The following is a 57,671-nucleotide window of genomic DNA, read 5'->3' on the forward strand; positions in this document are numbered from 1 at the left end:
TTCTTGATCTGCAGCAAAGTTTAACAGCTTTTCAATTTCTTCCATTTGTTCATTCGACAGCTGATTGGTTTCATCAACTAAATCAATCATCAATTTGTTCATTCTTGCACCTTCTTTGTCATTTCTGGATATTCAATCCTGGAGTGGAATATTCCTTTTAAGGTTTCACAAAAAGAGTGGGTGACAGTCTCTAATTCTTTCAAAGTTAAGTCACATTCATTTAATTGCCCATCCTGAAGACGATCCGCAACAATCTTTTTTACCAGTGTCTCAATGGTTTCAGGAGTTGGCTGACTAAGGGATCTTACAGCAGCCTCCACACTGTCAGCAATACCGACAATGGCTGATTCTTTCGATTGTGCCTTCGGACCCGGATACCGGTAATCCTCTTCCTTAACCTCTTCTCCAGCTTGTGCAGCCTTATGATAAAAGTATTTCAGCAAGGTAGTACCATGGTGCTGCTCGGCAATATGGATGATTTCCTTTGGCATATTGTATTTCTTTAAGATAGCGGCCCCATCGGTTACATGTGAAATAATAATATTAGCACTTTTATCAGGCTGTATGCGATCATGTGGATTTTCAAGATGCATTTGATTTTCGATAAAAAAGTTTGGTCGTTTTGTTTTACCAATATCGTGGTAATAACACCCTACTCTTGCTAACAATCCATTTGCCCCAATTGCCTCGCAGGCAGCCTCCGCAAGATTGGCCACCATCACACTATGGTGGTAGGTTCCTGGTGCTTCCATTAGAATTTTCCTTAGAAGTGGATGATTAGGACTCGACAGCTCTATCAATTTCATTGTGGATAGAATACCAAAGCTTGTTTCAAATAATGGTAATAGCCCCATCGTCAGTACAGCAGAACTGATTCCTGAGAAGATGGCTGTTAAGATATAATACCCATATTCCAACCCAGAAAATTGTCCATTTGGCAAAAACATAAGTGCCCAAATTGTAAATAGATTCACAGCCGCAGTAAAAGAGCCTGCCTGCAGGATTTTTGATCGCTGATTCTGATTGCTTAAAAAGAGTACACCTGCAAGAGCACTAAACAGAATATAAATTCCGACAGAAAAGTTAAGCGTACCAGAAACCCCTTCATTAAATAGTACACTTCCAAAAATAGATAAAATGATCGATGAAAGAATCGCTAGTTTCTCATCTATTAATATTTTTAACAACATCCCGCCCATAGCCGCAGGAAATAAGTAACCAATACCCGAGTAATTAAAAATTTGCAGCATACTGATGATTTTCAGGATAAAAAACGTCAGGAGAAAAATAATTACAAACAATAGAAAATTCGTCTGCCTCTTCTCTGGCTGCTCCTTTACCTGATAAAAATAAAAATAAATAGAGCTCAATATAATTGCTAGCAGGATTATCAATCCAATAAAAGGTTTATAAGATTGTTTATTATCCAATAAACCAACTAATTCAAGTTGTCGATATTCTTCTTGTCGGATTAATTTACCTTCTTCGACAATAATTTGACCTTGTAGAATTTTTACTGGTTCAACTGATTCACCTGCTTGTTTTCGCAGTTCTTCCGTTGCTTCCGGATCATAAAACTCATTTTGAATGACAGCGTATCGGCCTAATTCAATGGAGGCATTCTTTAAATCACCATTCAATGTGGTAAACTTTAATTCTTCTTCTAAAGTCTTTTTTGCATTTTCAACATCATCCGCTGAAATTCGTTTGTTCATTACATTGTTAATAGCCGTTACCGTTAAGTCTTTAGCAATTGATAATTCATCATTACTGGCTTGTACAAGTGCGGTAAACACACGTTCAGATAGGTCCTTTGTGACACGATCCGTTAATTTCTCTTTAAGCATGGTTACTTCTTCTTCAACCGTTGGTACGACAAACCCTAAAGGGTCTTCATCGATTGGGCTCTGTTTTTCCGCAGTATCCTTTATTTCTTTATTCACTTCAGAAGCAGAGTCAAAAATAGAGGTTATTAAATCTACCTGATTGGAGGAATATTCTTTTTTTAATGTATAAACGTCCTGCACATGATCCAATGCTTCTTGCCGCTTTTTTTCGGTACTAATTTTATCTTCAACGGTTGCCGGTGAACGAATGGTCTTCTCCGCTACTGTTAACAGACTTATATCAAGCTTCTCGGGCTTTACATTCCCATACAATGAGGAAAATAATATGACTCCTAGAACCACAAAAACTACCACTCTGAAGAAGGTATAATCGAGAAGCTTTTTTATTTGCATTAAATACTGCTGTATTTTTTTCAACCCTATTCCCCCCAAAAGCACCAAAAATAAACCTTTGTCACTTATGTAAATCTGCTTAGTAAAATGATAACAGTTTTTTCCTGAAGTTTCACCTTCTATTAGCAGAGCGGACTTTTTCAAAGTATTTAATAGGAATACATGGCAAAGGGATAAACCGATTAAGCGGTTTATCCCTCATTTATTACTTTAATTTGGGAGTGGTTTCTTTTCATATGCCTCAATGATTCTGCCCACTAATGGATGTCTGACAACGTCACTTTGTTCTAAGAAAATAAAGGAAATTCCATTGACACCCAATAATATTTTTTCTGCTGCTATTAGGCCTGACTTTGCACCTTTCGGTAAATCAATTTGCGTTTGGTCCCCAGTAATAACCATTTTTGAACCAAAGCCAAGGCGTGTTAGAAACATCTTCATTTGCGCATGGGTAGTATTTTGTGCCTCATCTAATATTACAAAGGCATCGTCTAATGTCCGGCCCCTCATATAGGCAAGCGGCGCAATTTCAATTGTTCCGCGCTCAATTAATCTTTGAGTGTGTTCTGAACCGAGTATATCGTTCAGTGCATCATATAGAGGGCGTAAATAAGGATCCACCTTCTCTTTTAGATCACCTGGTAAAAAACCAAGGCTTTCTCCTGCCTCGACTGCCGGCCTGGTTAAAATAATCTTATTTACTTGTCCGTTTTTTAACGCATTGACCGCCATTACAACGGCTAAATATGTTTTGCCTGTTCCGGCCGGCCCAATTCCAAATACCAAGTCATTTTGGCGGATGGCCATCACATATTGTCTTTGTCCAAGTGTTTTAATTCGAATAGTTTTTCCTTTTACGTTTTTTGCAATTTCTTCGTCATAAAGATTCGTAAAGTAATCAAGTGTTCCTTTTTGAGCCATTTGAATCGCTGACAAGACATCCCTTTGGCTGATGGTTACACCCTTTCGGATTACAAAAATAAGCTTATCAAGAATTTGACTAGCAAGTACTACCTTTTCCTCTTCACCTGATAAACTGACCGATTCGCCACGGGTGACAATAGATACTTCAAGCTCTTCTTCTATTATTTTTATATTGGCATCTGCGTTGCCCAGGAGAGCAATCGCCTCGTTTGGATTTTCTAGTTGCACATTTATTGTTTTAAGCTTAACTGTCATTCAGGAGTCTCCTTAGGTATTGGTTGTCCAACCGCAATATTTTCGATTATCTTAAAATGAATATCTAGGATAACTTTACCATTTTTCAACTCTTTGTGTAAAATTTTTTCATCTTTGATTATAGCTTCTTCATCCAATCCGGTTTTTATTTTATTTTTTGCTAATTCCAAAGCAATTTTTTCAGCTTCCTTGGTACTATATGTCCGAGTTGTCTCTTCACGGGCCCGTAATGTTTCATTGCTAAATGATATTGGCAGCTCCCATTTAAGAAAATTTATCTTCTTTATATTCTTTTCTGCCTCATATTCTTTAAATTCCGGATCTCCAAATCCCCAAATTGGAATCTCTAGATTGCCGATAATGAGAGAATGTTTTTGCTTTTCTTGACCGTTGAATACAAAGAAATTGGTTATTAGCGGCAATTCCACATGGCTTTTATACCATGTTTCCCCCCAAACCTCACCCACTGCTGCTACTTGCTGTGTTTGCCCTTCCTGACCTATGACACCCGAAACGAGTAATTGCCCTGCCTCCACATGGTCATTAATATCGACAACCTTCTGTCCCGTTTCTACAAACATGGAAGCAATAATGGCCTTCTTTTTTGCAACAAGGTTTCTAGGCTCCAGTTGTTCAGGCTTTTCGGGCTCCTTCTTCTCAACCACTTGAAGCTGGTAGGTTGTCCCTTTTAATTCCACACCAACCCAGGTGAGGCTGCCGATTTTATTGGTCAATTCCCTTTGAATTCCTTCTACATTATCAACAAAAAATTGAATTTTACCTACCTTTACCCCCATCTTGTCCAATTCTTTGCGAATCTGATACTCCGTTGCAGGCTTTGCTCCTTTGATATCGATTCCCCAAATAACGTTGGATAAGAACATGATAAGTAAGAAAAATAAGAGGGCTCCAGCAATAAACCCGCTATTTTTCAATAATCGCTTAAATAAAAAAGGCATTCCTGCCCTTTTTAAAAACGAAATGGAGCATTCCCTCTCTCTTGCGTAATGTCTTATTTTCAACGCGTCAGCAAGTCTCATCGTAAAGGTGATCGTTTCCGTCCCATGTCTTTTCACATTCCAAATCATTAAGCCATTACGAGTTAGGACATTTAAAAATCTTTCTATACCTCTTCCAGATACTTTAACAGTTACCCTGCCAGTTAAAAATTCGATCCATTGGTTTTTCATTTTGCTCCTCCTGGATTTTCATTTATATAAAGGACCTGATCAATTTTTCCTTCAAGCAAAATCTCTTCAGGTAAAATGGTCTTTATCACGAAAGATTTCCCTTTTATTTGCAATTGGCCCTGTTTTAACAAGAGACGTAATTCTTTATCTGTAAAGGTAATCAAACCCCTGTGATTCTCTATATATATATGGATTTGCCCTATCATTGTAATACGGGGTAAATCCATCATGACATCTTGAGGAAGATCCATTTTTTGTGCCATCCAGTTCCGGACACGCAGGCCCCATTTTTTTGCCATAAAAAAAGAACCCCCTTTCATCTCAATTTTATGAAATGAAGGAAGGTTCTAGCACTTCTTTTTCTTTTAATGCGTACGATTTGAAATAATTAATTTAGCCTTTTCTTGGAATGTACGGTTTTTTAGCTCGCGGCTCACCTAAGATTTCCGCCCAAATAATCCCATTAATGATCGTTTTTTCATCTGGTTTTTCTAATGTATTATCCTCTGTTTTAACTTCCAATCTTGAGGCTGTAATGGGCTTAACAGGCTCTACAGGCCTGCTTGGTGAAACAGATTTCATTTGTTGATATGTTTCCTCTATATTTTGAAGTTTCTGCAACACGGGCTCACCAGTAGAAATTGGTTCTGTTTTTCTGGGGAATCCCCCCATTTGTTGTTCAACCCTAGTGCGAAAATCATCAAATCCTTTTGCCGTGAAAGGTTTTGTCGGCCCGTTACCTTTACCCTTCGATTTCCCGAAAAGGGTTGAAAGAATACCAGCGATAATTAAAAATAATATGGTTTCCATGCCTCAACCTCCTTCTAAGGAAGATTACTGGTCATCTTTTTTCTCACCCGTCATCTTTCCTATCGATCCACGCATATCCGTATCTGCCGAAATATTTTTATAGTTCATATATTCCATGACACTAATATTGCCGGATTTCAATGCTTCTGCCAGGGCTAGCGGCACCTCTGCCTCTGCCTCAACAACCTTAGCTCTCATTTCTTCTACTCTTGCCTTCATTTCCTGCTCCGAAGCAACAGCCATAGCCCTGCGCTCTTCCGCTTTTGCTTGGGCAATTTTCTTATCTGCTTCCGCTTGTTCCGTTTGCAGTTCAGCACCGATATTTCTACCTAAATCAACATCGGCAATATCAATTGATAGAATTTCAAAGGCGGTACCAGAATCTAATCCTTTAGCTAAGACTGTTTGCGAAATCAGTTCAGGGCTCTCGAGTACTTTACTATGGTCTTCAGATGAACCAATCGTTGAAATGACCCCTTCCCCAACACGAGCGACAACAGTATCTTCACCGGCACCACCAACTAGGCGATCAATGTTTGCTCTTACCGTAATTCTCGCTTTGGCTTTTACTTCAATACCATTCATGGCAACACCTGCAATAAAGGGTGTTTCAATGACTTTAGGGTTAACACTCATTTGTACAGCTTCTAATACATCACGGCCAGCCAAATCAATTGCAGCACAGCGTTCAAATGATAACTCTATGTTTGCACGATGGGCAGCAATTAAAGCATTGACCACTCGATCCACGTTCCCGCCTGCTAGGTAGTGACTCTCAAGCTGGTTCGTTGTTACATTTATTCCAGCCTTATGCGCTTTAATAAGCGGATTCACCACTCTGCTCGGAGTAACCCGTCTAAGTCTCATCCCTACTAATGTAAAGATACTAATTCTAACCCCTGCAGCCAATGCTGAAATCCAAAGCATTACCGGAACAAAGGATAATAATATTCCAAGGAAAATTAACGCTACCACGATTATTCCAATCATAAATAAACTTCCACTCGTTAATTCCACAGCACTTACCTCCTAATAACTAATTTACTTTTCTGACTACGATCCGTACTCCTTCAACCTTGATCACATTGATTTTAGCATTTTTGTCAATGAAATCGCCTTCGGTTACAACATCGATTCTTTCATTATTTATAACTGCTGTTCCTGACGGTCTTAAGACTGTCAATGCGATTCCTTGTTTCCCTATTAAATCCGTTCGATTCACATTAGAGACATAACCATCCTCTTTCTTCGCTGCATCAAACAGAATCATCCGATTAAATAAGACGATTTTTTTACCTAATACCTTTACCATAACTATTAACAAAGCAATTGAAACGCATATAGAAATAAAAATGGATATTCCGATACTCAATGGATTTTCTCCTGCTAAAAACAGGCTAGCAATTAGTGCAGCTAATCCCAGTGTACCCGAAATGGCTCCTGGAAGAAAAAATTCCAAGAAAATAAGCATAATTCCAAGCGCAAATAACATAATCGTACCGAAACCAGCAAGACCAGCTTGAAAATGTCCATAAAAGAATAGAAGTAATGCAAACAATCCTATAAATCCTGATATACCAAACCTTGATGAAAAAAGCTCATAAACAATTGCTGCCCCTGCAATGGTTAATAACAATGTTACAACGATTGGGTCTGTGAGAAACTCAATCATGGTTACCCTCCCTTCCTCTAACACCAGTAATACGTTTCATTTCCATATAAGTTTCAATCCCAACAAAATTAAAAACCGCAAGCATACGCTCGCGGTTTTGGTTGTCAGAATAATTATGAAAGGTGTTGTTGTACAAATTTATTTACAAGTGAACCGTCTGCTTTACCTTTTACTTTAGGCATAATCGCAGCCATCACTTTTCCCATATCCGCTTTTGATTTTGCACCGACTTCAGAGATTGTTTCTTTAACAATTTCTGACAACTCTTCTTCGGAAAGCTGCTTCGGTAAATACAGTTCGACGATAGCCAATTCTGTACGCAATTTATCAACAAGATCTTGACGACCTGCTTTATCAAATTCATGGAGGGAATCTTTGCGTTGCTTTACTTCGCGAGAAAGGATTGTTAACTCAGTATCTTCGGAAAGTTCTTTTGTTCCAAGCTTAATCGCTTCATTTTGCAATGAAGCTTTTACCATCCGAATCGTTGTGAGTTTGTCTTTTTCCTTATTTTTCATCGCTTGTTTCATGTCACTATTTAAACGCTCGAGAAGACTCATCAATTACACCCTCTCTTAGAACTTACGTTTTCTTGCAGCTTCAGACTTTTTCTTACGCTTTACACTTGGCTTTTCGTAGAATTCGCGCTTTCTTGCCTCTTGTAAAGTACCAGTTTTTGATACTGTACGTTTGAAGCGACGAAGAGCATCTTCAAGCGATTCGTTTTTCTTAACGACGGTTTTAGACATTCTCTTTCCCTCCCTCCGAAACACAACACACTTACATTCAATCCATGTACCTTGCAATTATAATATATCAAAGAAACAAGGTCAACTGTATTTCTTATGAGATATTTAAGCTTTTGAAATTTTTATTCGTAAATACTACAAATTTTTGAACGACTCACTTAAATTTGGCATGTCCGTCCTCGAAGGACATACAATGAAGAGAGGGGGTAAGGACATGCTATACATAGTTTTATTTATTTTATTTATTTTATTATTTATTTTTGGCATGACGATAATAAGGTTCGGGTTATTTAATTTATCTGGGAATAAATTGAAAGGCTGGTTGACAAAATTAACAAGTACACCACTAAAAGGAATGGTGACAGGCACCTTTGTAACTGCATTGTTACAGAGCAGTTCTGCCGTAATGGTTATTACAATCGGGCTGATTTCAACTAAAATTATGACGTTTCCCCAATCAATTGGAATCATCTTGGGTACTAATATTGGAACAACCTTTAAAACGGAACTAATCACGTTCAACCTTGATAAAGTATTAGTTCCACTTGCCATAATCGGAGCATTTCTTACCTTTTTTAAATCAATCAAGCTAAGAAGTATCGGCATGGTCACCTTTGGAATCGCCTCTGTGTTTACAGCAATGAAAGGTTTTGAGCTTTTAGCCAAACCATTAACTGCTCTTCCTTTTATTAATAACTATATTCTCTCCATCAACGATAATATCCTCTTAAGTATTTTAACCGGAGCCTTCATTACTGCTATTATTCAATCGAGTACCGCTATGACTGGTATCACCATGGGATTTCTAACAGCTGGTCTGCTCCATCTAGATGCAGGTATTGCCATCGTATTTGGTGCCAATATCGGAACATGTATTACTGCTCTTATTGCTTCAATTGGAGGAGGTAAAGAATCCAGATTGGCGGCATTTGCGCATGTTTGGCTCAATGTAGCTGGCGTATTACTCTTTTCTCCCTTTATTCCGCTATTATCCGAAAATGCCCATTTATTAGCTGAGGAAAAAATGATCCAGCTTGCACATATTAGTGTTATTTTTAATGTGGTATCCTCGGTTATGGTCCTGCCGTTTGCTACGAAATTTGGAGAGTTAATTTTGAAGGTACATGGCAGAAAAACATAGTAAAGATGGCCTAAAAGGTTCCGTTTTCGGGGCTTTGGCTTTATTATTAAAAGACACATGAAAAGACGTATGAATTGGAATACGTCTTTTTCAGTACAATTTTATATCTGAATAACCTGGCCGATAAAAAACTGCCGATTCCCGAACTTAGAGGACCAAGAGTACCCCTACTTATTGGTTGGGGAATCAGGTTAAGCACACGCTATGATAAATAGACGGAAAAATTCCGCTTAATTGGTAATTACTATTTAAAAAGGCCCAAATAGGCGGAGAAATTCCGACTATTGACTCGAAAAAAGCAAATTTAGGAGATTTTTCTTTGCATAACCGGAAAATCTCCGCTTATTTTTACTATTGCTAGTTACTCGATTAAGGACAAGACATCTTATGTTCAAAACTGAAAAAGACGGCCAAGGGCAGTCTTTTTAGTAATCTGAATTTACAGTTAATCCTTGAAGGATCGCCACCCCGGCGCTTGCACCTATTCTCGTTGCTCCCGCTTGAATCATTTTCTGTGTATCCTCGGTATTGCGGACCCCCCCGGAAGCTTTTACACCAATATTTGGTCCTACTGTTTCCCTCATGAGCTTGATATCTTCAACCGTTGCACCGCCTGTCGAGAATCCAGTGGATGTTTTCACGTAATCAGTTCCTGCCTTAGCTGCTAGATTGCAGGCACGAACTTTTTCTTCCTCTGATAATAAGCTCGTCTCAATAATCACCTTTGTTAACGCCCTGCCCTTTGCTGCCTCTACGACAGCACGAATATCTTTTTCAACTAGCTCATCATTTTTATCCTTTAAAGCACCGATGTTAATGACCATATCAACTTCATCTGCGCCATTTTCAATTGCATTGTTAGTTTCAAACGCCTTTGTTTCAGGCGTTGTCGCACCTAATGGAAATCCAATTACGGTACAAACCTTGACACCACTGCCACTTAATAAATCCCTTGCTGTACTTACCCATGTAGGGTTCACACAAACTGAAAAGAATTTATATTCTTTTGCCTCTTGGCAAAGGGTTTCAATTTGTTGACGGGTTGCATCCGCCTTTAACAGTGTATGATCAATCATTGAAGCAATATTAGTCGTCGTCATGATATAAGCCCCTTTCAATTTTTCAAGCATTCACTTCTAACACTAGGATACCCAGATAGACTGAAAAAAGGGACCAATATTGGTCCCTTAAATGGCAGCTTCTTCTTCTGCAAATACATTAGATTTTATACGATTATCTTCGACAATACGAACAAATTGGCCTTCATTGTGTGGATATCCAGCTTTAGTGATTTTCACTTTAACAATTTTACCAATCATATCTTCTGTTGCAGGGAATACCACTTTTAAATAATTATCACTGTAACCCACATACATACCTGTGCTGAATTCTTCTTCAGGGATTACCTCTAACACGTCATTTTCAAATCGTGATGAGTATTCCTTTGCCAACTGATCAGAGAGAGTGATTAAGCGGTGTACCCGCTCATTCTTGATCTCCTCATCAACTTGATCTTCCATACGGGCTGCTGGCGTTCCAGTGCGCTTAGAATAAGGGAACACATGGAGTTCAGAAAATTTATGTTCATTAATAAAATTATATGTTTCCATAAACTCTTCTTCCGTTTCGCCAGGAAAACCAACAATAACATCAGATGTAACAGCAAGACCAGGCAGCACTTCTTTTAACCGGTCTAACCGCTCGCCAAAGAATTCCATCGTATATTTGCGGCGCATTCTTTTTAGTACCGTATTAGAACCAGATTGAATTGGAATATGCAAGTGACGAACAATGATGTTAGAGTGCTTAATTACTTCAATCACTTCATCGGTAATTTGGCTTGCTTCTATTGAGGAAATTCGAAGACGTTCAAGCCCCTTGACTTGTGCTTCTAAGTCACGAAGCAGCAATGCAAGATTATAATCCTTCATGTCTTCTCCATATCCACCTGTGTGAATTCCTGTTAAGACAATTTCCTTATAACCAGCGTCAACAAGCTGCTGTGCTTGACGAATAACTTCCTTTGGTTCACGAGATCTCATTAAACCACGAGCCCAAGGGATAATACAGAATGTACAAAAATTGTTGCAGCCTTCTTGGATTTTAAGTGATGCTCGTGTTCGATCCGTAAAGGCCGGAACATCAAGCTCCTCGTAAACACGGTTTTTCATGATATTGCCTACACCGTTAATCGGCTGACGTTCTGTTTTATATTGTTCAATGTATTCAAGCATTTTCACTCGATCCTGGGTGCCAACGACAATATCAACTCCAGGTATCGCCATGATCTCTGCAGGGGATGTTTGTGCATAACATCCCGTCACACAAATGACCGCGTCCGGATTTTTTCGGACTGCACGCCGAATAACTTGGCGGCTTTTTTTATCCCCCGTATTTGTTACCGTACACGTATTGATAATATATACATCAGAGATTGATTCAAAATCAACTCGATCATAGCCTTCTTGCTTGAACAATTGCCAGATTGCTTCAGTCTCATAATGATTCACCTTACAACCAAGTGTATGAAAAGCGACTGTCGGCATTTTATTCATCTCCTCAATAATTCAAAATGGTAGGAAACCGCCGCTAAAGCATATAAAGGCGCCGTTTCCGTTCTTAAAATCCGCGGACCTAATCCGCATAGGACAAAATCATTAGCCTGTAAAAGTTGAACCTCTTCTTCAGCTAGTCCACCCTCAGGACCAAATACGATTAATAGCGAATCGCCTGGTTTCATTCTCTGTAAAGTTGCTGAGAAAATAGATGTTTCACCGCTTCTGCTCTTTTCCTCATAAGCAGCTAATTTAAAATCAAAGTCTTTACTATTTGCAATCAAAGCTTTTAAATTCATCGGGCTGATAATTTCAGGTACCATTCCACGATGAGATTGCTCTGCAGCTTCTTTCGCAATTTTTTGCCATCTGTCTATTTTTTTGGCGGACTTTTTATCGTCCCACTTTACTACCGAACGGCGGGCAGAGAATGGAATGAATTCACGGACACCCAGCTCGGTCCCTTTTTGAATAATCCATTCAAGTTTGTCACCTTTTGGCAGTCCACTTGCAATCGTAACGAAAATCGGAAGCTCTGACTTCTCATCTATCCATTGTACAACGTCTGCAACGACATGTTCATCGGTAATTTTTGCAATTTCACAAATCGCCGTATCCCCCTTGGGATCTACACATATGATTTTGTCTCCGATTGTCATACGCATAACTTTTAACAAATGATGACGGTCATCACCATCAATTTGAAAACGGTTATCACTTGCTCGTTGTTTAACAAAGTACCGTTGCACACGATGCACCCCTCTAAAAAACATTTACTCTTTATTTTACTCAAATAAAGACTATAGTTAAAGCATAGAAAATACAAAAAAGGGGGTTAATCCCCTTTTTATAAGCATTATGTCCTCTTTGCAATGATGGCAACCCAATCTTCCATCAAGATTGTTTCTGTGATTTCAAAGCCTGACTGAATAAGTCCTTCTTTTACTTCATCCTTCTTCTGTTGAATGATTCCAGAAGCGATAAAATATCCACCAGGTTTAACAACACGTGCAACATCCTCTGTAAAACGTAAGATAACCTCAGCTAAAATATTCGCAACGATAACATCCGCAGAATTTTCATCTACACCATCTAAGAGATTATTTTGCTTAGTCGTTACTTTTTCACTTACTTTGTTAAGCTTTATATTTAATCGTGCTGAGGTTACAGCAACTTCATCTAAGTCGAAGGCACGAACATCTTCTGCTCCTAACATCGCAGCTGCAATGCTAAGGACACCAGAGCCTGTACCGACATCAATTACCCTATCACCCGGCCTGACAGACCTTTCTAGCGCCTGTATACACATAACCGTAGTCGGATGTGTTCCGGTACCGAACGCCATTCCTGGGTCCAGTTCAATGATTAATTCATCACTGCTTACTGGATTGTAGGTCTCCCAAGTAGGAACAATCGTAAACTTCTCTGAAATTTTCACAGGATGATAATATTTCTTCCATGCTGTTGCCCATTCTTCTTCGTTTACTTCACTAATGGTTACCTTATTTAAACCTATATCGATATTGTGAATAATGAGGTTATTTATTGAATCTTTTATTGCATCTACCGTTTCACCTAAGAAACTGTTTACTTGAAGATAAGCTTTTACAATAACTCCTTCTTCAGGGTAATCATCTGGATTGAGTTGGTAGATTTCCCCGAATTGATCTTCCCTTTCCTTTGTTAGTTCAAAAGGGTCCTCAATAACAACACCGCTGGCTCCCGCCTCGTGTAAAATATGTGATATTGGTTCAATCGCTTCGTTTGTAGTGTGAATACTAAGTTCAGACCATTTCATTCTACCAACTCCAATCTTTACTCGCCCTTAAAGGCTCTTTTTACTTTTGAGAAAAAGCCTTCTTCATGCTCCCCTATTGGTGAATTACCACTAAGGTCTGCAAACTCGCGAAGAAGTTGCTTTTGTTTATCAGTTAACTTTGTAGGTGTAATAATACGAACTATGATGTGTTGATCCCCCACACCATAACCACGAACATTAGGAATCCCTTTTCCTTTGAGTCGGAATTTCGTTCCTGTTTGTGTTCCGGCTGGAACCTTAAGTTTTACTTTACCATGTAAGGTTGGGACTTCAATATCATCCCCCAGCGAGGCTTGAACAAATGTGATAGGCATTTCACAATAAACATCATCGCCATCTCTTTCAAAAAACTCATGTTCTCTTACATGGAATACGATATATAAATCTCCAGATGGGCCGCCGTTAATACCGCCCTCGCCTTGTCCGGAAATCCTTAACTGTTGCCCATCGTCAATACCTGCAGGAATTTTCACATGGATTTTTTTGCGCTTTTTCACTTTACCGGAGCCGCCGCAAGTCGAACATTTATGTTTAATTTCTTTACCTGTTCCATTACAGTGGTGACAAGTACGGCGATTAACAACTCTGCCAAACGGTGTATTTTGCTCAATATTTATCTGGCCTGTTCCATGACAATGTTGACAGGTTTCAGGTTTTGTTCCCTTTTTCGCACCTGAACCATTACATGTACCACATGATTCTTCACGAGGTATTTCAATATCAGTTTCTTTCCCAAAAGCAGCCTCTTCAAAAGAAATCGTCATCGTGTACTGTAAATCTGCACCTTGTCTAGGGGCATTAGGGTCACGTCGGCGCGATCCACCGCCACCAAAGAAAGTATTAAAAATATCTTCAAACCCACCGAAACCGCCGCCGAAATCTCCGCCGCCAAAGCCTTGATTTGGGTCAGTATGACCAAATTGATCATAGTGTGCCTTTTTTTGATCATCGCTTAAAACCTCATAAGCTTCAGCGAGTTCTTTAAATTTATCCGCAGCATCAGTCTCTTTATTAATATCTGGATGATATTGTTTAGAGAGCTTCCGATACGCCTTTTTTATTTCATCCTTAGAAGCGCTCTTACTTACACCAAGCACCTCATAGTAATCCCGTTTACTCATGATTACCACTCCCGAATCTTTCACATAAAGATTATTCTAACATCTATGAGAAGTTAATTGCAATACGAAATGCTTAAGGCGCTTGTTTATCGGCGACTAGCATAAGATGAGCCGGCATGAAGGTTGCTCTTTAACCTTCTTGACGGATTGTCTGAAATGTGGAGGCGACTGCTCTGGGACGAAGGCATAAGACGAACCATGAAAGAAGGCACTTTTGCATTCTTCAGTGGATGGCTTATGACTCGAGTCCCTAGGAACCCCAACTAGACAAGATTATGCCTCGAGCCGATAGCGCCTATAGCTGGAAATATAATATCCTTAACCAAAGAAAAAGCCAAAGCCGATGCTGACTTTGACTTTTTCATTAGTTAGTATGACGAATTCTATTTTTCATCCTTGATTTCTTCAAATTCAGCGTCGACTACGTTGTCATCTTTAGGACCCGCAGCTCCGCCTTCTGCACCTTGTGCACCTTGGGCTGCCTGAGCCGCTTGTTCATAAAGCTTAACTGTTAACGCTTGAACAATTTCTTGTAAAGCGTCTTTCTTAGCACGGATTTCAGCTAGATCATTGCTTTCAATTGCAGCTTTTAAAGCATCTTTTGCTTCATTAGCATTTGCAACTTCTGCAGCGTCTACTTTACCTTCTAAGTCTTTTAATGTTTTTTCAGTCGTGAAGACTAGTTGGTCAGCTTCATTGCGTAATTCCACTTCTTCTTTACGCTGCTTGTCAGCTTCAGCGTTTTCTTCTGCTTCTCTGACCATTTTTTGAATTTCTTCATCAGAAAGACCTGTAGAAGATTTGATCGTAATTTGTTGTTCTTTATTTGTACCAAGATCTTTTGCTCGTACATTTACGATACCGTTTTTATCGATATCAAACGTTACTTCAATTTGAGGGATTCCACGTGGTGCTGGTGGAATATCTGATAATTGGAAGCGTCCTAATGTTTTATTTAGATTCGCCATTGGACGTTCCCCTTGAAGAACGTGGATATCAACAGCTGTTTGGTTATCAGCAGCAGTCGAGAAAACTTGTGATTTTGATGTTGGAATCGTTGTGTTACGGTCAATCAATTTTGTAAACACGCCGCCCATTGTTTCGATACCAAGTGATAATGGTGTAACGTCAAGCAACACTACATCCTTTACATCACCTGTGATAACGCCGCCTTGAACCGCAGCACCCATCGCAACAACTTCATCTGGGTTAACTCCGCGGTGAGGTTCCTGACCAGTAGCTTTTTTAATCGCTTCTTGAACAGCAGGAATACGAGTTGAACCTCCAACAAGAATAACCTTATCAAGCTCTGATGGTGAAATACCAGCATCACTTAATGCTTGGCGAGTTGGTCCCATTGTACGTTCTACAAGATGAGCAGACAACTCATCAAATTTTGCTCTAGTCATTGTCACTTCAAGGTGAAGTGGACCAGCTGGACCTGCAGTGATAAACGGTAAAGAAATTTGCGTTGAAGCTACACCAGATAAATCCTTTTTCGCTTTTTCTGCTGCATCTTTTAAGCGTTGTAATGCCATTTTATCTTGAGATAGATCAATACCATTTTCCTTTTTGAATTGTTCAACAAGGTAATCGATGATAACTTGGTCAAAGTCATCCCCACCAAGACGGTTATCACCTGCAGTTGCTTTTACTTCAAATACGCCATCCCCTAGTTCAAGGATGGATACGTCAAACGTACCGCCGCCAAGGTCATATACTAGAATCGTTTGATCTTGATCTGTTTTATCTAAGCCATATGCAAGAGCAGCAGCAGTAGGTTCATTGATGATACGCTCTACTTCTAAACCAGCGATTCTACCTGCATCCTTTGTTGCTTGACGCTCAGCATCGTTAAAGTAAGCTGGTACAGTAATAACTGCCTTTGTAACTGGCTCTCCTAGATAATCTTCAGCATAAGATTTTAAATATTGAAGGATTATAGCTGACATTTCTTGAGGAGTATAATTCTTACCTTCTACTTCAACTTTGTAATCTGTTCCCATATGTCTTTTAATGGACATGATGGTATTTGGATTCGTAACAGCCTGACGCTTAGCTACTTCACCTATTTGACGTTCACCGTTTTTAAATGCTACAACAGATGGCGTTGTGCGGTTTCCTTCTGGATTTGGAATAACCTTTGGTTCGCCGCCTTCAAGAACGGAGACACATGAGTTTGTTGTACCAAGGTCAATACCGATAATTTTACTCATAACCTTTTCCTCCTAGATAACAATATGTAGGTTTTATTGGTTTACCTTAACCATTGATGGGCGGATCAAACGATCCTTTAACATGTAACCTTTTTGGAATTCATCAGTCACAATGTTGGAACCAAAATTCTCATCTTCCCCTTGCATAACGGCTTGATGGAAGTTTGGATCAAATTCTTTACCAACAGCTTCAATTGGCTCGACACCTTCTTTTTTCAAGGCATCAACTAAACTGCGATATACCATTTCCATTCCTTGAAGCAAAGATTTAGTTTGCTCATTATCTGCTTCTACTTTTAGGCCTCGTTCAAAGTTATCTAGAACTGGCAGCAATTCAGTGACTAATTTTTGTGCTTTATATTTTTCACCGGCCTCGATATCTAATCGAGTTCGACGGCGGAAGTTATCAAAATCAGCTTGAAGACGCAAATAACGATTGTCCGCTTCCTCTAGCTTACTAGTAAGGGCTTGAATTTCAGCAGCATAGTCCACTGTAGTTGATTGGTCAGTTGAGTTCTCATCTTCACCAAAAACAGTTTCAACTTCCACATCGGTAAGTTCTGCATGTTCGTTTGTTTGAGATTCAACTTCTTCACTAATCGTGTTGTTCTTTTCTTCTGTCAACTTACTCACCTCCTTAAAGGATTAGCTTTCTATCTAAGAATTAAATTTTTTAAAAATGGGAGGAGGGGAAAACTAAACCATTTCACCTAAGTGTGATACGCAGTATTTCACCCTTACTCAATATTTCCACCACTATTATTTTTGATACAAGTTTGTTAATACTGAGGTTAAATCCTTACTTAAAAACTTTAAAAGGCTAATAACCCGAGAATATTCCATTCTCGTTGGACCAAGAATGGCAATTGTTCCTAAACTTTCTGTCCCAACCGAATAGGTTGCCGTAATAAGGCTGCAATTTTCCATTGCACTATTCTTGTTTTCTGTTCCGATCTTCACGTTAATACCAGCTGAATTATGTTTGATCAATGGGTAAATCCATTCCTCATGGTCAATCATTTGCAGCAGATCTCGGATTTTGCTGATATCATGAAACTCGGGCTGACTTAACATATTGGTCTTTCCACCAAAGAATAGTTTTTCATTTGCCGGCATTTTTAAGGATTCAGCAATCGTATACAGCATTAAATCGTAATTTCTAATATGCTGCCTTAAAAGTGTGGCAACTTCTTTGTAGATTTTATCGTTTAGGTCTTCTAGCGCTACACCGGTTAATCGTTCGTTTAAAATGTTAACCGTTTTTTCCAAATCACTTGCGTCCACAGTTGGCGGCAAATAAAATGTTCGATTCTCAACATGCCCCGAATCGGTTACAAAGATTGCCACGGCTGTTTCCTTATTCAATGGAATGATTTGGATCCTTTTAAGTTTATTTAAACTTGCAGCAGGACCTAACACGATGGACGTATAATTGGTTAAATCTGATAAAATCTTGGCGGATTTTTGAATAATTTTTTCAAATTCAAAAATCTTCTCAGCAAAAATAGACTGTATGATCGTTATATCCTGTTTATCTAATGCTTGAGGCGACAATAAATGGTCAACATAATAGCGATAACCTTTTTCAGAAGGTACACGACCTGAAGAAGTGTGTGTTTTCTCAATATAGCCTAGTTCTTCGAGATCAGACATTTCATTCCGTATAGTCGCTGAACTAAATGATATTTCTTCCTTTTTCGACAAACTCCTTGAGCCGACAGGTTGTGCAGACCGAATAAAATCATCAACAATAACCTGAAGAATCAATAATTGACGATCTGTTAACACCTTTCATCACCTCTGTTAGCACTCATTAGAGTCGAGTGCTAATTCTATTAATAAATTATCAAAAATAGGGGGAGGGTGTCAATCATTTGCTATCAAGAAATACAAAAGCAGCTTTCCAAAACATCAATTTGTGACACCTAAGAATGATTGAAAAACTTCATTTCCTAACAGCCGCCCTCTTTTTGTTAAATATATATTATCCTTTTTTACTTCTATCCATTTTTTAGCAATCAAATCAGATATCTCATTTTCAAAAATTTTCAGTGGGTCCATATCAAACTTTTCGATGAAATGGGATATAGATACGCCATCTGTTTTACGCAGACCTAAAAACATTTCTTCTTCTATTTGTTCTGCTTTTGTAGTTTGGTGTTCCTGGAATATTGGGAGTTTTCCGTCAGAAATTTGTTCCATATATTTCTTCAATGGTCCTGCATTGGAGCGTCTCCAGCCATTCACATAGCTGTGCGCTCCTGCACCAAACCCATAATAGTAATCGTTATTCCAGTATGTTAGGTTATGTTTGCTTTCATAGCCAGGCTTTGAAAAATTACTAATTTCATATTGATTAAATCCATAGTTTTCCATCTGTTCCATTAGCAGTACATACATCTCTGCTTCCGTATCTTCTCCCGGTGTCGGAAGTTTCCCTTTTTGCATGAGATTGTAAAAAACGGTCTTAGGTTCAATGATTAACGAGTACGCCGAATAATGTTGAATGTCTAGTGAAAAAGCTTCTGTCAATGACTCTTTAAAGTCTGTTAGGGTTTGGGTCGGCAGACTGAAGATTAAATCAATGCTAATATTTTTGAAGCCAATAGACTTTGCACTTTCTACTGTTTGGTAAACGTCCTTTGCTCGGTGAACACGTCCAATCTTTTTTAATAATTCGTCATTAAAGGTTTGAACACCTAGACTGAGTCGGTTTACACCTGCATTCTTTAATATTTGTAACTTTTCCTTACTTAAATCTCCCGGATTCGCTTCAAAGGTAAATTCATGCTGATGACTCATCGGCAAGTTTCTGTTAATACTTTCACAAAATTTCTCGAGCTGCCTCTCATTTAAGGAGGTGGGTGTACCGCCGCCCACAAATATGGTATCCAGTTGATTAGTTGGATATTGTTGTAACGTAAGAATCATTTCCTGCTCAAGTGCCTCTAAATATTGGTCTACCGGCTGCCCTTTCAGGAAAACTTTATTGAAATCACAGTAATGGCAAATATGTTCACAAAAAGGGATATGGAGATAGGCAGCTTTAATCATACTTTCACCTTCTTATTTCGGTTCTGGCTTCATGTATCACTTATGAGGCCGCTTTTCTAAATTTCTTTATGAGTTTGGGCTTCATAGAAAGAAAAGAGGCTGGATTTTGCCTATTAATAGACTTGTCCTAACCTCCCGTTTTGTTTTTTATTTTTTTGAATTGTTATCATCCATTTTTAGGACAGCCATGAAGGCTTCTTGTGGGACTTCGACAGACCCAACCTGTTTCATCCGTTTTTTACCTTCTTTTTGTTTCTCAAGCAGCTTTCGTTTACGGGAAATATCTCCCCCATAACATTTAGCCAATACGTTTTTACCCATAGATTTAATGGTTGAACGAGCAACAATTTTTTGACCAATAGCAGCTTGGACAGGAACTTCGAATTGCTGCCTTGGGATTAATTCCTTTAGCTTCTCAACAATGACTTTGCCGCGTTCGTAGGCAAAATCTTTATGAACGATAAAGCTTAAGGCATCCACCTTTTCAGCGTTTAACAATATATCCATTTTAACCAAGCTAGACGGTTTGTAGCCAATTAATTCATAATCAAATGACGCATAGCCTCGCGTGCTGGACTTAAGTTGATCAAAGAAGTCATAAACAATTTCTGCTAAAGGAACTTCATAGATGATGCTTACACGGTTTTCACCTTGGTATTCCATATTAATAAAAATACCACGCTTTTGCTGACACAACTCCATAATCGCACCGACATATTCATTTGGAGCCATCATCGTTGCTTTTACGTAAGGCTCTTCAACATGGTCAATTTTCTGTGGATCCGGAAGATTGGAAGGGTTATCCACTTTTATTTGAGTGCCATCTGTCAAGTGTACATCATAGATAACACTCGGAGCCGTTGTAATCAAATCAATCTTAAATTCACGTTCTATCCGTTCCTGAATAATCTCCATATGAAGCAGACCTAAGAACCCACAGCGAAATCCAAAGCCTAGTGCTTGGGAAGTTTCAGGCTCGAATTGAAGCGCAGAATCATTTAACTGCAGCTTTTCGAGTGCTTCACGTAAATCATTAAATTTCGCTGTATCGATTGGATACAATCCGCAATACACCATTGGATTTAATTTTCGATATCCTGGCAGCGGTTCAGTTGCTCCATTTTTTGCATTTGTAATCGTATCACCGACACGAGTATCGCCTACATTTTTAATAGAAGCGGACAGGAATCCAACATCACCAACTGTTAACTCGTCTTGAAGTGTAGCTTTTGGTGTAAATACCCCTACTTCATTTACTTCAAATTCTGCACCGGTTGCCATCATTTTAATTTTATCGCCTACTTTTACACTGCCATCGACAACTCGAATATAGGCTACTACACCTCTATAAGCATCATAAAGGGAATCAAAAATCAATGCTTTTAATGGAGCATCAGGGTCACCAGTTGGGGCAGGAACAGACTTAACAACCTGTTCAAGGATATCCTCAATCCCAATTCCAGCTTTAGCAGATGCTAAAACCGCTTCAGAGGCATCAAGTCCAATAACCTCTTCAATTTCATTACGGACTCTTTCAGGCTCAGCACTAGGTAAGTCGATTTTATTAATAACAGGTAAGATTTCAAGGTTATTATCTAGTGCAAGGTAAACATTCGCTAAGGTTTGTGCTTCAATCCCCTGCGCCGCGTCAACAACCAAAACAGCACCTTCACAAGCAGCAAGGGAACGTGATACCTCATAGGTAAAATCGACGTGTCCCGGCGTATCGATAAGATGGAAGGTGTACTCTTCCCCATCTTTTGCTTTGTATTTTAATTGTACAGCATTTAACTTAATCGTAATCCCGCGTTCTCTCTCTAAATCCATCGAATCTAGAAGCTGGGCCTTCATTTCACGCGAAGTTAATGCATTGGTTTTTTCTAAAATACGATCTGCTAATGTTGATTTCCCGTGGTCAATATGGGCAATAATTGAAAAATTTCTTATTTTTGATTGTCTTTTTAGTTTTTCTTCTCTATTCATGTATTCCACTCCTACTATAACTCGGACCTGTAGACTATTTTTGATTATATCAGTACGGGAAATAAGATTCAATTAAAACTGAATGAACGTGGTCTTTACAAATAAAAGAGCGGGGACCATTACGGAACCGCTCTAAGAATATTATTGAGTTAGTAGGTTAATTAGTTTTTCTGATGCACTGGTAACACCTTCAGAAATCTTCTTTCCCATAGATGAGAAAAGATTAAAGGCACTTATTTCTTCAAGTTTCTTTTTCTTTTCATTTAGATCGTGACTCGATATGTTATTTCCCAAAAAAGTTGCCTTCACATGCTCACCATCGTCATCTATCGCTACAGCATTTTGAAAATTCGGGTCGTCATAGCCCTTCATTTTATGAATCCCGTCATTAGCGAGCTGCATTCCAGCTAACACCGAAATGAACATTATCGCCAAGACACCGAAAAATTTCAGCATGAACATTTTCATAGGACATGCTCCTTTATCCCTATTGTTTATCCGTAGACTCCTCAACATCTTGATTTACCTTTTCAGCCTGCCAAAAGTATTCACTAAAGACATCTGCAAGTGCCTCCGCAGAACGGTTTAACTCTTCCATCGTATTATCAACACCGCCAAATTCAATTAATAAAGCATTCTCAGATAAATTTTGATTGTAGACTCCATTCTGACCAGCACCTTGGTTTTTCATAACCCCATAGCTTAAACCTTTGTATTTTTTCTCCAAAAGATTATGGAGGTCTGTCGCCAATTTTAGATTTTTTTCGTAATTTGGATTTTTACCACCTATAACAAAAACAAGCTGTGCATATGGTTGTCCATTTACAATCGGGGTCGTTTTATCTTTTCGGCGTGCATCTCGATGGATATCAATTAAATATTGTATTTCACGATTTGAAGCCATTGCCGTCCTAACCAATTCTCCTGACTTCGAATATGCACCAGCCATCTTTACCTGACCCATTACATCAGATTTATCAATAGAAGTTCCAATTCCCCTCGCCTCAAGGCCTGCTTTTAATTGATCACCTATTTTAGTGACATTTAACTGAGAGTGATAGGCAAGGTTGGGATCGGTAACCCCTTGTAAATAAGGTAAATAGGATTCGCGATTATGTGTAAAGTAGAGATGTACAACCTTTTTATCACCTGTGGTTGTGTTAGGTGGCTGTGAAGGCGTTACGTTACCTGTACCTTCCTCTATTCCCTCTATATTTTGCAAGGAAGCCTCCCGCTCAGCCAACATTATTTCTATTGGAGGTGCAGACTCCATCGGCATATTGGTATAATTTGAACCTTGACCAGCAACAACAATTTGTCCATCAAACTGATAAAATCCTGGAAGCTCTCTGCCTAAAAGACTTCTTGGGTCATTTAAATTAATATTGCTTGAAAGCTTAAAAATTACATTGGTTAATTTTGGGCTAGCTGTTAAATTATCCTCAATAGTTAAAAAATGATGATTCTCCCAAGCCATCAGTTGGTAGAGCATTTTACCATTTATTTGATTTGTGGCTGTATTAACCGAATCTGACATAAGTCTATATTGGGGCTTTAAAGATGTTAGAAGCCCGCTGATAGAAAAGACCAAAATCATAAACAATAAGACAATAGAGGTTACTTTAATTAAATTTGTCGCATGTACGGTCAAAAACAATCCGGAATGTTTAGTAGATTTCATGGTTCCACCTCTCAATTTGATTCTAGTAAATACTTATGACTCCACTAGAATTACTAGAACCATTATTCTTAGGTTGAGAGGTGGTCAAATCATATTATCTTGTATAGTATCCTGCATTTCCTTGGTCGACATTACTGTGAAGCGCAGCATTCAACCCGCTTGCAATCAGGTTTGCCATGTCTTCTATAAATACATCCACTTCCTTTGGAGTTACCATTAAATTGTGTCCCAAAGGAGCAAGCACTTCGTATATTAATTTACGTTTTTCTTCCTCTTCCAATGTCCCAATCATTCCAAGGAAGGTCTGACGATGTTTTTCTTCTGGCAGGTCATCATCGGTAAGTTTTTTTCTCTTTCCGAATGTCATACCGGCTGGTGCAAGTGCTCTGGACGGACGATTCCCTTCCTTTAACTCCTTGCCAAAATGTTTAAGGATATAGTCAATGGTGTCACTAGTGATGGAAACGGCATCCACTACAGTTGGTACACCAATAGCAATAACTGGAACTCCCAACGTTTCCTTACTTAACTCTTTTCTTTTATTTCCAACTCCCGACCCCGGGTGAATCCCTGTGTCAGAAACTTGTATCGTCGAATTGACTCTTTCTATCGATCTTGCGGCTAAAGCGTCGATTGCAATGACAAAGTCAGGTTTTGTTTTTTCTACTACTCCAAAAATAATATCGCTGGTCTCAATCCCTGTTAATCCCATTACCCCAGGAACTAAGGAACTAACCGGACGATAGCCTTCCTCTACGTTTTCAGGCTGTAATTGGAATAAGTGTCTGGTGATTAATAGATTCTCACACACCATGGGCCCAAGTGCATCAGGGGTAACATTCCAATTTCCCAATCCAACAATAAGACAGGACGCGTCTTTTTTAATCCCGGCGCCTTCTAAGAAGTGAGCAAATTCTTTAGCAAAAATTTCCTCAACCTTTTGCTGTAACGGCGTATCCTGCTGTCGAATTCCTTGTACTTCGAGGGTTAAATAACGTCCTGGTTTTTTACCTAATTGTTTTGCACCTTCTGCAGTGACCTCCACCAATGAAATTTTTATATCATCAACATCTTTTTCTTTAATGATGACCCCTTCAATTTGTGAAAGGTCCTTCTCTTGATCAACAGTTCCCTCCCTGCTGGCAATGACCATTTCTCTAGATTCAATTGCTAAATCCGTTCGAATTGAGTATTGGCTTAAGTCGATATTGCTGCTAATGTTGTCTTTCATATATATCGCTCCCATCTCCAATTTCTTATTCCAGCTCCAGCGACTAGGGGCTCGGGGTCATAAGCATGTCTAGTTCCGGCTCCTTGGGACTCGAGTCGTAAGCCACCCCCTGAAGAAGGCAAAAAGCGCCTTCTTGCAGTGTGCGTCTTACGCCTTCGTCCCAGAGCAGTCGCCTCCACTTTTCTTACAATCCGTCAAGAAGGTAAAGAGCAACCTTCTCGCCGGCTCGTCTTATGCCTGTCGCCCCTGGGCACTAAGGAAAGCTCCTTAGATTTACCTCGCAGGAACAAGCTGTGCTTGTTCCGAAGTCGCTTCCGCTTTTTTCCTTAGAAACTATTTCCTATTTTTGCCCCTTTTCCGCGAAAACATTCAAGTTTATTGTGATATGTAAAGAATCTAGTATTGCAATCTAGGGTTTGGTTTGATAAAATATCTTTTGTTCTGATTAATTGTGAATGAAGGTAAAGTCGAGTTCATATAGTCTCGATTCTTTGTAGGAGGTGAAAGTAATGCCTAACATTAAATCTGCTATTAAGCGTGTAAAAACAAGCGAAGCTCGTAATGCTCAAAATACAACTGCTAAATCTGCTATGCGTACGGCTGTTAAGAAAGTAGAAGCTGCTGTTACTCTTAACGATGCTCCTGCAGCTAAAGAAGCATTCTCAAGTGCTGCTAGCAAACTAGACAAGGCTGCTGCTAAAGGACTTATCCATAAAAATGCTGCTGCTCGTAAAAAATCACGTCTTGCTAAAAAAGCTAACTCTTTATAATAAGAGTGCATAAAAAAACGATTCCCATCTGGAATCGTTTTTTTGTTGTTGCTTTAGCGTCTTATTTTAAATAATAGCATCTCAATCAATAATGACTTATTCATTCCGCCCGTTTTCATCTGGTGATCAGCATTTGCAAGCATCGTCATCAGATTGGTCAAATCCTCATCCGTAAATTGGTTGGCTTGACCAGCCGCAAGCTTTACCCGAAAAGGGTGAGCTTTTAAAAATCCAGCCATTTGCTGTTGTCCATATCCTCTTCTAGACAGCTCCTTCACCTGATAAATCAATCTAAATTGCCCTGCAAGCAATGCTAATATTTTTATCGGCTCTTCATTTTGCTTTAATAAATCATAATAAATGCGAAGGGCATCTTCTGGTTTCCGTTGAACAACTTTTTCTATAAGTGTAAAAATATTTTGTTCCAGTGACCTTGAGACTAACTTTTCCACCATTGAAGCATTTATTTTTTTATCGTCAGAAGCATATAAAGCTAATTTATCAACTTCACTCGTGATCATAAACATGTTCGTTCCTACAAGGGTAAGTAATCGTTCAAGTGCATCAGACTCGAAAATGATTCCATTTGCTTTTGCTCTTTCCTTCACCCAATTTTTTAATTCAAATTCATTTAATTTCTTTGCTTCGACAGTGACTGCTGTTCGTTTTAGCTCTTTGGTAATTTTCTTTCGTTCGTCCAGCTTTTCATATGGCGCCGAGATAACAAGAACGGTGTATGGTGCTGGTTCTTTTATATATTCTTCTAGTCGTGAGAGATTATGATCAATTTTTTCTTTTTGTTTTTCAGCTGTTAAAAATTTAGGATTATGTAAAAAAATCACTTTTTTTTCGCCTAAAAACGGAAAGGTTTCTGCGTCTTCTAAAGCCGTTTCAATCGGAGTTTCTTCTAAATCATATGCAGTAAAATTAAAGTCCATTTCGTCTTCGTTTAAAACCTGGTTAAGCAGCATTTGTTTCGTTTCATTGATTAAAAACGCCTCAGTACCATATAATAAATAAATGGGAGCAATTTCCCTTTGTTTAATTTGTTTCCAAATATCTAATACCATTATCCAAGCTCCCCTTCAATTCACATTCCATTATCTATCGTAATGAAGCTTGGACAATTTGACAAGTGTTAAAAGGGAATTGACGACTTAGAGAATAAGCGCCAATTCCCGATCTATGATGAACGCCTGCAATTAAAGCCCTAGGATCTTTTAATCGCTTGGCGGAGTTCCTTGTGTAAATTTAGTGTCACCTTTTTGGTTTAAAGTATTTGTGTCAACTCTTGTCAATAAAGGAAGCAGATATTGAATGTATACTGGATTTTTTAAAATAAATCGCTTATACTATATTGTGAAATAGGAGGGGTAAATTGTGAATGAATTTGAAAAGAATGTGCAAAGTAAACGTAACGACGCAATTGATTCTGGGGTAGGGTTTATCGTTTCTTTTGGTTTTTTTGCTACAATGTTTATTATTGCTACCGTTATTAAAATCATCGGATCCTAATGTTAGGCTACATAATTAGTTTTAGAGGCTGCAGCCATGCAGTCTCTTTTTCATTTTGTGATGAGTTATTACTTTATCGTATGTAAAAAGGATGAAAAGGTTCCAGTGTTCTGATAAAACCTGTAGGTAATCGCACCATGTTGATCGGTCCTGTATACAGCTGAGTTAGATAAGCGCTCTAGCACCTCACTATGCGGGTGACCATAGCGATTTCTTTCACCAACTGAAATCCATGCAATGGCTGGGGTAATCTTGTTGATAAACATCTCACCGCTAGAGGTTTTACTGCCATGGTGCCCAGCCTTTAGTACATCGATATTCAAATCGGGATATTTCCTAACGATCCTTTCCTCCCCTTCTTGATCGAGATCACCTCCAAAAAACCAATTCAGTCCGCCAATGTATGCTAATAGAGCAATCGATCCACCATTTGTATCACCTTGGTAATTTTTTTCTGGACTTAAAACATAGAATGCGCTGTTTTTATTCTCCCATTGACTCCCTTCCGCTACCACGACTACCTGAACTCTTCTTTCTTGAGCTTCCTTAATAATACGCTGCACTGAGGGAGATAACTCTATAACGGAAGGCAAAATGATTTGTTTTACTTTTATCTCTTCCAAAACAGCAAGGGCTCCGCCAATATGGTCTGCATCACCATGTGTAAGAATAAGTTTATCTAGTTGTTTAATGCCCTTTCCTTTCAAAAAAGGTACCACCACATCTCTCCCAACCTCAAAGGGTTTTGCAGGTTTCTTCCATTCGTCCTCTTCGAAGACAATCGTTCCCCCCGTATCGATTAAATAAGTACCTTCCCCGAATGGATGATGTATTAAAATACTGTCGCCCTGCCCAACATCAATCATGGTGACTTCTCCAAATGGGTTAACCCAATTCCAAACGTTTTGAAAGGTAAACAAAACGATGGCTAAGAGCATGGCCATTTGTTTTCTTTTTTTCTGTAAACCCGCCTCCCATAATATAAAAATAGCGAGAATAATCAATAAATAAAGGAAGAAGTTAATCAAATTGGGTCTCCCTGTAATGAGCTGCAGAGTGGATATATCTGCAAGCCGATGAATAAGCCCATTAGCTAGGATAATGATGTTCATGAGTAAATTTATTAAAAATGAGGGTGTCGCTCCAAAAATGAGCTGAATGAAATACAAAAAATATAAGCCTGGAACAAACACAAACGAAAATAGCGGAATGTAGAGGAGGTTTGCTGCAATACTAATAAAGGAAATTTCAAAGAAATGGTACAGTAATATTGGAAGTGCACCGAGTTGGGCAATTATGGATATAACAATCATCGATGAAATACTTCGTTGGTACCAAGGCAAAATGCTGGAGGCAGATAAAATAATGGCAAAACTAACTGAAAATGATAGTTGAAAACCTACATCGAATATAATTAAAGGTGTAAAGAATACATAAATCATAAATGTAAGGCTTATGGCATCAACAGGTGACATCCTTATTTGTTTTTTCCATCTTACTGCCGACAATACGAGGAATAGCGTTAAGACAGCCCGAATCACGGATGGTGAGGCACCAGTTAAAATTGCATAAATCGGTAAAAGAATGAGAAGAAAATTAAACATAAATTGCCGAGTCAACCCGATTCTAATTCCTAAATAAAAGACCATCCCTATTAACAATGAAACATGAAGTCCAGATATTGCTAATAAATGAACAATACCAGTCTTTTGATAATCGATTAAAACCTCCGGATCGAACATACTCCTATCCCCAAAAATCAATGCTGCTGAAAGGGCTGCAATTTCAGTTGGAAAGTTCTTTTCAAGATAATTGATGCCCATAAAACGCCATTCTTTAATCATGGTTATCGGCGTTGATTTCACAACAGCACATCTTTGAAGCGGATGTCCATTTAATTCAACGATCTTATATATTTGTTTATTGGCTAAATAGTTTCGATAGTTGAAAGCATTCGGGTTTTTAGCAATAGAAGGATCGCTTAACTTTCCTTTTATTTGGCATAAGCGCCCGTAAAAATTGGTATCTTTTAAGGACCATTTCTCTGATTCTGATTTAATTTTATAGCGAATTAATAGCTTTTCTTTATGCTTTATATCAAACGCAGTAACTTGCAGTAAATCACCATCCACTTTGGTGTTCTCCATATACTCGACATAAAAGGTAGTGGTTGAATCTGACAGGGTGGTTTTATTATTTGTTACAACTGCATGACTGGTAAATAAAAAAGTGATAAAGAGGCAGATAACGATTATTAACTGTAGTTTTGAGTATTTTTTATAGCGAAAGAGGAGGCAGAGATAAACGATGGAAATAAGTAAGAAGAGTAAAAAATTGAAAATCGAGGTTAATACGCCTAATAAAGCTACAATCGCATAATAAAAGTATTTACCATTCATATGTTTTCTCCATATTTTAGAGGGTGTATTTAACGCCGGGGCTGCCGGCGTTAAATTTGCTTTTATTGTCCCATTTTCCGGAAATCAATAACTGATTCTTTTAATTCTACTTTTTCCGTCTTAACATTTGCTTGCTGAAATAATTCAATAGCGTGAGGGTGGTTTTTATAATCCTCGGCATAATAAACTGTTTTAATCCCAGCTTGAATAATAGCTTTACAGCATTGGAGACATGGGAAATGAGTAACATAAATTTCGGAGTCCGCTGTAGGCACACCGAACTTAGCACATTGTAAAAGTGCATTCATTTCAGCATGGATCGTTCTAACACAATGGTTATCAATAACATAACAACCTTTATCAATACAATGGTCTCCCCCGGCAATTGATCCATTGTAACCTCCGGCAATGATTCGCTTGTCTCTGACTATGGTTGCGCCTACCGTTAGCCTTGTACATGTACTTCTTAATGCCAGCAAATGGCTTTGTGCCATAAAATACTGATCCCATGAAATGCGTTCCACTTCCTCAACTCCCCAAAATTCGATTTTTTTCTCTCTTTTAGTGTAATATCTGCGGCTTTAAAAGGTCAATTGTAATTCTTATTTAACAGTTATAAGATCTTTAAGTTTTTCGAATGTTTTATCACCGATTCCACTAATATTTTTCAAATCTTCCACACTTTTAAATACGCCATTTGTCTCTCTGTATTCCAATATCGCTGCAGCCTTTGAAGGACCAATTCCAGGAAGGTTTTGCAATACATTTTCATCTGCTTTATTTAAATTTATTTTTGCTTGTTTGTCACCACCGGTATTCATAACAGACCCGGCAGTTCCCCCATCACCAGCAATGCCCTCCTCTCCCTTCGCAGGAATATAAATAACCATCGCATCTTGTACATGCTCAGCAAAGTTCACCTGACTTTCATCACCGTTCTCCGTTAATCCTCCAGCACGATTTATCACATCTATTACGCGTTCACCCTCAGCTGATGAATACACACCCGGCATTTTCACTTGACCTTTAACATCTACAATAATGCTTTGAGGTTCAGTTATTTGTTCTGGCGAAAGCTCGGTTTCTTTCTCCTCCGTGATACTTTGTGGAACGATATTTTCTAGATTACTTACAGATGATTTACTTTCCTCTAAGAAATAAAAAATGGCAGCAAAAGCGATTACGGCGGCAATCATTACATACTTCTTATGCTCTATAATCCAGTCCTTCAACATGAATCCATCCTTTCAAGTGGTATATTTCACAACTAAATCTCATATTGTTATTAGAGAATCTGCATTCGAAGGAGGGTCGGAATAATGAAAATTGGTATCATCGGTACCGGTAATATGGGGACAATTTTGATCGAGGCTTTGATCGATGGAAAGGCAGTATCCCCTTCTTCAATGGTCATTACGAATAGGACAAAAACTAAAGCGATGCTGCTTAAAGATAAATATAAAAATATAAGAGTTGGAGAAAATGCTGCTGAGGTAGCATCTCAATCCGATTTAGTATTCGTTTGTGTCAAACCGTTGGATGTTCATTCTATTCTAACTGAAATTAATCCCCATTTAGGTACCAGAAAATGTGTCATTTCCATTACCAGTCCTATTGACACAAACCAACTTGAAGCGTTAACAGCTTGTTCTGTTGCCAGGGTTATTCCAAGTATTACAAACAGGGCATTAGCGGGAGTGTCTCTCATAACCTATGGTGAAAATTGTAGTGAAAATTGGAAAACAAAAGTGGAGAGTTTGTTTACGAAAATTTCGGTACCAGTAACTATTGATGAGACAATCACAAGAGTGGCATCCGATATCGTTAGCTGTGGTCCAGCATTTTTCAGTTACCTGCTGCAGCGATTTATTCTTGCGGCGGTAAAAGAAACGGAGATTGATGAAGAAACGGCTACTGTTATGGCAAGTGAAATGATTATAGGTCTCGGGGAGCTAATAAAACAAGGGCATTATACATTACCTTCCTTGCAAGAAAAAGTTTGTGTTAAGGGCGGTATTACAGGTGAGGGCATTAAAGTGATGGAGGAAGAGCTTGGAGATGTCTTTGAACATCTTTTCCATGCGACACATTCAAAGTTTAATGAAGACATAGAAAAGGTAAATACGCAGTTCTATAAACATTAATTCGCTAAGATTTAACAAAATCCTTTATTTTTTTCAAAAAAAGCCATCTTTTTTATTTAAAAGATGGCTTTTTTTTTGCAATAAAAAATATTCGCTCTGAATTCGGCTGTGGTTGGATATTGTCGAAATCAGCACAGACTTCGAGGAGTTCAAATCCAACTTCTGCTAACCATTCTGAATACTGTTCAACTGGGTAGGTTCTTTGGATATGAAGCTCATCGTAACGATTGTATTTGCCGGTTTGCTCATCTAGTACAAAGAAACTTAGTTCATGTTCAACACTATTCGGATTTTCACCGGGAAAGCTATTCCAAATATAAGATACTTGATCTTCTGTAGATACAAAGGTTTGATTGAGAAAAACCTCAGCAATTTTATAAGTGGAGTGAACATCAAAAAAGAATATCCCGTCATCCTTTAGATGATGTAAAGCACTAGAAAAAGTATGTATGACATCACGATCTGATTCCAAGTAGTTTAAAGAATCGCAAAAAATCCCAATAATATCGAATTCTCCATGACCTTCAATACTTACCATGTCCTGCTCAAAAAAAGGTATTTGCAGGCCTTCCTCCTGTGCTTTTGCCTGGGCAACGGCAAGCATATCACCTGATAAGTCTATTCCAACAACGGAAAAGCCCTCCTTAGCAAAGCGAACGGAGAGCTCTCCTGTGCCACAGGCCAAATCAAGCAGATTTTTACCATCAACCTGATATTTTTTCAATTTATCTTTAACAAATCGAACCCATTCATCATAGGGAGCATCTTGCATGAGCTCGTCATAAAGATAGGCAAACTGTTCATAACTCATGTGGTCAACTCACTGTGAATATCCTCTAGAGGAGCATCTCCCCATAACCGCTCTAATTTATAATAACTTCTTTCATCACGGTGGAAAACGTGTGCAACCACATCTCCAAGGTCAATTAAGATCCACGTTGCCTCATCGAAGCCTTCCATTCTTTTCACATTATATCCGTTTTCTTCTGCCTTCTCTTTGATTTCTCTAGCAATTGCCTGTACTTGTTTGTCAGAGTTTCCATGACAAATAATAAAATAATCGGCAATTAAGGAAATCCCCTGCATATTCAGTGCTAGAATATCTTCTGCTCTTTTATCATCTGCTGCTTTTACCGCAATTTTTAATAACTCCTGATTAGACATTAATCAGTCCTCCTGTCTCTTCATTACGAGATCATTATATGTTTGAAAGCTATCGGGGTAAACCGATTGATTCTTTTTCATTAAGAATAGGATGGTGTTTTTAACTGCTTGTATTAAAGCATTGTCTAAATCTTGTTTTGCTAAGGCTCTTACATCCTCAACACCTGGAAAATGTCGACCTGGTTCAATATAATCGGCTAAATAGATTACTTTTTCCAACAGCGTCATTCCTGGTCTTCCTGATGTATGAAAGCGGATGGCATTCAGTACTTCTTTATCCTTGACTCCTGCTTCCTTTTCGACCAAATAGGCACCCACGGGAGCATGCCACAATTCTGAGTGATAGTGAAGTAAGTCTTCAGGAAACTTTTCCGATAAAATGATTTGCCTCATTTCATCCTTATTACGAAACTTTGCATAATCATGAAAAATCGCCGCTAGTTCCGCTTTTTTTTCATCGGCACCATATAGTTTCGCTAAAGCAATAGCTGTTTCCATGACGCCTAATGTATGCTGGTATCGATGGTCTGTTAACTGTTCTTTGACAATTTTTAATGCTGCTTCACGTTCCATATAAATGGTTCTCCCTAATAAAATCAATGACCCGGTCGGGTAATAAATAGCGAACACTCCTGCCTTGTTCGACTCTCTTTCTGATCATACTGGACGAAACTTCAAATGCAGGTATGTCCACATAAGTAATAGGATATTCTGTTTCTGAGCTATATTTTGGTCTTTCAACACCAACAAATTGTACAAGCTCAATCAATTCATCAATCATATGCCATTTAGGCAGATATTCGATCATATCGGCACCAATGATGAAGTAAAATTGATGTTCAGGAAATCGCTCATTTAAGATTTTCATGGTATCGACCGTAAATGAAGGACCTAACCTCTCAAGTTCAATCTTTTCAATTTTAAATGCAGGGTTCCCTTCAATCGAAAGCTCTAGCATTTGCAAACGGTCGATATTTTCAACAGATTCTGATTTTTGCTTGTGAGGAGGCTCTTGGTTTGGCATAAACCAAATTTCATCAAGATTAAGTTCAGAGAGTACCTCATTTGCAATTAATAAATGTCCGTAATGAGGCGGGTCAAATGTCCCTCCCAAAATCCCAACCTTTGTCATGATGACAGCTCCTTTACTATGGAAGCGAAATTTGTTTCTTTTCCACCGATTCTTTGTAAAGTACTATAGTATTTCCAATAATCTGGACAATATCCGCTCCTGTACCTTCTGCCAATTGCTCTGCAACAACATTTTTATCTTCTTCACAATTTTGCAGAACACTGATTTTAAATAGCTCTCTTGCTTCCAAAGCATCCGCTACCTGCTTGATCATATTTTCATTTACTCCACCTTTTCCTACTTGAAAGATGGGATCTAAATGATGAGCTTTTGATCTCAAAAACCTTTTTTGTTTACCTGTTAACATTTCACGCCTCCAAGCTGTAGTAATACATTCTCTCTCATTCGATTTACATCAGGGAAAATTCCAGTCCATTTTTCAAAAGCAAGTGCCCCTTGATAAACAAACATATCGATTCCATTCTGAATGGTTGCCCCTTTTTCCCGAGCTTCTTTTAAAAACTGGGTTTCAAGCGGGTTGTAAATTATATCACAAACCAGTGACTGTTGATTTAAATGTTCGAGACTAATCGGTATCTCTTCAATTTTCGGGTGCATCCCAATCATCGTGGTTTGTATTATCACATCATATTCCGCCAATTGATCTCCTGCCTCAACTAAAGATAAAGCTTTGGAAGATGTATCAAATGGACAAGCCGCAATAAGCTCCTCTGCCTTGCCGATAGTCCGATTAGCGATGTCAATTGCTAAGGGCTTCATTTTTGCCATAGTAAAATAAATAGCTCTTGCTGCTCCACCCGCCCCAATGACTAATACTTTTTTATCCGATAAGGAAGTAATATATGCGTTTAGCCCCTTTAAAAATCCATATCCATCCGTATTATAGCCAATTAACCTTCCATTTTCATTTACAACCGTGTTAACGGCCCCTATGCTTAAAGCCAGTTTATCCACTTCATCTAACAAAGGAATGATGGCAGTTTTATGTGGAATTGTCACATTAAAACCTAATACGCCAATTGCTCTTAAGCCACGGATAGCAGCTGGAAGATCGTCATTTTTCACATGAAATGGGAGATAATAAGCTTCAATATTATTTACCTTTATTACATCATTAAGCATAACTGGCGACATTGAGTGACCAATTGGATTTCCAAGAACCGCTAAAAGTTTTTCCACCTGTTTCTCCCCCCATTTACTCTATTTTAGATTAAGGATTTACGTATTAGTGTTTGAACACCTTTAGGAACGTATGCCGCAACCTTTACCCCTGGATCGTTAACGGTTATCCACCCTAAACCCGAAAACACAACATCCGTCTTGGCATCCTTAATCACAAATTCTTGTTTTACTAGCTCAGGAAATGAATCTACTTCATCTTTTCGCGGTGGAGCTAGCATTTCCCCTATGTGGGTTCTATATAGTTCATCTGCATTTTCTGTTTTTGTGCGATGAATGTTCAGTTCATTAGATACGTGACAGACAAATGAGGCTCTGTCTCCGCTTATAAAGTCAAATCTCGCCAATCCTCCAAAAAATAAAGTTTGACCTTCATTTAATTGGAATACCTTTGGTTTTATTTCCTTTTTGGGAGTAATCACTTTTAAATCTCTCTTATCTACAAAGTGAGCCATTTGATGATGATTGATAATTCCAGGTGAATCAATCAGAGATTTTCCATCCTCAAGCGGGATTTTTATAATGTCTAAAGTAGTGCCGGGAAAGTGCGATGTAGTAATAATATCCTCTTCACCCGTAACTTCCTTAATGATTCTATTTATAAATGTAGATTTCCCTACATTTGTACATCCTACGACATAGACATCTTTTCCATTTCGCAATTCGTCAATGGCAGCAGCCGTTTCATTGATGAACTTGCCTTTCTCTGCACTGACTAAGAAAACCTCTTCTGGCCTTAACCCCAGCTCTTTTGATTCTTGTTTCATCCAATTAATCAATTTGTTATGTTTTACTGATTTTGGCAGAAGGTCAACTTTGTTCCCCACCAGGACGATTTTGTTCTTTCCTACAAATCGGTGTAAACCAGGCAGCCAGCTACCATTAAAATCAAAAATGTCCACAATCATCACAATTAATGCATCCGTCTGACCAATCCCATTTAAAATTTTGAGAAAGTCATCATCGGTTAAACTAACATCCTGAACCTCGTTATAGTGCTTAAGCCGAAAACAGCGTTGACAAATAATCGCTTCTTTTTCAAGTGCTGATGACGGTGCATATCCTAACTCCGCCGGGTTCTCAGTTTGGACCTTTACACCGCACCCCATACATAAATTTTGCTCTTGTTCACTCACACTTTAATCCTCCCATTGAATCAAGCCTTTTCTTCTGAACCAATTCAAAATTCTTCGTTCAGCAAATCGGTTAAATTTTGTAAAAAAACCATCTGTTTGTGCAACAGGGACCACCAGAATGGTGTGAAATCCGCTTCGGTTTCCACCAAAGACATCCGTTAATAATTGATCTCCAATAACAACAGCATCTTCCTTTCTAATACCCATTTGAGAAAGAGCCTTATTAAACGCACGTACCGTCGGTTTCCTCGCTCGAAAGATAAATGGTATTTGCAAAGGATCCGAGAATTCTTTTACTCGCATTTCATTATTATTAGAAACAATAGTCACGAGAATATTGTGTTTTTTAATTTGTTCGAACCATTTTATTAGCTCAGGTGTCGCATTTGGTCGATCCCATTCCACAAGCGTATTATCCAAATCCGTTATAATTCCCTTAATTCCTCTTTTTTTCAATTCTACAGGATCAATATCTAATATGCTCTTAACATGTTCATTAGGTAAAAAATTCTTTAACACTAAGCTTACACCTCATTAATTAACTTCTGTTTATCTGTACCATCATAACCAATTTTAACCTTTGTATCAAAATAAAACGAATTAATTATAGTATGATTTATTATTTGTCATAGCCGGACTTTTTTTACAGAGAATTGAAAACATATTGCCGTAAATCCTAAATTTAAAAAATATTTTTCGACAAAATCCCAGTCTTTCCACTCCTGTGGATAAAGTTATTAACATTATACCCATTGTTTCAGTCACTTTTTAATAATTTATAAACAAATTAGTCACAAGTTATCCACGGCTAATTGTGAATAATTGGAAAGGTTGTCCGATTCAAGTTAATTTGGTAGATTTAGGGTACACCAATTGAACCTACCATTTTATGCTTCTTTTAAAATTTTTAGTACCATTTATTTTTTATATGGAGGTGCATTCTGGCTTGCGTAAACTGTCAGATGAGTTACTAATCGAATCCTACTTTAAAGCAAGAGAATTAAATTTATGTCCAGAGTTTATTCAACTTATTGAAACAGAAATACATCGCCGTTCCCTATTTAAAAAATTGCAGATTTCTTCATAAGAATCTTATACTATGCCCCTAGAGGGCTTTTTCTTTTTTAAGAGATGTTATTTAATCACCGCCATTTTCCTTGATCAGCAGTCCAATTTTTTCACCGATTCTAATATCCTCTGGTGTTTCAATAGAGGAATCCAGCTGAAAGATCCCCTTTTCAAACAACAATACAACCGTTGAGCCGAAACTGAAATAGGCCATTTCGTCACCTTTTTCAAGCTCTGTTCCTGTATGCGTTCTTTCAATTGAATTTACAAACATGGCTCCAACTTTCACAATAGCCGTATACCCATAGGATGTATCTACTTCTGTAATCATTCGGTAATTTTTTGCTAAAGTTCGAACTCCATATTTTAATCCCATTTTATTAACAGGATAAGATTTTGATCCGAGTGTCCATTGTTTAACAATAGTTCCCTTTACAGGACTATGTATCCGATGATAATGACTCGGGCTTAAATAGAGTATTATATATGTACCTTGTAAATATTTATTTGCAGACTCCTGACTTCCAAGCATTTCTTGAATGGAATAGGTTTTACCCTTTACAACCATTTCACTCGTTTGATTGATAGTCCCCACATCCTCAATGACGGCATCTACAGGGCTTACCACTGTTTTAGTACTTGTATCGACTTTTCGTACTTCTTTCTTTAATGTTCGAATAAATAAATCATGAAGGGTAGGATATTCATGTATTGCTTTATCCATTTCACTCTGATTTAGGTGATAAATCTTCGCGAACGAAGGGACAACCAATTTGCTAAGTCTAGAACGTGCAAATACCTTTAAAATCACAGATGACCATTTTCCATTTGTTAATTCTATCATGAAACGATATACATGCTTCAACATCGTATTACCCCCAAAAAGTGTAAAAATACTCTTTACGAAACCGACTAAAAAGCTTAATATTAAATACATACAATAAGTATAATAAACAAAGTTCTCTTCCGGCTTTTGTTGAAAAGGAGTGGTGGAGCAAAATGTTTTTATTAGACGTTTTTGATTCTACAATTAAGAAACTTAAGTCCCAAACCGCTAACGTCATTACGTTAACAAATTTATCTTTTGGTGGATTTGCCATTATTTTTGCTATGGAAGGTAATTTACGTTTAAGTTTACTATTAATTTTTATCGCTGCATTAGCGGATCGCTTTGATGGAATGGTTGCAAGAAAGTTTAATATTGAATCAGATCTAGGCAAACAATTAGATTCCATGAGTGATATTATATCATTTGGAGTAGCGCCTGCACTATTACTATATCAGGGAATTTTAAATGAATTTGGCGGACCCGGTTCCTTTTTTACCGTTTTCTTTATTGGTTGCGGTGCGTTTAGATTGGCTAGATTTAATATTACGGAAAGCAATGGTTACTTTACTGGTCTTCCCATTACAGCCGCAGGCTGCTTAGCAACCTTGAGCTTTTTGGCTATTCCATATTTACCAGCTCAGACATTCCTATTTATCATCATCATTTTATCATTCCTAATGGTTAGTCCATTCAAACTCAGAAAAATGTAAGCCGAAAAGCGGAAGCGCCCTCGGACCAAGCCAAAGTGCAGCTTGGTCCTGCGATGATTATTCGAAGGAGCTTTCCTTAGTGGTCAGCGGCGTATGGCCTCCTCGTAAAAGCTAACGCTTTTCCTTCGTGCGAAGCCTATGATGCTGTCGAAGCATCCCTTGTGGAGCGCTCCAACTGAGATAAAGGAAACACGAAGAGCCAGAGGCGCATTCGTGCTTGACTTATCGTAGGTAGGTAAAAATCCTGAAGGGATTTTTACTCGCGGAGAGCGAAGGACACTAGCCGCTAGGGCGCTCCTCAGAAAAGCTAACGCTTTTCTTTCGTGCGAAGTAACGCTTCCGAAGCTTACTCTTGTGGAGCTGAACAGTAAACTAAGTTCAAAAGAATTTATCATATCATATAGTAAGGCCCAGCAGGTATCCTGCTGGGCCTTATTTTTATTTATTTTCTGTTAATTTCAGGAACTCATCGATATCGTCAATACAGATTCGAACCGCCTTTTCCCAGAAATCTCTTTGACTTAAATCAACCTGCAAATGCTTAGAAGCCAAATCCTCAACTGTCATAGAAGCTGTATCTCTTAATAATGAGATATACTTTTCTTCGTACCCCTTACCTTCCTCTAGTGCCTGTGCATAAATCCCAAGAGAGAACAAATAGCCAAATGTATAAGGGAAGTTATAAAACGGTACCCCGGTAATGAAAAAATGAAGCTTAGACGCCCAGAATAATGGATGATATTGATCCAAGGCATCACAATAGGCTTCTTTCTGAGCTTTCTCCATTAATTCATTTAAGGATTCAACAGAGACAGGACCAAGCTTTCTTTCCTCATAAAAACGAGTTTCAAACAAAAAGCGAGCATGGATGTTCATTAATAGAGCAACCGTTCTTTGAATTTTATCGTCAAGCAGAGCAAGCTTTTCCTCTTCATCCTTTGCATTTTTTACAGCTGCATCTGCAACAATCATTTCAGCAAATGTCGATGCCGTTTCTGCAACATTCATTGCATAACCGCGATTTAGATAATGCACCCCTCTCATGGCATAGGAATGGAATCCATGACCCAGCTCATGGGCAAGTGTCGAGACATTCGAAGGTGTACCAGAATACGTCATAAAAATACGAGATTCTTCACTTTCAGGGAATCCAGTACAGAAGCCACCGGGTGCTTTGCCAGGGCGGTCTTCAGCTTCAATCCATTGATCTTCAAATGCTTTCTTTGCGAACGCAGACATCTTTTCACCAAAAAGAGCAAAATTTTGTTCGATAAATTCAGCACCCTCTTGGTAGGAAACCTTTGACTCTGCTTTTCCAAATGGAGCGTCTATATCAAACCAGCTTAATTTTTCAATCCCTAATAGTCTGGCCTTTCGGTTCAAATATTCAACAAGCGGCTGTTTATTATCTGAAATGACTGTCCACATCGTTTCCAATGTTTCTTTTTTCATTCGATTAATACTTAATGGTTCTTTCAAAACATCGTCCCAACCACGTTTTTTATAAACATTTAAGCGAAATCCTGATAGGTGATTTAATGTTTTTGATAAGTAATCTGCTTGTTCATTCCATGATTTCTCCCAGCTTTTAAAAACGGATGCACGCACATTCCTGTCCGAACTGGAAAACTTATTAGCTGCCTGCCCAACAGAAAGCTGCTTTATTTCTCCATTTTCTTCAACTGGTATCTTTATTTTACTAACAATTAGATCATACAATTGTCCCCAGCTATGATAGCCATCAACGCCCAGAGCGCTAATTAATCCTTCTTCTTCAATTGATAACTTATCTTTTGCTCGTTCTCGCCTTTCGCTAAGCGAAAACGTCAGTTCCTTCAGGTACTCATCATCTAACACTTGATTCCAGGCCTCATCATGGATCGATGATAATAGATTGTCAAATGCACTTAGTGCAGATTGGAAAGTGGCACTAAGTCCTGTAACGGTTGCCTCAAGGGCATAAGCCTTTTTATCTTCTGTATTTTGCGCCTGTAAGCAGCCAACAAATGCGGATGCCTGACGAAGCTTTTTACCTGCCCGCTCGAAGTCTGATAGTAATTCTTTTAGATAGACCTTATCCTCGGAAGTATTGAGTGGATTCCAATTCTGTACCTTTATTGCAAATTGTTCAATTAATTCCTTCGTAACCTTTAGATGGTCCGCCAGTTCAGCTGAATTGCTTCCACCCTTAAAAAATACCTCAAGATTCCAAACATCTGAGCATGTAGCAGCTGTCAATTTGTTACCCCCTTTTCTATGTACCATTTCATTATAATATATTTGTTAAAAAATTCTATTATTAGCATTTCATAAAAAAAAGCTTGTGCTCAAGGTGCACAAGTTTTGAACTAGTTTAACAGCACGTCGTATAATACCACCATCCGCCAAAGATAAGCACTAATATCAATAAAACGATAAACAGTGCGTACCATCCTCCTCCGCCAGCTGTGTAAGGAACAGGATATACTGGATAAGGGGCTGAACAGCAATAGGGACTAAGATAACCATATGACACATAAATACCCCCTTTCCCTTTTATAATAGGTTATGTCCCTATCTCCCTTCCCGTATAGGCACAAGCCGTTTAAAAACAAAAAAAGAGTCGGAAAAATACCGACTCTTACCTAATTCCTCTTTTTACGCTCTTTTTCTGCACGATAAAACTCATGGAACATTTTCATTAATGCTCTTTTTTCAATCCTAGAAACATAGCTTCTCGAAATTCCTAATTCCTTAGCTATTTCTCTCTGAGTCTTTTCTTTTTGAAGGTCTAGACCAAAACGACCCACAATTACCTCTTTTTCCCTGTCATCAAGGACATCGATATATTTGCGAATTTTTTCGAGCTCCATATTTAACTGAATGGTATCAATAACATCTTCTGATTCCGACTTTAGAACATCAATAAGTGAGATTTCATTTCCTTCTTTATCCTGTCCAATCGGGTCATGTAATGAGACATCCTTTTTCGTCTTCTTTAAAGCTCTTAAATGCATCAGAATTTCATTTTCAATACATCGAGCGGCATAAGTAGCCAGCTTTGTTCCTTTCCCCTCTGAAAAGCTTTCAATCGCCTTAATTAAACCGATTGTTCCTATTGAAATTAAATCCTCTGAATCTTCACCGGTATTTTCAAACTTTTTTACAATATGAGCTACAAGCCGCAAATTATGCTCAATTAACATATTACGGGCATGTGAGTCCCCTTCCGCCATCAATCGTAGGTATTTCCTTTCGTCTGCAGCAGATAGGGGCTGCGGAAAAGCATTGTTTTTTACATAAGAGACAAGAAATAAAAATTCCTTAATGAGATAACCCAGTGCTGTAAAAATCCCTGCCATGCACATCCACCCCCGTGCTTTTTTAGGGCTTTGCCTATAACTAATTCCTATGTTAGAAATAGGAGGATTGTGTCTGTCCAAAAGATTTTATTTGTAAATGGAGTCTAATAGCTTATGTCTAAAAAAAGCATTGACCTTTGCAGGATCAATGCTTTTTTGACTATTCAACACTCAATTCTGCAGTGATTACACAACCAATCGCTCCAGTTATGACTAAAGCCATCACCATCATAAACATATTATCCACCCCTTTAGATAGATACTTTTAACTACTTCGAATTTATCATATTTTCACAGTATCTAACTTAGGGGTATGTGAACGTTTTGTTAACAATCTTTTATCGCTAATTATAACATCATTTTTTCTTTTTTACTTTTATGAAAAGAAACAATAAAAAGTTATGCACTGGCATTATCTCCTGCCTCCTTAACGAGTTTAACTAGGTTGTATCTTTCATACTCCATATGATTGCTCCTTGTTTTTGAACTAAATAAATCATTTATAAAACCACCTTTCATTTTTTGTCATGTTAAATCATTAGTACATAATGCGATGAACGGATATTTGCCGATCCTTTGTTTCTTCATATATTTTCTTAATTTGCGCTTGGTGCGCTGCTTCTTCAGAACTCATCTCACGTTTTTTAATGGTAATGGATAAAAATATTAGATTTAAGGTCATACGATCACCTCCCACCCAGGGGTTTAAAGTAAATGATACATGGAAAGTTGAAAAGCTTTATGCTGCTCATAAAGCTTTTCAACTGTTTCATTGCGTGTTGCATCTTCAAGACTTACTTTATGCTTTCTCAAAGTAATCGATAAAAATAAGATATTGAGAATCATTTCAATACACTTCCTTTAATTTTTTTTATAATAACTGATGGACTGACATATTGCGGTCTTTGTTCTGTTCATAGAGCTTTTCAACGATTTCATTGCGTGCTGCTTGTTGAAGACTTTCATTGCGTCTTGAGAACGTAATCGAAAAGAATAAAATATTTAAGGTCATACTATCACTTCCTTTTAAAAGTAAATTTGCAAAATATATCCATTTTAAAGACACAAAAAGGCCGCAAGAAATTACCCCCTTGCGGCCAAATTTTAAGCACAAAAATACCGCAGGGCAGCATACTCCCTGCGGCATGGATATGTAAGATAACTAAAAATTAGTTAAGCAATCCATTCCTATCGGTCGAATGCAATTTATTCAAATATCCAGTTGTCATACCAATAGCACTCCATGTGTAAGCAACCATTAACTTCATCATTTTCTTCGACCTCCTTCGGAATTTTTTACTAACTACGGTAATTATATCCATCAACCTCCCCTTTGTAAACCACTTTTTAGAATTTTTTTGAAAATAGTGAAATTGCCTGGATATTCAGAATGAAAAAAATAAGCGTCCCAAAAGGAACACTTATCTCTGTTTGTGATCTTCCATATCCATAAGTTTTAACTGGCATTGTTTTGCTTTGATAAAAAGGAAAAGGGAGAAGGCTAAAAAGGACATGCAAGAGATCATCATTATATTTAAATCCATTTCAGTTTTTAAATCTGATGGAATGATAACACCTAAATAGAAAAATACACCGACAGCGAGTAATACGACAGCAAAGTGTTTTAAATCAACCATTTTTTCATAAATCTTTTTTGTTTGTTTATCCACTGTTGGTCACCTGCTTTTCTTAGAATCTACTAAGCTAGTTTATCATAAAGGCGAGCTCTCATGTGGATGTAAATTCTAGAAACACAGGGCAAAAAATCCGGCCATGTTTCCGCCGGACCTTTTGGCTGCCCTATCATAAACTCCTTACCCTAATGCATCTACTATTTTCATGACCAATGTAGCTGAATGTGTTGCTGCCTGGTCGATAAATTGATCAAAAGAAATTTCTGATTCCTTTCCTGCGATGTCAGATAATGAGCGAATGATTACGAAAGGTACTCCAAAGCGATGTGCCACTTGCGCAATCGCAGCTGCCTCCATTTCAACCGCTTGTAATTTTTCGAACTTAGATTGGACAAATTTAACACGTTCAGGATCTTCCATGAAAGAATCACCTGTAACAATCAGCCCTTTAACAATTTTGAATTTATCAAGTTCCTTTGCCGCATTTTCAGCTGCTTGAACTAATTTTTCATCCGCTAAAAAAGCTGCGGGTAACTGTGGTACCTGCCCATATTCATAACCGAACGCTGTTACATCCACGTCATGATGACGTACTTCTGTTGAGATTACCGCATCACCTACATTTAAATCAGGGTTAAAGCCACCAGCAGACCCAGTATTAATAATGCAATCAGGCTTATATTTTTCAAGTAGAATCGTTGTAGACATCGCTGCATTTACTTTCCCTATTCCTGACCGGAGCAGGATGACATCTGTGCCATTCATTTGTCCAAAAGTAAACTCACAGCCTGCAATGGTTTCTTGGGTTTGCCCCTTAATATGATCTCTTAATAGTTTTACTTCTTCTTCCATTGCTCCAATGATCGCAATTGTCATAGTTAAACCTCTTTCTTTATTTTTTTGCACCTTTAAGTATTCTACCACCATTCGACAGGATTCTTCCAACGTTAGGAGTTTTTCCCTATCATGATGTTGGTATTATTACATTGATTCATTCGCAGGAATTAACTAAAATGTACATAGGGAAAGGATGATACAATGTTGAATTTTAAACTTGATTTTATTGAGGATAAAGTAGAATTTTTTGACGCAACCGATTTAAAAGTTTTAGAAAAGAAAATCGAAGCAAAAGTTGAGGAAAATAAAGCGATTCTTTTAGGCGTCCATTCCGTCACACATCAAATGTATGTAAGTGACAAAGGGCAGACTTTTTATTCTGCGGTCGTACACTTTAAACGTAAAAAATAGGATGGGGGCTCCCATCCTATTTTTATTGTATTGAAGAAAGCTCTTCTACTTTCGTAGGCATCCAGCCAGCTCCATCTACCCATTGCAGATAAACATTATATTTTTGCGTTTTATCCTTCGATGCGACCGTACTAAAAGAGCCACTACCAGATGTTTTATCTCTTCCTAACCAATATAAGGTCATATTGCTTTCTTCCAAACCGGTAGCATAGGAAATCGCCTTCAGCATTTCCTGCCAGTCAACAGAAGAGCTGTCGTATACTGGTGTATGTTCACCTGTTTGCACGGTCCCTACAGGCTTCCAAGCAGGGTTTTCAATCGTCCTAAGTACGTTCGAAGACCCATCCCCCTCCGTCACAATTGCCTGGGATTCATCTTCCTTTTCAGGGGTTGCGGCTTCTTGACTTTCATCATCCTTGCTTCCCTCTGATTCAGTCTCTTCCTTAGCTTTATCATTTCCAGCTTTATCTGCTTTATCACTTGCAGCTTTATCGTCAGCAGCTTTATTCTTTTTCTCTGAGGCTTGATTGGCTGTTGTTTTTGTTTCTTCCTTTTCTGAAGCTGCTTGATCGTCACCTGATAAAAAAATCGTGTAGGCTACAAAGAAAATGAGTGCTAGCACAATAACAATTAGACTATTCAAGATGAGGTTCGTTTTCTTTCTTTTAGCCCTATAACCAGAACGTGAGCCAGATTGGAAATCGTTACTCATTTACTATCCCTCCATTTAATATGGCTGTCAACATCTTATCATGAAATGAGTCGAACTTGAAGGATTTTAATTGTTTTGTAATCCATTGTCATTTTCATATAACATTTTAACCATATCGGCAAATAATATATTTACACCACCTTCTGTGTCTAGTACATCCAGATTCACTGCGACAAGAGCATATTTAGGATTTTGATACGGGAAATAGCCTGCGAACCATTTATTATGAAGTTGTTTATCATTTTCATATTTTCCCGTCTCGGCCGTTCCAGATTTACCAGCCACTTCGTAGGGTAGATCCTGAAACCACCTGCCTGTCCCATTTGGATTTACCACAACCTCGCGTAACATTTTCTGAAGTTTCATCGCACTGTAAGGGGAAATCGTGTCACCAGGTAATTCTTCTTTTTCAAAGGTAACCATTGTCGTTCCGTTTTTATATTCTATTTTAGAAGCTATCCGTACCATTTCTTTCTTACCACCTCTCGCAATGGTTGCCATCATATTGGCAATCGCCAAAGGGGTTGCCCGCACCTCATGCTGCCCAATACCTGACATCGCAGCGAAGTTTGGATCTTTTTTAGCCTCTTCTGTCAAAAACACTCTGCCTTTATCCTCGTCAACAAACTGTTTAAAATTATCGGTATGATAGACTTCTCCCTGCCAGCCGACAGTTCCTGTTAACGACAATTTTTCAGCGTAATCCTCCAATAAATCCTTATCAATCTTTTGCAGTTCCTTTGCCAATTCCCCAAAAGTCCGATTACAGCTCCGCGCAAAGCTTTCAGTAAAAGAAAGCATGCCGTAGTTATATTTTAATTCAGGTTCCCCGTTAATTTTTTGACTGCAATTAAAAGCCCGAGTGGGGACATCAAGATTTTGATCGATGGCAGCCGCCGCAACCACTGTTTTAAAAATAGAACCCATAATTTCTTGCTTTAACATTCGGTTGGTAATTCCTGAGCCGCTATAAGGATCCTTTTGATTAATAGCCGGACGAGAAACAGAGGCTAGGATACTATTGCTTTCAATATCAAGGAGCACTAATCCGCCCTTCTTGACACCGTGCTTATCCACTAAATCTTCAGACTTTTGTTGTAAACCTTTATCAATGGTTGTTCTTACATTGACAGGATAAAACGGATTAGCAGGATCGACATACTTTACATTTATTCCAAATAACGGAGCTCCATCCCCATCAACATGATACACAAGTTTTGAGTTTCCTTCAGGCAGTAAGAATTCATCAAAGCTTTCTTCAAGACCTGAAACACCAATAAGTGTTTTCTCTGATAACTCCTTATCGGGATACCGTTTTTTTAGGATCTTTGCATTTTCTCCTGTTAAACCAAGTAATTGCTCTGCGGGGATTACCTTACGTTCGAATTTCTTTTCTATCGCAAATACACCAGGTATCTCTAGTTTATTAATTTTCTCCATTTGTGACGGTGTTAGCTCCAATGGCTGGGGTTCTCCATAAGCAAACGGTTTTTTTGCAGCTTCCACTGCCTCTGTAATTCTTTCTTCTGAGATATCAGTAATGTCTGAAACTGCTGCAATATCCCATTCTATATTTTTTAAGAAAGGAAAAAGGACAAGGACGGATACCTTATTATGGGTTAGTAAATCCCCATTTCGATCAAGAAAATTACCTCGGCCATTATCAATCACTAATTCCTGTGTTCTTTGTTTTACGCTTTCTTCTAATAAATTTACATTGTGCTTCGAAAAGCTTTCAGTCTGGACTAACTGAATCTGAATTAACCTTGCCGTCAGAAGCAGAAGTCCAGCCATACAAAGGATGAGTAATCCTTTTATTCGTCTATGAATACGTATCATAAAAAAACACCTCGTCAAGAGTTTTGACGAGGTGTTCCCATTTCAAACATAAAGTTGAAAAATCTTACTTACTTAATGGACACAATACGGACGCTCATATCGCCGCCTGGTGTTTGAACATTGACTTGATCGCCTACTTTTTTACCAAGTAAGCTTTTTGCGATTGGAGAATCATTTGAAATTTTCCCTTCAAACGGATCTGCTTCTGCACTACCAACGATTGTATACGTTTCCTCGTCACCATCAGGAAGTTCAACGAAAGTAACGGAGCTTCCTAGAGTAACGGAATCACCAGCAATATCGCCTTCTTCAATAATTTTTGCATTGCGGATCATATTTTCTAACGTTGTAATACGGCCTTCTACAAATGCTTGTTCTTCCTTCGCAGAATCGTATTCGGAGTTTTCAGATAAATCCCCAAAACTTCTTGCTATTTTAATTCTTTCTACCACTTCTTTACGTTTCACTGATTTTAAATGTTCAAGCTCTTGAATCAGTTTGTCCTTACCTGCCTGTGTCATTGGAAATACTTTATCTATCGCCAAAACTTCTCACTCCTTCTAGTCTCCACAATCCCCCATAGATTGTGTTTATTGATGTTATGTAGGTATCACATAAATACATAGGAGCGCGTCCTTTTAGAAGGGCGCGCAGCTTGTATTCATCCACTATTGATACATATTACACTAATCTTTACGCTATTGTGTCATAAAAATGACTTTTGTTCAAGAATTGTTTGAATTTTTGTGACCATTAAATCAATGGCTACATGATTTTGGCCGCCTTCAGGGATAATGACATCTGCATATCTCTTGGTTGGCTCGATAAATTGGTTGTGCATCGGACGAACAACATTCGTATATTGTTCAATCACAGAATCCAATGTACGTCCACGCTCTTTAATATCTCGAGACAATCTCCTAATGATTCGAATATCAGCGTCTGTATCTACAAAAAGCTTGATATCCATTAAACCCCTTAACCGCTCATCCTCAAGAACCAGAATACCTTCTAAAATAATAACATCTTTCGGTGCAACTTCAATAACTTCTTTTGAGCGGGTATGAAGTGAGTAATCATATACAGGCTTTTCAATTGGCTCGTACCGTAACAGCTTCTGAATATGTTCGATGAGCAAATCATTGTCAAACGCAAGCGGATGATCATAATTCGTCTTCAAACGTTCTTCATAGGGTACATTGCTTTGGTCTTTATAATAATAATCTTGCTGAAGCATGGTTATAGAATGGCCCTTAAAGCTTTCATAAATTGCTTTTGTAACGCTCGTTTTTCCAGAGCCGGAACCTCCGGCAACACCAATAACAACCGGTTTGCGCATCAACCTAGTTCTCCTTTCGCATCATGTTGTTAGGGTAAACCGGTTTGTCCAATTTAAATTGTACAATTTGAAGCGGATGTCTTGCCGCATCCAATTCATTACCTTTTTCATCCCAGATTTTATCAATCACATGTGTAAAGTTCTGAATTTCCGGACCAAAGAACTCAACTTCCTGTCCCGGTTTAAAGTGGTTTCGTTGTTGAAGTGTAACCATTTGTGTTTCTTCGTTGTAATCCAACACAAGACCAACAAATTCAAACTTTGTCTTGTTGCTATGATTACCAAACATTTGCTCTTTATACCCTGGAACACCTTCAAAAAATGCTGGTGCCGTTTCACGGTTTGCACATTTATCCAGCTCTTCTAACCACTCACGCTTAATTATAAAGTTATCTGGGTCTGAACAATAGGCGTCAATAACTTTTCGATATACACTTACTACCGTTGCAATATAGTGAATGGACTTCATACGTCCTTCAATTTTCAAGCTGTCAATTCCGAGCTCAACCATTTGAGGAATCGCTTGAATAAGATTAAGGTCCTTAGGACTCATGGCAAAAGGTGCATCGTTATCACCGTAAAGTGGAATTTCTGTCGTGCTTCCCTCTAATTGGTAGAGGTCATAATCCCAGCGGCAAGATTGGCAGCAGCCGCCTCGGTTAGAGTCCCTAGCTGTCATATGATTACTTAATGTACAACGTCCAGAATAAGCAATACACATCGCACCATGAATAAAGATCTCAATTTCCACATCGACCTTTTCTTTCATTTCCCTAATTTCTTCTGCACTTGTCTCCCGCGCTAAAACAACACGCTCTGCGCCGCTTTCTTTCCAGAACTGAGCAGTTTTCCAGTTTGAAATGGATTGCTGTGTACTAATATGAATTTCAATTTCTGGTGCAAGTCTGCGGCATGTTTCAATAATTAATGGATCGGCAACAATAATCCCGGCAATACCTGTTTCTTTTAAGCCGAGGATATACTCTTCTAAACCATCAATATTCTCATTGTGAGCAAAGATATTTGTAGTAACGTATATTTTTGCTCCGTATTTTTTTGCGAATTCTACGCCCTCTTTCATTTCTTCAAATGTAAAGTTATCTGCATTTGAACGAAGACCATATTCCTGTCCGCCAATAAATACGGCATCTGCTCCATATTGTACAGCAATTTTTAATTTTTCAAGATTTCCTGCCGGCGCAAGGAGTTCAGGCTTCTTCACAATCACGCGTTTTCCATCGATGATTTCTGAAATATTATCTTTAACAATATTCATAACGAACCCCTCCTAATTGTCTAGCTGCAGCGCCTAGGGGACTTGGGGTCATAAGCAAATCCATAAATAAGGTTCGTCTTATGCCTGTCGCCCCAAGGAAAAATTCAACTGCATTTTTCCTTGGGCAAGGCGCTTCCGCTTTTCTATTAATAAACTGTTTCTTTAAAAAAGAATCCTGTATCTAGTTTACGGTGAGCTGGCTGAATTTCTTCAATCGCCTCTAACAGCTCATCTTTTTTGTCCTCGTATAGCTCTGGATCCTCAAAGTATAAATCAATCGCTTCACGATACGCCTTTGTTACTGCAAGAAGATAGTCTGAAGACTTTAAGATCCCATCAATTTTAAACGAGTCGACACCAGCTTCTAACATTTCCTGGAGTTCATCGATGATACAAATATCATTCGGACTCATGATATGGGTTCCATTCTCATCTTCAAAGATTGGATATTTATTTTCTCTTTCTTTATCATGTAAAAACATATTTTTTTCCATTTTGCGGTTTTCAATCTCCATCGCTTTCCCCTGGAACTCATAATAGTTACCTAAGAGGGAGCGTTTTGATTGGAACATACAGCTCATACCATGAACCTGTACTTCTATTTCTACTTCCGCTTTTTCTTTGATTTCAACGATTGAATCCATATTAATTTCACGTGCAAGGACAGCCCTTTTTGCGCCTTTTTGACCCCAATAGTTACATGAAAACCAATTCGTCCCCAGTGTTTCCGTGCTCCAATGAAGCTTCATATTTGGTGCTACTTCACGAGCAGTCATTAATACTGCAGGGTCCCCAAAAACAATACCATCAGCCTTTGCCTCATCAACAAATTTAATATAATCACTTAACTCGGGCATTTTTTCATTATGAAAAATAGCATTGATTGCCACATACACTTTCTTTCCCTGTGCATGTGCTAATTCAATAGCTTGTCTAACTTGATCACGGTCAAATTCACCTGCTAAACGTAATCCATATCTCTGCTCACCAATCACAAATGCATCGGCACCAGCAGCAGCCAGCGGTGAAATATCGTCGATTGTTAATGGAGTAACTAATAATTCGGTTTTTTTCAACACTATTCACCTCTTCATTTTACTAATGGCAATCCCATCTCCAACAGGGAGAATGACAGTATGATAATCCGGGTGTTTCATCAGCCATTTGTTAAAACCATCTATTTTTTTCACAAGGTTACGAATCCGCTTCGATTCAATATCAGATTCTGTAAGTGTAACGAGTCCTTTGAATAGGACATTATCGGTTATGATGATTCCATCATCCTTTAAGTACTTCGAATACATCTCAAAGAATTTTTGATATTGTCCTTTTGCTGCGTCAACAAAGATAGCATCATATGGTGCTTGATTACGGACAAGCTCCTCCACTTCAAGCGCGTCACCTTTTATTAAAGTAATTTGGTCCCCAAGCTTAGAACGCTCAATATAGTCTTCCGCAACCTGAATTCTATCTAAATCTCTTTCGATCGTCACAATCGATGCATTCGGAAGGGCACGAGCCATCCTTAATGCAGAATAACCAATTGCCGTACCTACCTCAAGAACTTTTTCTGAGTTGTGAACCCTTAATAATTGCAGCAAAGCTTCAATTCCCACGAGCTCCATAATCGGTACTTTATTTTCTTTCGCATAATTTTCCATTTCGACCAACAATGGTTCACGTCCTGGAATTAATTCCTCAATATAAGAATGCAGTTTATCATTCAACAAACTGCCATCACCTGCCTCTAGCTTTTAAAACATTCTAACCATAATGCTGCTCTTTAGACATGAAAAAATAGCGTTCGTAGAAACGCTATTTTTTCGCTCATAAAACACTGAATTATTTTACCACAAAAGAGAAAGAAAGAAAACCATTCTCCTTTCATGGTACATTAATTATTCGTGATATACTTCGCCTTATCGGCATTATGCTCATCCAAGGTCGTATTGAAAAGTACATTTCCTTCACCCGTAGCAAGGAAATATAAATATTTCGTGTCTGCAGGACTCATTGCTGCTTCGATTGATTCTTTTCCTGCATTCGCGATCGGTCCAGGCGGCAGACCTTTATTTTTGTAAGTATTGTAAGGCGAATTCACTTCTAAATCCTCATATAAAACTCTTTCCTTGTGTTTCCCTTGTGCATAAAGAACGGTAGGGTCTGTTTGCAAAGGCATCCCCTGTTCTATGCGGTTATAAAATACACTCGAAATATTTTTACGATCCGCTTGCTCCGTTGCCTCCTCTTCTATTAAGGAGGACATAGTCAATAGCTGGTGAGCCGTCAACTCCTCGTTACTAGATTCTGCAAGCAGGGGTGTTATCACCTTTTTTGTTTGATCTAGCATAGTAACAACCATTTCTTCTACAGTTGGATTCTGTTTATAAAACGGATAGGTGGCGGGAAATAAATATCCTTCAAGAGGATATTTTATGTTAGGATTCAAAATGTCTGATGTTAATAAGTCAGGATATTTCCCCATCATCTTTTGAATAAATGTTTGATCATTTAATTGATTAAAAACTTCCTCTTCTGGTAAATTCACAGCCTTTGCCATAATTTGAGCAATTTCCTTTAACTGTTTCCCCTCTGGTATCGTTAACTGGAACGCTGCTTTTTGCAGTACCTTACCGGTTTTTAAGCGATTAATAATTTCTGGAATCTCCATTGAGGGACTCAGTTCATATTCTCCAGCCATAAAACCTGCTTCATTTTTAAATTTCACATAGTACTTAAAGACTTTAGCATTTTTAATGATCCCATTGTCTTCTAATCTTTGAGAAATTCCGGTAACAGATGAACCGATTGGAATTTCTACCTTTTTTTGTACTTTACTGTCCTTGTCAACAGGCTGAAGTGCTGACTTGATATAGAGATAACCCCCTCCACCAATAAACACCAGGGTTAAAAGGGTTAAAATTGTTATGGTTAAAACTATTTTACGAACAATTCTTGCTTCACTTTGGTGCTCAATCATTTTTTTTCGAATTATCTCTTTTTTCGAGTTTGTTTCTTCTGTTGACATCTAATTGCCCCTCCCATATGCCGGTGAAACATATATCTTTTAAACTCTCTTTACAAATTAATAAAATGCGTATCAGATATTATTTCAGCATAAATAGCGAAAAATGTCAATTTTTCTGCGAAAGCGCATTCAATAGAGTCAAAAAAAATAAAAAAACGATCCCTCTTCAGGATCGTTTTCACAACATTTTATTCTTCGTCTTCTTGTTCATCAAAGAAGGTATTGAGCATCTCTTCCACCATATCCCATTCTTCTTCCGTTTCGATTGGGATTAGTTCGCCTTCTCCGTCTTCATCATTTGGATTGAAAGCATAAGCATGAATCTCAGGACCCTCTTCATCATTTTCCGCTTCCCCTACCTGTTGAAATAAAACATAAGACTTGCCAAAATCTTCTGATTCAAATGTAAAAAGTACCTCACATAATTGTTCGTTACCTTTTTCATCTACTATTGTAATTTGATTTTCTCCGTGTTCCATTAACGTCACCTCATTAATTTTTGCTATCAAGATAGCCTTGTAAAATCATCATTGCAGCCATTTTATCAATGACCTTTTTTCGCTTTTTACGGCTGACATCTGCTTCAAGTAAAACCCGTTCTGCAGCCATTGTGGTTAAACGCTCGTCCCATAAAATCGTTGAAACTGAAAACTGATTCTCAATTTCCTCAGCATATCGTTTACTTGCTTCACCACGCGGGCCAATAGAACCATTCATGTTTTTCGGCAGACCGATGACTACCTGACTAATTTCATACTCTTTTATTAATTGACCAATTTCATCAAAACCAAACTTATTTTTTTCTTCGTCGATTTTGAGGGTTTTGAGGCCCTGTGCAGTCCAGCCAAGTTCGTCGCTTATGGCAATACCAACTGTCTTAGAGCCAACATCTAATCCCATAATCCGCATTGCTTAACCCTCACGTCGTTGTTTTAAATAGGATTTAACCAATTCTTCAATAATTTCGTCCCGCTCAAGCTTTCGAATGATATTCCTAGCGTCTCGATGACGGGGAATATAAGCAGGATCTCCAGACAGTAAGTATCCGACGATTTGATTAATTGGGTTATACCCTTTTTCCTGTAAGGCTTCATAAACTTGAAGAAGAACATCGTTTACATCATGTTCAAAAGGCTCTTCAGGAAAATTGAACCTCATCGTTTTATCAAATGAGCTCATCAAACGCACCTCGCATCTTTGGTAGAGGAGAGATCTACCAATATTACCTATTTTATCTACATTTTACACTACTTTGTCTCATTATCAAATCGATTTCACCCATTCGTCTACGAATCTTAGTGCAGAGTCGAGTTTTTCTGGATCTTTACCACCTGCCTGAGCCATATCTGGACGACCTCCGCCGCCCCCGCCGCATCGTGTTGCAACCTCTTTAATTAATTTACCAGCATGGTATCCCTTATCCATTAAATCCTTCGTCACAGCTGCGATTAAATTGACTTTCCCCTCATTCACACTTCCAAGAAGAATAACAGCTGATCCAATTTTCTGTTTCAAGTCATCTGCCATATTTCGCAGGTTATTCATGTCAGTTGCTTGAACCTTCGCCGCCAAGACCGTGACACCATCGATTTGCTTTGCTTTCGAAACGAGATTCCCTGCTTCAATATTGCCTAATTTAGCTGCAAGTGATTCGTTCTCACGTTGAAGTTGTTTTATTTCAGCCATTAGGGCTTCAATTCTGTTTACCACTTCTTTAGGGTTTGTTTTTAACTTGTCTGCAGCGTCCTTTAATGAACCAACTTGGTCATTTAACAGCTGATAAGCTGATTCACCTGTAACAGCTTCAATTCTCCTTGTACCAGCACCAATACCGCTTTCAGACACAATTTTAAACAGCCCGATAACAGATGTATTCGGTACATGACAGCCGCCGCAAAGCTCTAGGCTGTAATCGCCCACTTTAACCACACGAACGATATCACCGTATTTTTCACCAAAGAGAGCCATCGCACCCATTGCTTTTGCTTCTGCAATTGGCTTTAAACTAATATTCACTTCGATATTCTTCCAAATTTGTTCGTTAACAATCTTCTCAATTTCTTCCAATTCCTCTGGCTTTATTTGACCAAAGTGAGAGAAATCGAAACGGAGACGATCAGGTTCCACGAGTGATCCTGCTTGGTTAACATGCGTTCCCAGTACATCCTTTAATGCTTGATGAAGCAAGTGAGTAGCGGTGTGATTCTTAATAATTTGTACCCGATTTTCCTGATTAACCTCTGCCGTCACTTTAGCGTCTGTCTTTAAAATCCCAGACTCCACGACTGCTTTATGAAGATTTTGACCATTAGGTGCTTTTTGTACATCTTTTACGCTAGCAGCAACACCGTCACCATAAATCATTCCACGGTCAGCAATTTGTCCGCCGCTTTCTGCATAAAATGGTGTTACATCAAGAATAAGCTGGACCTCATCTCCACTAAATGCTTCATCGATTATCTCACCATTTTTAATGATGGCAACAACGCTAGAGTTTGTTTGAAGCTGGTCATAACCAACAAACTCACTTGCTGCTTTAATGTCTCCTAGCACTCCGCCTTGTACCTGCATGCTGCCGACATCATGACGAGCTGCACGGGCACGCTCACGCTGCGATTCCATTTCTGTTTCAAAACCAGCGTGATCCAGCTTCATTCCTTCTTCTTCTGCATACTCCTCTGTTAATTCAACAGGGAAACCATACGTATCATAAAGACGGAAGACATCACTTCCAGAAATGGTATTGCTGCCTTTTTCTTTTTCTTTTTTGATTACATTTCCTAGGATTGATAAACCTTCATGTAAGGTTTCGTGGAAACGCTCTTCTTCGTTTTTAATGACTTTTTGAATAAACTCGGTCTTGTCCTTTACCTCCGGATAGAAGTCATGCATAATTTCTCCTACAACCGGAACTAACTCATACATAAATGGACGGTTAATATTGATTTGCTTTGCATAACGAACGGCCCTGCGAAGTAACCGGCGTAATACATACCCACGTCCTTCATTCGAAGGTAATGCACCGTCTCCAACTGCAAAGGCAACAGTACGAATGTGGTCCGCGATCACTTTAAACGCCGTATCCTTTTCTTTATCCGTGCCATACTTCACGGCAGAAAGCTCTTCTGTTGCCCTGATGATTGGAATAAATAAATCCGTATCAAAGTTTGTAGGAACATTTTGAACCACGGAGGCCATTCTTTCTAGACCCATTCCAGTATCAATGTTTTTCTTTGGCAGTGGTGTATAGGTACCATCCGGGTTATGGTTAAACTGGGAAAACACAAGATTCCACACCTCTAAATAGCGCTCATTTTCACCGCCAGGATATAATTCTGGATCTGTGGGATCATCCCCATACTCCGGACCGCGATCATAGAAAATTTCGGTATTCGGACCACTTGGACCTTCGCCAATGTCCCAGAAGTTTCCTTCAAGACGGATAATACGCTCCTCGGGGATACCGATTTTTTTATTCCACAGGTCAAACGCTTCATGGTCTTCTGGATGAATGGTTACGGAAAGAAGTTCTGGGTCCCAGCCAATCCATTTTTTATGTGTTAAAAATTCCCAAGCCCATTCAATCGCTTCTTCTTTAAAATATTCACCAATGGAAAAGTTTCCAAGCATTTCAAAGAAGGTATGGTGGCGTGCCGTTTTTCCGACATTTTCAATATCGTTGGTACGAATTGATTTTTGCGCATTGGTAATCCTTGGATTATCTGGAATAACGCGCCCGTCGAAATATTTTTTCAAGGTGGCAACACCACTATTGATCCATAATAAAGATGGATCGTCATGTGGAACAAGCGGTGCACTTGGCTCAACAGCATGACCTTTTTCCTGGAAAAAATCTAAAAACATTTTACGAATTTCTGAACCTGTTAGGTATTTCATATTTTACTACCTCCCTCTTATTAAAAAAGAACACAAAAAAGCCCTCATCCCATGGTGAAGTTTCTTTTTGCGGAACTTCACCGGAACAGGGACGAGAGCTCTACTCGCGGTACCACCCTGATTATGAACACAAAAAGACTGTGTTCATCTCTCAATAATTGCCTTAACGCGGCAAAAACGGCAGTGGTTAGCTGCACTCTGGACTAGCTTCTGTTATCCTTCATCTAGAGCTTCTCACAGCCAAGGAAGCTCCTCTCTTAAAGATGGACTACAACATACTAGGGTCCTTCAACATGTTAATCCAAAATATTCTATAAAGGGATTATAGCTACACAAAAAACGTTTGTCAATCCGGAAAAGGCATTATGGTGCGGGTTCCTTTACCTTTTCACGAATGAAATGATTTTTGGCATGAAGAATACTGACCTTCAGCACTACAAGAACAGGGACAGCTAGAATCATGCCAAGTATCCCGCCAATTTCTCCACCCGCCGTTAAGGCAACCATAATCATTAACGGGTGCATATGCAGACTCTTTCCGACTATATAGGGGGACAAGATATTTCCTTCTAAAAATTGCAATCCAAAAACAATGACAATGGTTATGATTACTAATTTAACGGAGCTGGTTGCTGCAATAATGACTGCGGGTACAGCACCTATTACCGGTCCAAAATAAGGGATCACGTTCGTGACTCCAATGATTAGA

At 38.5% G+C, this 57,671-nt stretch carries 63 protein-coding genes, 1 pseudogene and 1 other annotated feature (2 of these 65 running past the window's edge); of the genes and pseudogenes, 7 read left to right on the forward strand and 57 right to left on the reverse strand.

The window, feature by feature from the left end; translation table 11 throughout:
• The 10 genes from ybeY to rpsU all read right to left on the reverse strand — a co-directional run.
• Positions 1 to 102: the 5' end (the start) of an rRNA maturation RNase YbeY gene (ybeY, locus tag V7108_RS13000; protein WP_335518013.1), read on the reverse strand. 372 nt of this gene lie to the left of the window's left edge; 102 of the gene's 474 nt are visible here — the first part of the coding sequence; it begins with the start codon at positions 100 to 102; the stop codon falls past the left edge of the window.
• The gene (locus tag V7108_RS13005; RefSeq protein ID WP_335518010.1) at positions 99 to 2,264 is read right to left on the reverse strand and encodes an HD family phosphohydrolase; all 2,166 of its coding nucleotides are present in this window, start codon (positions 2,262 to 2,264) and stop codon (positions 99 to 101) included. Before V7108_RS13005 ends, ybeY begins: the two co-directional genes overlap by 4 nt.
• 186 nt (positions 2,265 to 2,450) lie before the next feature.
• Entirely contained in the window at positions 2,451 to 3,419 is a 969-nt protein-coding gene (locus V7108_RS13010; RefSeq protein WP_335518007.1) for a PhoH family protein, read from the reverse strand.
• Positions 3,416 to 4,609, reverse strand: a complete 1,194-nt coding sequence (gene yqfD / locus V7108_RS13015; RefSeq protein ID WP_335568468.1) for a sporulation protein YqfD — start codon at positions 4,607 to 4,609, stop codon at positions 3,416 to 3,418. Before yqfD ends, V7108_RS13010 begins: the two co-directional genes overlap by 4 nt.
• Positions 4,606 to 4,908: a sporulation protein YqfC gene (gene yqfC / locus V7108_RS13020; RefSeq protein ID WP_335518001.1), complete on the reverse strand. Its 303-nt coding sequence runs from the start codon at positions 4,906 to 4,908 to the stop codon at positions 4,606 to 4,608. Before yqfC ends, yqfD begins: the two co-directional genes overlap by 4 nt.
• Positions 4,909 to 5,002: 94 nt before the next feature.
• Positions 5,003 to 5,419: a hypothetical protein gene (locus V7108_RS13025; protein ID WP_335568469.1), complete on the reverse strand. Its 417-nt coding sequence runs from the start codon at positions 5,417 to 5,419 to the stop codon at positions 5,003 to 5,005.
• A 24-nt stretch (positions 5,420 to 5,443) separates the two neighbouring features.
• On the reverse strand, positions 5,444 to 6,409 hold the full coding sequence (gene floA, locus V7108_RS13030) for a flotillin-like protein FloA (RefSeq protein ID WP_335518026.1): 966 nt from the start codon (positions 6,407 to 6,409) through the stop codon (positions 5,444 to 5,446).
• Positions 6,410 to 6,455: 46 nt separating this feature from the next.
• Entirely contained in the window at positions 6,456 to 7,091 is a 636-nt protein-coding gene (locus V7108_RS13035; RefSeq protein WP_335517994.1) for an NfeD family protein, read from the reverse strand.
• A gap of 113 nt (positions 7,092 to 7,204) precedes the next feature.
• Positions 7,205 to 7,651, reverse strand: a complete 447-nt coding sequence (locus V7108_RS13040) for a GatB/YqeY domain-containing protein (protein ID WP_335517993.1) — start codon at positions 7,649 to 7,651, stop codon at positions 7,205 to 7,207.
• 15 nt (positions 7,652 to 7,666) lie between these two features.
• Entirely contained in the window at positions 7,667 to 7,840 is a 174-nt protein-coding gene (gene rpsU, locus V7108_RS13045) for a 30S ribosomal protein S21 (RefSeq protein WP_075686208.1), read from the reverse strand.
• Positions 7,841 to 8,054: 214 nt separating this feature from the next.
• Here rpsU and V7108_RS13050 point away from each other — a divergent pair, with 214 nt between their 5' ends.
• A complete protein-coding gene (locus V7108_RS13050) occupies positions 8,055 to 8,981 on the forward strand; it encodes a Na/Pi symporter (protein WP_335568470.1) in 927 nt (308 codons plus the stop codon).
• Between the two features lie 425 nt (positions 8,982 to 9,406).
• Here V7108_RS13050 and deoC read toward each other — a convergent pair whose 3' ends face one another.
• From deoC to gpr, 13 genes are all read right to left on the reverse strand, one after another.
• Positions 9,407 to 10,081: a deoxyribose-phosphate aldolase gene (gene deoC, locus V7108_RS13055; RefSeq protein WP_335568471.1), complete on the reverse strand. Its 675-nt coding sequence runs from the start codon at positions 10,079 to 10,081 to the stop codon at positions 9,407 to 9,409.
• 87 nt (positions 10,082 to 10,168) lie between these two features.
• Complete coding sequence (mtaB, locus tag V7108_RS13060; RefSeq protein ID WP_335568472.1) at positions 10,169 to 11,527, reverse strand: tRNA (N(6)-L-threonylcarbamoyladenosine(37)-C(2))-methylthiotransferase MtaB; 1,359 nt, start codon at positions 11,525 to 11,527, stop codon at positions 10,169 to 10,171.
• 5 nt (positions 11,528 to 11,532) lie between these two features.
• The gene (locus tag V7108_RS13065; protein WP_335568473.1) at positions 11,533 to 12,285 is read right to left on the reverse strand and encodes a 16S rRNA (uracil(1498)-N(3))-methyltransferase; all 753 of its coding nucleotides are present in this window, start codon (positions 12,283 to 12,285) and stop codon (positions 11,533 to 11,535) included.
• A gap of 107 nt (positions 12,286 to 12,392) precedes the next feature.
• Complete coding sequence (gene prmA, locus V7108_RS13070; RefSeq protein ID WP_335516780.1) at positions 12,393 to 13,334, reverse strand: 50S ribosomal protein L11 methyltransferase; 942 nt, start codon at positions 13,332 to 13,334, stop codon at positions 12,393 to 12,395.
• A gap of 17 nt (positions 13,335 to 13,351) precedes the next feature.
• Complete coding sequence (dnaJ, locus tag V7108_RS13075) at positions 13,352 to 14,476, reverse strand: molecular chaperone DnaJ (protein WP_335568474.1); 1,125 nt, start codon at positions 14,474 to 14,476, stop codon at positions 13,352 to 13,354.
• A gap of 383 nt (positions 14,477 to 14,859) precedes the next feature.
• Complete coding sequence (gene dnaK, locus V7108_RS13080; RefSeq protein WP_335568475.1) at positions 14,860 to 16,692, reverse strand: molecular chaperone DnaK; 1,833 nt, start codon at positions 16,690 to 16,692, stop codon at positions 14,860 to 14,862.
• Positions 16,693 to 16,725: 33 nt separating this feature from the next.
• Positions 16,726 to 17,316: a nucleotide exchange factor GrpE gene (gene grpE, locus V7108_RS13085; RefSeq protein WP_335568476.1), complete on the reverse strand. Its 591-nt coding sequence runs from the start codon at positions 17,314 to 17,316 to the stop codon at positions 16,726 to 16,728.
• Positions 17,317 to 17,451: 135 nt separating this feature from the next.
• Positions 17,452 to 18,480, reverse strand: coding sequence for a heat-inducible transcriptional repressor HrcA (gene hrcA, locus V7108_RS13090; protein WP_335510427.1), 1,029 nt, complete (start codon positions 18,478 to 18,480; stop codon positions 17,452 to 17,454).
• Between the two features lie 123 nt (positions 18,481 to 18,603).
• Positions 18,604 to 19,746, reverse strand: coding sequence for a radical SAM family heme chaperone HemW (gene hemW / locus V7108_RS13095; RefSeq protein WP_335510430.1), 1,143 nt, complete (start codon positions 19,744 to 19,746; stop codon positions 18,604 to 18,606).
• Between the two features lie 147 nt (positions 19,747 to 19,893).
• Positions 19,894 to 21,729, reverse strand: a complete 1,836-nt coding sequence (gene lepA / locus V7108_RS13100; RefSeq protein WP_335510432.1) for a translation elongation factor 4 — start codon at positions 21,727 to 21,729, stop codon at positions 19,894 to 19,896.
• 141 nt (positions 21,730 to 21,870) lie between these two features.
• Positions 21,871 to 22,197, reverse strand: coding sequence for a DUF3679 domain-containing protein (locus V7108_RS13105; protein ID WP_335510433.1), 327 nt, complete (start codon positions 22,195 to 22,197; stop codon positions 21,871 to 21,873).
• A 19-nt stretch (positions 22,198 to 22,216) separates the two neighbouring features.
• The gene (gene spoIIP / locus V7108_RS13110; RefSeq protein WP_335510435.1) at positions 22,217 to 23,410 is read right to left on the reverse strand and encodes a stage II sporulation protein P; all 1,194 of its coding nucleotides are present in this window, start codon (positions 23,408 to 23,410) and stop codon (positions 22,217 to 22,219) included.
• Between the two features lie 94 nt (positions 23,411 to 23,504).
• Positions 23,505 to 24,641: a GPR endopeptidase gene (gpr, locus tag V7108_RS13115; RefSeq protein ID WP_335510437.1), complete on the reverse strand. Its 1,137-nt coding sequence runs from the start codon at positions 24,639 to 24,641 to the stop codon at positions 23,505 to 23,507.
• Between the two features lie 509 nt (positions 24,642 to 25,150).
• On the opposite strand from gpr, the gene rpsT reads away from it, so the two are divergent.
• Positions 25,151 to 25,411, forward strand: coding sequence for a 30S ribosomal protein S20 (rpsT, locus tag V7108_RS13120; RefSeq protein WP_335510439.1), 261 nt, complete (start codon positions 25,151 to 25,153; stop codon positions 25,409 to 25,411).
• A gap of 53 nt (positions 25,412 to 25,464) precedes the next feature.
• On the opposite strand, the gene holA is transcribed toward rpsT, so the two are convergent.
• The gene (holA, locus tag V7108_RS13125; protein WP_335568477.1) at positions 25,465 to 26,481 is read right to left on the reverse strand and encodes a DNA polymerase III subunit delta; all 1,017 of its coding nucleotides are present in this window, start codon (positions 26,479 to 26,481) and stop codon (positions 25,465 to 25,467) included.
• Positions 26,482 to 26,791: 310 nt separating this feature from the next.
• Between holA and V7108_RS13130 the strand changes: the two genes are divergently transcribed.
• Positions 26,792 to 26,926 (forward strand): YqzM family protein, encoded by a 135-nt coding sequence (locus tag V7108_RS13130; RefSeq protein WP_045517769.1) that lies wholly within the window; start codon positions 26,792 to 26,794, stop codon positions 26,924 to 26,926.
• Between the two features lie 68 nt (positions 26,927 to 26,994).
• Here the strand turns inward: V7108_RS13130 and V7108_RS13135 are convergent, their stop codons facing one another.
• From V7108_RS13135 to V7108_RS13145, 3 genes and pseudogenes are all read right to left on the reverse strand, one after another.
• A complete protein-coding gene (locus tag V7108_RS13135) occupies positions 26,995 to 29,325 on the reverse strand; it encodes a DNA internalization-related competence protein ComEC/Rec2 (RefSeq protein WP_335568478.1) in 2,331 nt (776 codons plus the stop codon).
• Positions 29,326 to 29,402: 77 nt separating this feature from the next.
• Positions 29,403 to 29,849, reverse strand: a pseudogene (locus V7108_RS13140) (ComE operon protein 2); the annotation flags it as partial.
• A gap of 78 nt (positions 29,850 to 29,927) precedes the next feature.
• Entirely contained in the window at positions 29,928 to 30,557 is a 630-nt protein-coding gene (locus tag V7108_RS13145; protein WP_335568479.1) for a helix-hairpin-helix domain-containing protein, read from the reverse strand.
• Between the two features lie 87 nt (positions 30,558 to 30,644).
• Between V7108_RS13145 and comER the strand changes: the two genes are divergently transcribed.
• Complete coding sequence (gene comER, locus V7108_RS13150) at positions 30,645 to 31,469, forward strand: late competence protein ComER (protein WP_335509779.1); 825 nt, start codon at positions 30,645 to 30,647, stop codon at positions 31,467 to 31,469.
• 52 nt (positions 31,470 to 31,521) lie between these two features.
• Here the strand turns inward: comER and V7108_RS13155 are convergent, their stop codons facing one another.
• The 8 genes from V7108_RS13155 to V7108_RS13190 are packed head-to-tail and all read right to left on the reverse strand — an operon-like array spanning position 31,522 to position 36,560.
• On the reverse strand, positions 31,522 to 32,280 hold the full coding sequence (locus tag V7108_RS13155; protein WP_335568480.1) for a class I SAM-dependent DNA methyltransferase: 759 nt from the start codon (positions 32,278 to 32,280) through the stop codon (positions 31,522 to 31,524).
• Positions 32,277 to 32,633 carry a ribosome silencing factor gene (rsfS, locus tag V7108_RS13160; RefSeq protein WP_335568481.1) on the reverse strand — a complete coding sequence of 119 codons (357 nt, stop codon included), beginning with the start codon at positions 32,631 to 32,633 and terminating at the stop codon, positions 32,277 to 32,279. Before rsfS ends, V7108_RS13155 begins: the two co-directional genes overlap by 4 nt.
• A gap of 3 nt (positions 32,634 to 32,636) precedes the next feature.
• Positions 32,637 to 33,206: a bis(5'-nucleosyl)-tetraphosphatase (symmetrical) YqeK gene (gene yqeK, locus V7108_RS13165; RefSeq protein WP_335568482.1), complete on the reverse strand. Its 570-nt coding sequence runs from the start codon at positions 33,204 to 33,206 to the stop codon at positions 32,637 to 32,639.
• Entirely contained in the window at positions 33,196 to 33,765 is a 570-nt protein-coding gene (locus V7108_RS13170) for a nicotinate-nucleotide adenylyltransferase (RefSeq protein ID WP_335509786.1), read from the reverse strand. The genes yqeK and V7108_RS13170 overlap by 11 nt, the downstream gene beginning before the upstream one ends.
• A gap of 16 nt (positions 33,766 to 33,781) precedes the next feature.
• Positions 33,782 to 34,072, reverse strand: coding sequence for a ribosome assembly RNA-binding protein YhbY (gene yhbY, locus V7108_RS13175; RefSeq protein ID WP_335509789.1), 291 nt, complete (start codon positions 34,070 to 34,072; stop codon positions 33,782 to 33,784).
• Positions 34,066 to 34,905 carry a shikimate dehydrogenase gene (gene aroE, locus V7108_RS13180; protein WP_335509791.1) on the reverse strand — a complete coding sequence of 280 codons (840 nt, stop codon included), beginning with the start codon at positions 34,903 to 34,905 and terminating at the stop codon, positions 34,066 to 34,068. Before aroE ends, yhbY begins: the two co-directional genes overlap by 7 nt.
• 26 nt (positions 34,906 to 34,931) lie before the next feature.
• The gene (yqeH, locus tag V7108_RS13185; protein WP_335568524.1) at positions 34,932 to 36,014 is read right to left on the reverse strand and encodes a ribosome biogenesis GTPase YqeH; all 1,083 of its coding nucleotides are present in this window, start codon (positions 36,012 to 36,014) and stop codon (positions 34,932 to 34,934) included.
• 30 nt (positions 36,015 to 36,044) lie between these two features.
• Positions 36,045 to 36,560 carry a YqeG family HAD IIIA-type phosphatase gene (locus V7108_RS13190; RefSeq protein WP_335568483.1) on the reverse strand — a complete coding sequence of 172 codons (516 nt, stop codon included), beginning with the start codon at positions 36,558 to 36,560 and terminating at the stop codon, positions 36,045 to 36,047.
• A 427-nt stretch (positions 36,561 to 36,987) separates the two neighbouring features.
• Here V7108_RS13190 and V7108_RS13195 point away from each other — a divergent pair, with 427 nt between their 5' ends.
• On the forward strand, positions 36,988 to 37,128 hold the full coding sequence (locus tag V7108_RS13195; protein ID WP_335509795.1) for a sporulation histidine kinase inhibitor Sda: 141 nt from the start codon (positions 36,988 to 36,990) through the stop codon (positions 37,126 to 37,128).
• Positions 37,129 to 37,179: 51 nt separating this feature from the next.
• Here V7108_RS13195 and V7108_RS13200 read toward each other — a convergent pair whose 3' ends face one another.
• Positions 37,180 to 37,977 carry a phosphatidylserine decarboxylase gene (locus V7108_RS13200; protein ID WP_335568484.1) on the reverse strand — a complete coding sequence of 266 codons (798 nt, stop codon included), beginning with the start codon at positions 37,975 to 37,977 and terminating at the stop codon, positions 37,180 to 37,182.
• A 131-nt stretch (positions 37,978 to 38,108) separates the two neighbouring features.
• On the opposite strand from V7108_RS13200, the gene pssA reads away from it, so the two are divergent.
• Positions 38,109 to 38,648 (forward strand): CDP-diacylglycerol--serine O-phosphatidyltransferase, encoded by a 540-nt coding sequence (gene pssA, locus V7108_RS13205; protein ID WP_335509800.1) that lies wholly within the window; start codon positions 38,109 to 38,111, stop codon positions 38,646 to 38,648.
• Between the two features lie 438 nt (positions 38,649 to 39,086).
• Here pssA and V7108_RS13210 read toward each other — a convergent pair whose 3' ends face one another.
• The 8 genes from V7108_RS13210 to mtnN form a co-directional block, all read right to left on the reverse strand.
• The gene (locus V7108_RS13210; protein ID WP_335568485.1) at positions 39,087 to 40,886 is read right to left on the reverse strand and encodes a M3 family oligoendopeptidase; all 1,800 of its coding nucleotides are present in this window, start codon (positions 40,884 to 40,886) and stop codon (positions 39,087 to 39,089) included.
• A gap of 115 nt (positions 40,887 to 41,001) precedes the next feature.
• Positions 41,002 to 41,163: a hypothetical protein gene (locus V7108_RS13215; RefSeq protein WP_335509804.1), complete on the reverse strand. Its 162-nt coding sequence runs from the start codon at positions 41,161 to 41,163 to the stop codon at positions 41,002 to 41,004.
• Between the two features lie 109 nt (positions 41,164 to 41,272).
• Positions 41,273 to 41,989: an RNA polymerase sporulation sigma factor SigK gene (sigK, locus tag V7108_RS13220; RefSeq protein ID WP_335509806.1), complete on the reverse strand. Its 717-nt coding sequence runs from the start codon at positions 41,987 to 41,989 to the stop codon at positions 41,273 to 41,275.
• 538 nt (positions 41,990 to 42,527) lie between these two features.
• Positions 42,528 to 42,671, reverse strand: coding sequence for a YrzI family small protein (locus V7108_RS13225; protein WP_335509808.1), 144 nt, complete (start codon positions 42,669 to 42,671; stop codon positions 42,528 to 42,530).
• Between the two features lie 23 nt (positions 42,672 to 42,694).
• Positions 42,695 to 42,835 (reverse strand): YrzI family small protein, encoded by a 141-nt coding sequence (locus V7108_RS13230; protein WP_335568486.1) that lies wholly within the window; start codon positions 42,833 to 42,835, stop codon positions 42,695 to 42,697.
• Between the two features lie 25 nt (positions 42,836 to 42,860).
• Positions 42,861 to 43,001 (reverse strand): YrzI family small protein, encoded by a 141-nt coding sequence (locus V7108_RS13235; protein WP_335509812.1) that lies wholly within the window; start codon positions 42,999 to 43,001, stop codon positions 42,861 to 42,863.
• A gap of 409 nt (positions 43,002 to 43,410) precedes the next feature.
• On the reverse strand, positions 43,411 to 43,659 hold the full coding sequence (locus V7108_RS13240; RefSeq protein WP_335509814.1) for a YrhC family protein: 249 nt from the start codon (positions 43,657 to 43,659) through the stop codon (positions 43,411 to 43,413).
• Positions 43,660 to 43,803: 144 nt separating this feature from the next.
• Positions 43,804 to 44,499, reverse strand: a complete 696-nt coding sequence (mtnN, locus tag V7108_RS13245; RefSeq protein WP_335568487.1) for a 5'-methylthioadenosine/S-adenosylhomocysteine nucleosidase — start codon at positions 44,497 to 44,499, stop codon at positions 43,804 to 43,806.
• A 165-nt stretch (positions 44,500 to 44,664) separates the two neighbouring features.
• Between mtnN and V7108_RS13250 the strand changes: the two genes are divergently transcribed.
• Positions 44,665 to 44,871 carry a DUF2536 family protein gene (locus V7108_RS13250; RefSeq protein WP_420489192.1) on the forward strand — a complete coding sequence of 69 codons (207 nt, stop codon included), beginning with the start codon at positions 44,665 to 44,667 and terminating at the stop codon, positions 44,869 to 44,871.
• 22 nt (positions 44,872 to 44,893) lie between these two features.
• Here the strand turns inward: V7108_RS13250 and V7108_RS13255 are convergent, their stop codons facing one another.
• From V7108_RS13255 to V7108_RS13315, 13 genes are all read right to left on the reverse strand, one after another.
• Positions 44,894 to 45,583 carry a YrrS family protein gene (locus V7108_RS13255; protein WP_335568489.1) on the reverse strand — a complete coding sequence of 230 codons (690 nt, stop codon included), beginning with the start codon at positions 45,581 to 45,583 and terminating at the stop codon, positions 44,894 to 44,896.
• Between the two features lie 66 nt (positions 45,584 to 45,649).
• Positions 45,650 to 47,422, reverse strand: coding sequence for a peptidoglycan D,D-transpeptidase FtsI family protein (locus V7108_RS13260; protein ID WP_335568490.1), 1,773 nt, complete (start codon positions 47,420 to 47,422; stop codon positions 45,650 to 45,652).
• Between the two features lie 68 nt (positions 47,423 to 47,490).
• On the reverse strand, positions 47,491 to 47,967 hold the full coding sequence (gene greA, locus V7108_RS13265; protein WP_335509824.1) for a transcription elongation factor GreA: 477 nt from the start codon (positions 47,965 to 47,967) through the stop codon (positions 47,491 to 47,493).
• 161 nt (positions 47,968 to 48,128) lie between these two features.
• Positions 48,129 to 48,764, reverse strand: a complete 636-nt coding sequence (udk, locus tag V7108_RS13270; RefSeq protein WP_335568491.1) for a uridine kinase — start codon at positions 48,762 to 48,764, stop codon at positions 48,129 to 48,131.
• A 1-nt stretch (position 48,765) separates the two neighbouring features.
• A complete protein-coding gene (locus tag V7108_RS13275) occupies positions 48,766 to 50,037 on the reverse strand; it encodes a peptidase U32 family protein (RefSeq protein ID WP_335568492.1) in 1,272 nt (423 codons plus the stop codon).
• Positions 50,038 to 50,183: 146 nt separating this feature from the next.
• Complete coding sequence (locus V7108_RS13280) at positions 50,184 to 51,113, reverse strand: peptidase U32 family protein (RefSeq protein ID WP_335568525.1); 930 nt, start codon at positions 51,111 to 51,113, stop codon at positions 50,184 to 50,186.
• Between the two features lie 6 nt (positions 51,114 to 51,119).
• Positions 51,120 to 51,767 (reverse strand): O-methyltransferase, encoded by a 648-nt coding sequence (locus V7108_RS13285; protein WP_335568493.1) that lies wholly within the window; start codon positions 51,765 to 51,767, stop codon positions 51,120 to 51,122.
• 164 nt (positions 51,768 to 51,931) lie between these two features.
• Complete coding sequence (mltG, locus tag V7108_RS13290) at positions 51,932 to 53,065, reverse strand: endolytic transglycosylase MltG (RefSeq protein WP_335568494.1); 1,134 nt, start codon at positions 53,063 to 53,065, stop codon at positions 51,932 to 51,934.
• A 188-nt stretch (positions 53,066 to 53,253) separates the two neighbouring features.
• Positions 53,254 to 53,544, reverse strand: coding sequence for a DUF1292 domain-containing protein (locus V7108_RS13295; RefSeq protein ID WP_335509836.1), 291 nt, complete (start codon positions 53,542 to 53,544; stop codon positions 53,254 to 53,256).
• Positions 53,545 to 53,557: 13 nt separating this feature from the next.
• A complete protein-coding gene (gene ruvX / locus V7108_RS13300) occupies positions 53,558 to 53,974 on the reverse strand; it encodes a Holliday junction resolvase RuvX (RefSeq protein ID WP_335509838.1) in 417 nt (138 codons plus the stop codon).
• A gap of 3 nt (positions 53,975 to 53,977) precedes the next feature.
• Positions 53,978 to 54,244 carry an IreB family regulatory phosphoprotein gene (locus tag V7108_RS13305; protein ID WP_045517822.1) on the reverse strand — a complete coding sequence of 89 codons (267 nt, stop codon included), beginning with the start codon at positions 54,242 to 54,244 and terminating at the stop codon, positions 53,978 to 53,980.
• 84 nt (positions 54,245 to 54,328) lie between these two features.
• Positions 54,329 to 56,962 (reverse strand): alanine--tRNA ligase, encoded by a 2,634-nt coding sequence (gene alaS, locus V7108_RS13310; RefSeq protein ID WP_335568495.1) that lies wholly within the window; start codon positions 56,960 to 56,962, stop codon positions 54,329 to 54,331.
• 84 nt (positions 56,963 to 57,046) lie between these two features.
• Positions 57,047 to 57,263, reverse strand: a binding site (T-box leader).
• A gap of 62 nt (positions 57,264 to 57,325) precedes the next feature.
• On the reverse strand, positions 57,326 to 57,671 hold the final stretch of the coding sequence (locus V7108_RS13315) for an AI-2E family transporter (protein ID WP_335568496.1). The gene runs 734 nt beyond the window's last position; the window shows 346 of its 1,080 coding nt (coding positions 735-1,080); its start codon lies off the right edge, out of view — the gene reads right to left on this strand; the stop codon is at positions 57,326 to 57,328.

Origin of the sequence: Neobacillus vireti, from assembly GCF_036962345.1 — a bacterium.
Lineage (GTDB): Bacteria > Bacillota > Bacilli > Bacillales > Cytobacillaceae > Neobacillus > Neobacillus vireti_A.

Excerpts from the sequence above, each read along its gene's own strand:
- deoC (WP_335568471.1), bottom strand. The coding sequence starts at position 10,081 with ATGACGACGACTAATATTGCTTCAATGATTGATCATACACTGTTAAAG.
- V7108_RS13305 (WP_045517822.1), bottom strand. The coding sequence starts at position 54,244 with ATGAGCTCATTTGATAAAACGATGAGGTTCAATTTTCCTGAAGAGCCT.
- gpr (WP_335510437.1), bottom strand. The coding sequence starts at position 24,641 with ATGAAAGACAACATTAGCAGCAATATCGACTTAAGCCAATACTCAATT.
- dnaK (WP_335568475.1), bottom strand. The coding sequence starts at position 16,692 with ATGAGTAAAATTATCGGTATTGACCTTGGTACAACAAACTCATGTGTC.
- V7108_RS13155 (WP_335568480.1), bottom strand. The coding sequence starts at position 32,280 with ATGAGTTATGAACAGTTTGCCTATCTTTATGACGAGCTCATGCAAGAT.
- hemW (WP_335510430.1), bottom strand. The coding sequence starts at position 19,746 with ATGATTAAAGCTGCCTATCTCCATATCCCTTTTTGTGAACATATTTGC.
- V7108_RS13255 (WP_335568489.1), bottom strand. The coding sequence starts at position 45,583 with ATGAGTAACGATTTCCAATCTGGCTCACGTTCTGGTTATAGGGCTAAA.
- comER (WP_335509779.1), top strand. The coding sequence starts at position 30,645 with ATGAAAATTGGTATCATCGGTACCGGTAATATGGGGACAATTTTGATC.
- V7108_RS13105 (WP_335510433.1), bottom strand. The coding sequence starts at position 22,197 with ATGAAAATGTTCATGCTGAAATTTTTCGGTGTCTTGGCGATAATGTTC.
- V7108_RS13025 (WP_335568469.1), bottom strand. The coding sequence starts at position 5,419 with ATGGAAACCATATTATTTTTAATTATCGCTGGTATTCTTTCAACCCTT.
- pssA (WP_335509800.1), top strand. The coding sequence starts at position 38,109 with ATGTTTTTATTAGACGTTTTTGATTCTACAATTAAGAAACTTAAGTCC.
- yqfD (WP_335568468.1), bottom strand. The coding sequence starts at position 4,609 with ATGAAAAACCAATGGATCGAATTTTTAACTGGCAGGGTAACTGTTAAA.
- V7108_RS13275 (WP_335568492.1), bottom strand. The coding sequence starts at position 50,037 with ATGAATATTGTTAAAGATAATATTTCAGAAATCATCGATGGAAAACGC.
- V7108_RS13135 (WP_335568478.1), bottom strand. The coding sequence starts at position 29,325 with ATGAATGGTAAATACTTTTATTATGCGATTGTAGCTTTATTAGGCGTA.
- dnaJ (WP_335568474.1), bottom strand. The coding sequence starts at position 14,476 with ATGAGTAAACGGGATTACTATGAGGTGCTTGGTGTAAGTAAGAGCGCT.
- yqeK (WP_335568482.1), bottom strand. The coding sequence starts at position 33,206 with ATGGAACGTGAAGCAGCATTAAAAATTGTCAAAGAACAGTTAACAGAC.
- spoIIP (WP_335510435.1), bottom strand. The coding sequence starts at position 23,410 with ATGAAATCTACTAAACATTCCGGATTGTTTTTGACCGTACATGCGACA.
- V7108_RS13295 (WP_335509836.1), bottom strand. The coding sequence starts at position 53,544 with ATGGAACACGGAGAAAATCAAATTACAATAGTAGATGAAAAAGGTAAC.
- alaS (WP_335568495.1), bottom strand. The coding sequence starts at position 56,962 with ATGAAATACCTAACAGGTTCAGAAATTCGTAAAATGTTTTTAGATTTT.
- V7108_RS13040 (WP_335517993.1), bottom strand. The coding sequence starts at position 7,651 with ATGAGTCTTCTCGAGCGTTTAAATAGTGACATGAAACAAGCGATGAAA.
- floA (WP_335518026.1), bottom strand. The coding sequence starts at position 6,409 with ATGATTGGAATAATCGTGGTAGCGTTAATTTTCCTTGGAATATTATTA.
- V7108_RS13235 (WP_335509812.1), bottom strand. The coding sequence starts at position 43,001 with ATGACCTTAAATATTTTATTCTTTTCGATTACGTTCTCAAGACGCAAT.
- mtaB (WP_335568472.1), bottom strand. The coding sequence starts at position 11,527 with ATGCCGACAGTCGCTTTTCATACACTTGGTTGTAAGGTGAATCATTAT.
- yqeH (WP_335568524.1), bottom strand. The coding sequence starts at position 36,014 with ATGGGGTGCGGTGTAAAGGTCCAAACTGAGAACCCGGCGGAGTTAGGA.
- yhbY (WP_335509789.1), bottom strand. The coding sequence starts at position 34,072 with ATGTTAACAGGTAAACAAAAAAGGTTTTTGAGATCAAAAGCTCATCAT.
- mtnN (WP_335568487.1), bottom strand. The coding sequence starts at position 44,499 with ATGACAATTGCGATCATTGGAGCAATGGAAGAAGAAGTAAAACTATTA.
- sigK (WP_335509806.1), bottom strand. The coding sequence starts at position 41,989 with ATGGCAGGGATTTTTACAGCACTGGGTTATCTCATTAAGGAATTTTTA.
- V7108_RS13260 (WP_335568490.1), bottom strand. The coding sequence starts at position 47,422 with ATGATACGTATTCATAGACGAATAAAAGGATTACTCATCCTTTGTATG.
- V7108_RS13200 (WP_335568484.1), bottom strand. The coding sequence starts at position 37,977 with ATGTTGAAGCATGTATATCGTTTCATGATAGAATTAACAAATGGAAAA.
- V7108_RS13170 (WP_335509786.1), bottom strand. The coding sequence starts at position 33,765 with ATGACAAAGGTTGGGATTTTGGGAGGGACATTTGACCCGCCTCATTAC.
- V7108_RS13035 (WP_335517994.1), bottom strand. The coding sequence starts at position 7,091 with ATGATTGAGTTTCTCACAGACCCAATCGTTGTAACATTGTTATTAACC.
- rpsU (WP_075686208.1), bottom strand. The coding sequence starts at position 7,840 with ATGTCTAAAACCGTCGTTAAGAAAAACGAATCGCTTGAAGATGCTCTT.
- ruvX (WP_335509838.1), bottom strand. The coding sequence starts at position 53,974 with ATGCGGATTATGGGATTAGATGTTGGCTCTAAGACAGTTGGTATTGCC.
- prmA (WP_335516780.1), bottom strand. The coding sequence starts at position 13,334 with ATGAAATGGTCTGAACTTAGTATTCACACTACAAACGAAGCGATTGAA.
- mltG (WP_335568494.1), bottom strand. The coding sequence starts at position 53,065 with ATGTCAACAGAAGAAACAAACTCGAAAAAAGAGATAATTCGAAAAAAA.
- V7108_RS13225 (WP_335509808.1), bottom strand. The coding sequence starts at position 42,671 with ATGACCTTAAATCTAATATTTTTATCCATTACCATTAAAAAACGTGAG.
- V7108_RS13010 (WP_335518007.1), bottom strand. The coding sequence starts at position 3,419 with ATGACAGTTAAGCTTAAAACAATAAATGTGCAACTAGAAAATCCAAAC.
- lepA (WP_335510432.1), bottom strand. The coding sequence starts at position 21,729 with ATGAATAGAGAAGAAAAACTAAAAAGACAATCAAAAATAAGAAATTTT.
- yqfC (WP_335518001.1), bottom strand. The coding sequence starts at position 4,908 with ATGGCAAAAAAATGGGGCCTGCGTGTCCGGAACTGGATGGCACAAAAA.
- holA (WP_335568477.1), bottom strand. The coding sequence starts at position 26,481 with ATGGTATTAGATATTTGGAAACAAATTAAACAAAGGGAAATTGCTCCC.
- V7108_RS13050 (WP_335568470.1), top strand. The coding sequence starts at position 8,055 with ATGCTATACATAGTTTTATTTATTTTATTTATTTTATTATTTATTTTT.
- rpsT (WP_335510439.1), top strand. The coding sequence starts at position 25,151 with ATGCCTAACATTAAATCTGCTATTAAGCGTGTAAAAACAAGCGAAGCT.
- rsfS (WP_335568481.1), bottom strand. The coding sequence starts at position 32,633 with ATGTCTAATCAGGAGTTATTAAAAATTGCGGTAAAAGCAGCAGATGAT.
- V7108_RS13230 (WP_335568486.1), bottom strand. The coding sequence starts at position 42,835 with ATGATTCTCAATATCTTATTTTTATCGATTACTTTGAGAAAGCATAAA.